We start from the raw sequence: 57,671 nt of genomic DNA, 5'->3' as shown, positions 1-57,671 counted from the left end.
CTAAAGCCAGGAAAAACAATACAAAAGAACCGGCAACAGCAAATGAATGAACATCAATACCAATAAGGTTTAATAATCCTTCTCCAACAAAAAGAAAAACAATCATAATCATTCCCGCAACAATCGAAGCTTTCTCAGATTCAATGTGTCCAACCTTTGCTCTTAAGTTCACGATAATTGGAATTGAACCTACAATATCAATTACGGCAAAAAGTACCATGCTTACTGTAATGATTTCTTTGAAGTCTATATCTAACATATCGCTTTGATTTTAAGGGTTTAAAAAACTGCTGCAAAAGTAGTTAATAAAGTTAGGTGTTTTTTCGGTACAATTCACTTTTGTTATAAAAACATGGTTTTGTGGTTAAAAAAGTGATATTTGTAACAATTATTGTTTTTGCCGCAGAGTATCGCAAAGTTTCCTCGCAAAGATTCACAAAGCTAAAATTGCGAAAAGAGTAAAAACTGAATTATTCTTTGCGAATCTTTGTGAAAGCCTTTGTGAATCTTTGCGGTAAATTTTTTATCCGTTTTCTTTAACTATCTTTGCATTTTATAAATTAGCATATTTTATTATCATGTTTCAGTTAGGGAAAACTATTGTTTCAGAGGATATTCTGGAAAAAGAATTTGTGTGCAACTTGTCAGCTTGTAAAGGGGCTTGTTGTGTTGATGGAGATGCGGGCGCGCCTTTGAATGAAGCAGAAACGAAAATCTTAGAAGAAATTTATCCAAAAGTAAAACCTTTTTTAAGAAAAGAAGGAATTGCTGCAATCGAAGCACAGGGAACCTGGGTTAAAGGAACCGACGGTGATCTTGAAACGCCGCTTATCGATAATAAAGATTGTGCTTATGTTATTTTTGATGGAAAAACTGCCCTTTGCGGAATCGAGCAAGCTTATAATGAAGGAATCGTAGATTGGAAAAAACCGGTTTCCTGCCATTTATATCCAATTCGTGTAAAAGACTTCACAGAATTTGCAGCGGTTAACTATGACAAATGGGATATTTGCGATGATGCCTGCTCTTTAGGAAAAGAATTAGAAGTTCCCGTATATAAATTTGTGAAAGAAGCCCTGATTCGTCGTTTTGGTGAAGACTGGTATTTGGAACTTGAAAAGGTAGCTCAGGAACTTAAAAATTCTTAAAGATTAAAGTGTAAAAAATACCTTTTTGAGAAGGCTTATTTTGACTCAAAAAAATAAAGTTTTACCTCAAAAAAAACTTTTTAAAACAATTTAAAATTTCTTGCTTTTTATATTAAAAAGTCTATATTCTACGGGGCTTCAAGGTGTAATTGGTGTATTTAATGTGTTCATTTACAGTAATTTAATTATTGTATGAAAAACGTTTCAAATTTAGGCCGTTGTTAAAAACTACATCAAATTGTGAATAAGTTTGGCTTTCATTTTTGGCGTGAAATGACAATCTTTGTAGTCTACTGAATTAGTAAAGTTTCAGTATAAAAATTTAACAAAATTTGTCATGTCACAAGTAGAGCCAATCTTACAAGAAAATAAAAATCGTTTCGTTATTTTTCCTATCAAACATCATGATATTTGGGAATGGTATAAAAAAATGGAGGCTAGTTTCTGGACTGCTGAAGAAATCGATTTGCACCAGGACTTGACAGATTGGAACAATAAACTTAATGATGACGAAAGATATTTCATTAAACACATTTTAGCATTCTTTGCTGCTTCTGACGGAATCGTAAATGAAAACCTTGCTGAGAACTTTGTAAATGAAGTTCAATATGCTGAGGCAAAATTTTTCTACGGTTTTCAAATCATGATGGAGAATATTCATAGTGAGACCTATTCACTATTAATAGATACTTATGTAAAAGATGAAGCAGAAAAAGCAGAATTGTTTAATGCTTTAGAAGTTTTCCCTGCAATTGCTAAAAAAGCAGAATGGGCTTTAAAATGGATCGAGTCTGATTCATTTGCAGAAAGACTTATTGCTTTTGCTGCTGTTGAAGGAATCTTTTTCTCAGGCGCATTCTGTTCAATTTATTGGTTGAAAAAACGTGGTTTAATGCCAGGTTTAACTTTTTCTAATGAGTTGATTTCTCGTGACGAAGGCGTACATTGTGATTTTGCAGTTCACTTGCATAATCACCATTTGGTAAACAAAGTACCAAAAGACAGAATCAAAGAAATTATTGTTGATGCACTGGATATCGAAAGACAGTTTGTAACAGAATCTCTTCCGGTAAGTTTAATTGGAATGAATGCAGGCTTAATGACACAGTACCTGGAGTTCGTCGCAGATAGACTTTTGGTTGAATTAGGTTGCGAGCGTGTATACGGATCAGCAAATCCATTCGATTTCATGGACATGATTTCTCTTCAGGGAAAAACTAATTTCTTTGAAAAACGTGTTGCCGAGTATCAAAAATCTGGAGTTATGAACACAGACAGCGATGCTCAAAAAATTTCATTTGACGCAGATTTTTAGAACAACAGCATTTTTTTAATTCGGGATAATTTTATCTAAGGCCTGAATTAATTTTTACAGAACATTTTAGGTTAAATCTCTATCACCCAAATCGGAGATTTAATAGCAATTTTAACGGCTTTTCGGTTTGATATTCAAATTGGGAAAGGACAACTATTGAGAATCCTGTAATTCTCGAAAAATAATTTAAAAACACGCAATGTTTAAGGACTGGAATTCGTTTTCTAGTTACTTTCATTTATTCAATAACTTTAAAAAGTAAGCTTATGTATGTAGTAAAAAGAGATGGACACAGAGAGCCTGTAATGTTTGACAAGATTACAGAAAGAATCAAAAAATTGTGTTACGGCCTGAATGAGCTTGTAGATCCGGTTAAGGTAGCAATGAGAGTTATCGAAGGATTGTATGATGGAGTTTCTACTTCTGAATTGGATAATCTTGCGGCAGAAACTGCGGCATCTATGACGATTGCTCATCCAGATTATGCGCAATTAGCAGCTCGTGTGGCGATTTCAAATTTACACTCTAATACAAAAAAATCTTTCTCAGAAACGATGAAAGATATGTATCACTACGTAAATCCAAGAAATGGTCAGGATGCGCCATTAATTGCTGATGACGTATTTAAAGTGATTCAGGAAAATGCTGCTTTTTTAGATTCTCATATCATTTATACAAGAGATTTTAATTACGATTATTTTGGTTTCAAAACCTTAGAGCGTTCTTATCTTCTAAAAATAAACGGAAAAATCGTAGAGCGTCCGCAGCACATGTTGATGCGTGTTTCTGTTGGTATTCACTTAGATGATTTAAAATCAGTAATTGAAACTTACGATTTAATGTCTAAAAAGTTCTTCACGCACGCAACTCCAACGTTGTTTAATGCCGGAACTCCAAAACCTCAAATGTCTTCTTGCTTCCTTTTGGCAATGCAGGATGATAGTATTGATGGTATTTATGATACACTAAAACAAACAGCAAAAATTTCGCAATCGGCGGGAGGAATAGGACTTTCTATTCATAACGTTCGTGCAACCGGATCTTATATTCGTGGTACAAACGGAACTTCAAACGGAATTGTTCCAATGTTGAGAGTATTTAACGATACAGCTCGTTACGTAGATCAAGGTGGTGGAAAACGTAAAGGAAGTTTTGCGATTTATATCGAAACCTGGCATGCTGATATTTTTGATTTCTTAGATTTAAAGAAAAATACAGGAAAAGAAGAAATGCGTGCAAGAGATTTATTCTTCGCCATGTGGACTTCAGATTTATTCATGAAACGTGTTCAGGAAGATTCAACTTGGACTTTAATGTGTCCTAACGAATGTCCGGGATTATATGATGTTTACGGAGATGAATTCGAAGCATTATATACAGATTATGAATTTAGAGGAAAAGGAAGAAAAACAATCCGCGCTCGTGAATTATGGGAGAAAATCCTTGAATCACAAATCGAAACCGGAACACCATATATGTTGTACAAAGATGCAGCAAACCGTAAATCGAACCACAAGAATTTAGGAACAATTCGTTCTTCTAACTTGTGTACAGAGATTATGGAGTTTACTTCTAAAGATGAAATTGCAGTTTGTAACTTGGCTTCAATCTCTTTACCAATGTTTATTGAAAACGGAAAATTCGATCACGAAGCGCTTTACAATGTTACAAAACGTGTAACTCGTAACCTGAACAAAGTAATCGACAGAAACTATTACCCAGTAAAAGAAGCAGAAAATTCAAACATGCGTCACCGTCCGGTTGGTTTAGGTGTGCAAGGTTTAGCTGATGCATTCATTATGTTGCGTATGCCGTTTACAAGCGATGAAGCTAAAAAATTAAACCAAGAGATTTTTGAAACATTATATTTTGCTGCTGTAACCGCTTCTATGGAAATGGCAAAAGAAGAAGGACCATATTCTACATTTGAAGGTTCTCCAATGTCAAAAGGAGAATTCCAATACAATATGTGGGGAATGAAAGATGAAGAATTATCTGGTCGTTGGGACTGGGCTTCATTAAGAAAAGAAGTGGTAGAACACGGAGTTCGTAACTCATTGCTAGTGGCGCCAATGCCAACAGCTTCGACTTCACAAATTCTAGGAAACAACGAAGCTTTTGAACCATATACATCAAACATTTACACACGTCGTGTATTGTCTGGAGAATTTATCGTTGTAAACAAACATTTACTTCATGATTTGGTAGACAGAGGTTTGTGGAACGAAACGTTGAAACAAGAAATTATGCGTAATAACGGATCTGTTCAAAATATTGATGTGATTCCGCAAGACTTAAAAGAACTATACAAAACAGTATGGGAAATGTCGATGAAAGATATTATCGATATGTCTCGTCAAAGAGGATATTTCATTGACCAGTCTCAATCGCTAAACCTGTTCATGCAGGATGCCAACTATTCTAAACTAACGTCAATGCACTTTTACGCTTGGCAGTCAGGTTTAAAAACAGGAATGTATTACCTAAGAACAAAAGCAGCTGTAGATGCGATTAAATTCACATTAAACAACGATAAAAAAGAAGAAACAGCTCCATCATTAGTTGCAGAAACTGAAGCAATCAGCGTTGAGGATTATAAAGCAATGCTTTTAAAAGCACAAGCTGCAGATCCTGAAGATTGCGAAATGTGTGGATCTTAGTAATTTTAGATTGTAGATCTGAGATTTTTAATTATATGAAAAGCAGTTATTGTAATGATAACTGCTTTTTTAATATAAAAATTTTATGGCAAAAGTAATAATGGAAAGTTGGAGATACGGATTACAGGTGGTATCTCTCACTAAATTGCAATATGAAAAGCTTGGTTTGTCTTTACTTGAATCTAAAACAAATGCTGATATGCTTTTAGAAGATCAGATAATAATTTTAGAAATTGAAGATGAAAATGTGGCTAGGGAATTTCTTGAAGAGGCGGATAGATTTGGTGTAAATTGTAGACTTTTAAGTTAATTAATTTGATTAAATTTGTAACATTATAATACTAGAAATACTGATAATATGCAAATCAAAAATCTATCTAAGTATAGTAATGCTGAAAAAATTGTTTTAGCAGAGCAGTTGTGGGACAGTGTTTCTAAAGAAGATTTGGAAATTTCTGATGACGTAAAAAGGGAATTAGATATTCGTATACAAAATTTAGAAGAAGGAAAAACAGAATTATATTCTTGGGATGAGGTTAAAGCTCATTTAAAATCTTTGCGATAAGTGTATAAACTTCATTTTGTAAAAGAAGCTTTATTTGATATCGAAGATATTGTTCTTTGGTATGAAGAGCAAAGAATTGGGCTTTCTTATGATTTTGAACTTTGTTTAGAAGCAGGAATTGATTCTATTTCAAGAAATCCTGATTTATTTCAAAAGAAGTATAAAAATATAAGAATGCATTTTATTTCAAGATTCCCTTATGGAATTCATTATCTAGTAGAAAAAGATCAAATATTTGTAATTGGTATTTTTCACACTTCTCGTTCTCCTAAAAATTGGTCTAAAAGGTTAGGGCTGTAAAAAATTTCAGAACTTAGCATCTTAGCCCCATAGAAAATCCCATTGTAAATATCTCATTTTAAGCCCATATTTTTATATTATCATACAAATCAGCTTAAATTTGTTAAGAAATCCCTTTTTGTTTCATAAAATGCAATATTTTTTTTGGTGCAGTAAAAATAATTTATACATTCGCAGAGAATTTACAAAATAACACAAACAAAATGGCAACTAACCGTTTTTATTTTAGCAACAGTTTTTATTTCTTCTTTAGTAGAAGTCAGGATTGTGCTATGGTTATTTGAGAAATATTTCTAAGACAAATAAAACTAATATACAATCCTGATGCAAATCAGGATTTTTTTTTGAATATATGACAACGAAAATTGCAATACAAGGTATTAAAGGATCTTTTCATCATCAGGTTGTGAAGGAGTATTTCTCTGAAAATGTGGATATTGATGAATGTTTGTCTTTTGAAGAATTGATCGACAGCCTTATTGCCGGAAAATCAGATCAGGCGGTTATGGCAATCGAAAATTCAATTGCAGGTCCAATTATTCCGAATTATGCTTTGATCGACAAGAATAATTTGCACATTATTGGAGAGCATTATTTAAACATTCAGCAGAATTTAATGGCTTTAAAAGGTCAGAAAATTGAAGATATAAAAGAAGTTCATTCACATCCGATGGCGCTTTTGCAGTGTATGGATTTCCTGAAACAATATCCAAATATTAAATTGATCGAGGATAAAGATACAGCCGAAACAGCTAGAAGAATTCAGGAAAAACAGTTAAGAGGAATTGCTGCAATTGCAAGTGTAACAGCTTCTGAAATGTACGATCTGGATATTATTGCATCATCAATTCAAACGATAAAAAACAATATGACACGTTTCGTAATCATTAAAAAGCAAAATTCATTTTTGCCTGAAAGCGAAATCAACAGAGCATCAATCAAATTTGAATTAGATCATAAAAGAGGAAGCTTGGCAGCAGTTTTAAATGTAATGAGTGACTGCAAACTGAATTTGACAAAAATCCAGTCGCTTCCAAAAATTGAAACACCTTGGAAATATTCATTCTTCGTAGACGTGACATTTGAGAAATATGAAGATTTTGCAAAAGCCAAAACGTTATTAAATATTATGGCAGAATATTTTAAAGTTCTGGGAGAATATAAAAATACAAGGCCTTAAAAAGGAAATACCAATTTTTTTAAATTCCAAATTCCAAAGGGTTGAAATAATAAATTGTCAGGCTGAGCGAAGTCGAAGCCCACAAAGTTAGAAAGTTAAAAAAGAGCCTAAAGCATACAGCTTAAAGCCTAAAGCAATAAAAAAAATGATTACAACAGCAAAAAGATTAGATACAGTTGAAGAATACTACTTCTCCTCAAAATTGAGAGAAGTTCGTCAACTTATGTCTGAAGGAAAATCGATCATCAATATGGGAATCGGAAGCCCTGATTTGAGTCCGTCAAAAGCAGTAATTGAAGCAGTCGCTGCGGCAATTCAAGACGAAAACGGACATGGTTATCAAAGCTATCAGGGATTACCGGAAATGAGGCAGGCGATGGCAGATTTTTATAAAGATCAGTTTGGTGTTGAGTTGAATCCAAATAATGAGATTTTACCTCTTATGGGTTCAAAAGAAGGAATTATGCACATTTCGTTAGCCTTTTTAAATGAAGGTGATCACGTTTTAATTCCAAATCCGGGTTATCCAACTTATACTTCGGTAACTAATTTAGTACAGGCAGTTCCGGTTTATTATGATTTGAAAGAAGAAAATGGATGGGAACCGGATTTTGAAGCTTTAGAAAAATTAGATCTTTCGAAAGTAAAAATTATGTGGCTGGGATATCCGCACATGCCAACAGGAGCGAGAGGAAGTTTAGTGTTATTTGAAAAATTGGTTGCTTTTGCTAAAAAACACAATATATTATTGATCAACGACAATCCGTATAGTTTTGTTTTGAATGATAACCCAATGAGTTTATTGCAGGTTGAAGGTGCAAAAGATGTGGCTTTAGAATTAAATTCATTAAGCAAAACCTTCAATATGGCCGGCTGGAGAGTAGGAATGGTTTTAGGAAATCCTGAAATTATCGATGCAGTCCTCAAAGTAAAAAGCAACATGGACAGCGGAATGTTCTACGGAATTCAGAAAGGTGCAATCGCCGCTTTAAAATGTGATAAATCATGGTTCGAAGATCAAAACAAAATTTACAGACGCCGAAGAGAATTAACAGAAAAACTGGCAGAAAAATTAGGCTGTAAAGTGTATAAAGAAGGAGTTGGGCTTTTTGTCTGGGCAAAATTGCCGGAAGGAATAGAATCAGCAGAAAAGTTCATTGACGAAATATTATACGAGAAACATATTTTCATTACACCGGGAACAATCTTCGGAAGCAATGGTGAAGGATATATCAGATTCTCATTGTGTGTAAAAGAGGAAAAAGTACAAGAAGCGATAGATCGATTTTGAAAATTTTAGATATCAGATTTTAGATTTTAGATTGTCAGGCTGAGCGAAGTCGAAGCCCACGTTCCAATTGGAAAGCCCTTCGACTTCGCTCAGGGTGACAAATAAAAAATCAAGATTTGGAAATTAAAGAAATAGTATGAAAGTATACGTAATAGGAATAGGATTAATAGGCGGTTCGATGGTGCTGGACATCAAAGACCAACATCCTGATTCGACAATTTTTGGAATCGACAGCAACGAAAAACACTTGCAGGAAGCCATTGATCTAGGAGTTATCGACGAAGCAGGAAGTTTTGAAGATTTGGCAGAAGCCGATTTTGTAATCGTTTCAGTTCCGGTTGATGTCGCACTGACGGTTTTGCCTAAAGTTCTGGATTCGGTTGGAGATAAAACAATTGTTTTTGAGGTAGGTTCGACTAAAAAGCCAATTTGCGAAGCAGTAGCAAGTCATCCGAAAAGAAGAAATTTTATTGCTACGCATCCGATAGCGGGAACGGAGTTTTCAGGACCTTCGGCGGCGATAAAAGGTTTGTTTAAAGGAAAAACAAACATTATTTGCGAAGTGGAAAAAACCACTTTTAAATTGCAGGAAAAAGCATTAAAGCTTTTCAGCGAAATAGGAATGAGGATTCGATATATGGACCCAACTTCGCACGACAAACACATTGCTTACGTTTCGCATTTGTCACACATTAGTTCGTTTATGCTGGGTAAAACGGTTATGAATAAGGAAAAAGACGAACAGGATATTTTTGACATGGCGGGAAGTGGATTTGAAAGCACCGTTCGTTTAGCAAAAAGTTCTCCCGCAATGTGGACACCAATTTTTAAGCAGAACAAAGAACACGTTTTGGAAACATTGGAAGAATATATTTCAAATCTCAGTCGGTTTAGGGATTTGTTGAAAGATGAAAATTACAACGCCATTTTTGAAGAAATGGAAAGCACAAATAAAATAAAAGAGATATTAAACGGATTAACAATTAAAAAGTAAACTATAAATTAAGATGGAAAATAAAAAAGAAATGAGAAAGTGGTTAGAAGATTTCAATTTAAATCACCCACTTGTGATAGCTGGACCATGTAGTGCAGAAACAGAAGATCAAGTATTGAAAATTGCTCACGAATTAAAAGATTCAAAAGTTAGTGTATTCAGAGCAGGAATCTGGAAACCAAGAACGCGTCCGGGAGGATTTGAAGGTGTTGGAGAAATTGGATTAAAATGGTTACAAAAAGCAAAAGCTGAAACTGGTTTATTAATGGGAACTGAAGTTGCAACTGCGGCTCACTGTAAACTGGCTTTAGAGCATGATATCGACGTATTATGGGTTGGTGCCCGTACAACTGCAAATCCATTCGCAGTTCAGGAAATTGCTGATACTTTAAAAGGAACTGATAAAATCGTTTTGGTTAAAAACCCTGTAAACCCGGATTTAGCTTTATGGTTAGGTGGTGTTGAGCGTTTACACATGGCTGGAATCGAGAAATTAGGAGTTATTCACAGAGGTTTCTCTACTTACGAAAAAACAAAATACAGAAACATTCCAGAATGGCAGATCGCTATCGAATTACAAAATAAATTCCCTGATTTACCATTAATCATCGATCCATCTCATATTACCGGAGATCGTAAAATGATTTTTGAAGTAACGCAAGAAGCTTTAGATTTGAACTACGATGGTATGATTATCGAAACGCACTTCGATCCGGACAACGCTTGGTCTGATGCTTCGCAACAAGTTACTCCAGATGCTTTGAAACAAATCATCAAAGATTTGACGATCAGAAAAACGGATGATACTACAGATGAGTACAGCCAAAAAATGACTAAACTAAGAGCTAACATCGACGTTCTTGATGCTAACTTATTAGAATTGTTAGGAAAACGTATGAAAGTAGCTGACGAAATTGGTCAGGTGAAAAAAGATGCAAACGTTGCAATTCTTCAAAACAACCGTTGGAACGAAATCTTAGGAAAAATGATTTTAGAAGGTGAGAAAAAAGGTCTTACTGAGGAGTTTGTTTTGAGAATGTTCAAAGCAATTCACCAGGAAAGTATTGGTCACCAAGAGAAGATTTTCAACGCATAATTTTTTCTAAAACCATATAAGTTATATAAGTGTTATAAGTTTTATTTGATTTTTGTAAATCCAATTATTAGATTTTCTTATATCACTTATATGGTTAAATTTTATAATCTCCATTGTCGTAAGGCTTTGGAGATTTTTTTTGGAAATAAGTATTATCCTCCCAACCTTTGGATGTTTTTTATTCTCTATATCAATATACAACCTTAACTTTCACGTTATGAAATCTAAAACCACTGTTTTTATGCCAGCAATGTTTCAAGTTAACTTCAAATTGTTATTTTGTTTTGTACTGTTTTTAGGAACAAAAACTTTTGCACAAAGCCCTGAACTAAATGTTAAAGGTGATGATCCTGAAAAAGTGAGAATGAACAAACTTTTAGTCAATGTAAAAGTTGTTGGGAATATTGCTTACACCACTGCCGAAATGCATTTTTTTAATTCTGGAACTCGACAGATGGAAGCAGAACTTATTTTTCCGCTGCCGGAAAATGTTTCGGTTTCAAGATATGCCATTGATATCAATGGAAAAATGAGAGAAGCTGTTCCGGTTAATAAAAATAAAGGGAAACAGGTTTTTGAAGCTATTGAACATCGTCGTGTTGATCCGGGATTGTTGGAGAAAGTAGATGGAAATAATTTCAGAACCAGAATTCATCCTTTAATGCCAAACGGAGAACGAACTGTAATAATTGGTTATGAAGAAGAACTTTCGGCTTTTGATAAAGATAATCTGGCATATCAATTGGTAAGTCGTTTTCCGAAAAAATTAGATCAGTTTGAAATTAATGTTTCCGTTTTAGGAACTTCAACAGCACCAACAGTTACTGAAAATTCAGGAAACGAAATTGTCTTTTCAAAATGGAATCAAGCTTTTCAGGCTTCTGTTAAAAAAGAAAATTACCAGCCTGCAGAAAAAATAGTGCTAAAAATTCCGATACAGCAAAGTATTCCGAGTGTTTTGATGCAGGATGTTGGCGGACAACATTACTTTTACGGAAATACTTTTATCGAAGGAAATAAAACAGTTAAAAAAATACCAGCTTCAATTGGATTAATTTGGGATAACTCTTTGAGCTGTCAGAATAGAGATTTAAAGAAAGAATTGAATTTGCTGAATGCTTATTTTCAGAAAATAAAAAACACAAAAGTTACGCTGTACTTTTTGAATTATAGTTTTGATAAACAACAAGAATATATTGTTTCTAACGGAAATTGGGATGCTTTAAAAACCGTTTTAGAGAAAACAAAATACGATGGAGGGACTCGTTTTTCGCAACTCAACTTTACGGGTCAGGACGAATATTTGTTTTTTACTGATGGATTATCTTCTTTGAGCGAAAATCTTCTGCCAAAAACTAAAAAAACAATTTATACCATTACTTCTTCAGTATCTGCCGATTTTGCTTTTCTGAATTATTCAGCAATGCAAACGGGTGGTAATTTTATCAATTTAAATCAGATCAATACTGAAATCGCTTTGGATAAATTGACAAATACAAATTTGAAATTTTTAGGAATAAAAGAGAATTTAACCGTGACTGATTTGTTTCCGATAGAAGGAACTTCTGTTTTAGGAAATTTTAGTTTTTCGGGAATTTCTTTAAATCCAAAAAATGAGATTACGTTATTATTCGGATATAATAATGAAGCTGTTTTAGAAAGAAAAATTACGCTTGATGGTGCTATCCAAAACACAAATGATGTAAATATTGAAAAACTTTGGGCACAGAAAAAAATAGCCAATCTTGATTTTGAATATGCTAAAAATGCTGATGAAATTGAACTTTTGGGAAAGAAATACGGCATCATTACTAAAAATACTTCGTTGATTGTTTTAGAAGATATTCGCGATTATATTTCGTATGATATTATTCCGCCAACGGAATTACGTGCTGAATTTGACAGAATCAAAAAACAGGAATACGATACTAATTTGGCTCAGCAAAAAAGTAATTGGGACAATATAGAAAGTTATTTTAACGGATTAGATAGTTGGTGGAAAAAGAATATAAAATATAAAGGACAGAAAATTGCATCTAAGTATAAACACAAAGGACAAGTTCAAGTTCCGCCGCCACCCCCACCGCCAGGAGCAAGAGGCAGAGATGGGGATATAACAATTGGAACTGAAACTATAAAAGGAGATCCGGATGCTGTTTTGACAATAGACGAACCGGTTGGGGCAGGGTCAGCAGCAGAAATGGTTATTGAGGAAGACAATAATGTAATTCAGACATCTCCCGCATCGTCTGCGCCAAAAGCTAATCAGGTAAAATTTGTTGCGCCTACAGTTACTGAAATAAAAGATAAAAAAGTTGGAAGTGAAGTAATACAAAGAGAGACAAATGCTGCTAAATTAGAAGAAACAGTTGTAGTAGGATATGGAACACAAAAAAAATCTGATGTTGTTGGTGCTATTTCAGAAGACATCTCAAAAAATAAATATATTCCACAAGATTCAAATCTAGATCAGGGATATTTAGCCGGAGATTCAAAAAAGCCTTTAATTATAGTTGATGGTCAGTTTTATGAGGGTGAATTCACCGATTTAAAGTCAGATGATATCGATACCATAGATGTTTTGAAAGATGCTTCGAGAATTGCTGCTTATGGCAGCAGAGGGGCAAATGGAGTTATTATAATAACAACGAAAAAGCAGTCTTCAAATAGTGGAGTTGTCCAAACAAAAAGTTGGAATCCAGATCGATTGTATTTAAAAGCTTTAGCAAAAGCTCCAAAAGAAAAACAATACGATTTGTATTTTGAATTAAGAAAAGCACAGGAAAGAAATCCGAGTTTTTATTTTGATGTGGCGCATTTCTTCTACAATCAGGGAGATGTTAAAAAAGCATTATTGATTATCAGTAATATTGCCGATTTAGGTTTAGAAAATCATCAGCTTTATAAAACACTAACTTATACTTTACGCCAATGGAAAGATTACAATGATGCAGTTTTTACCGCAAAACAAGTTGCAAAATGGAGAGAACATGAACCGCAAAGTCTTAGAGATTATGCTTTAACACTAGAAGATGCAGGAAAATATCAAGAAGCTTTTGATCAATTAATTAAAGCTTTGGAAGTAAATTATTACGGAGAAATGGACGGGCAGTATGAAGGTGTTGAAGATATTATTTTAATGGATATTAATCGATTGATGGCAGAGCATTCAGGTTTGAAAACAGGAAAACTTGATAAAAAATATACAACAAAAAAGCCAGTTGATATTCGAATTATTATGAACTGGAACCAAATGGATGTCGATTTAGACTTGCATGTTATTGAACCAACAAATGAAGAATGTTACTACAGCCATACTTCAACACAAATTGGAGGAAGATTTTCTAAAGATTTTACAGAAGGTTATGGCCCGGAACAATATATAATTCGAAATGCTGTAAAAGGTAAATATCAAATTAAAACCAATTATTTTGGAGAAACAGAATTAACTGAAAATGGCCCAGCTACAATTATGGTTGAAATTTATACAACTAAGGCTGGAAAAATATCCAGAACTTTAAAAACGATTCAGTTAGGAAAAGTAAAAGAAAATGAAGTTTTAGCTGAAATAATATGGTAAGATTCATAAATTCAAATTAGAGATTTCAAATTTAAAAGGCGAAGTTGCGTTGTTCAATTCTAAAAACGTAATTTTGCCTTTTATTTTTTAGTTGGAAGAGCAATCTAAAATCTAAAGTCGAGCAATCTAAAATTAAAGAATGACAGGAATCGTATATAAATCTACAGGAAGCTGGTACACCGTAAAATCTGAAAAAGGCGATTTTATTGAGTGCCGTATGAAAGGGAAATTCAGAATGAAAGGTATTAAAAGCACCAACCCAATTGCTGTAGGCGATATTGTCGATTATGAATTAGAAGAAACTTCGGATGCCTTAACGGGAACAATTCATAAAATTCACGAAAGAAAAAATTATATCGTTCGTAAATCGGTTAACTTATCCAAACAGATTCATATTATTGCTTCAAATATTGATCAGGTTTTTTTACTGATTACTATTGATAATCCACCAACTACAACAAGTTTTATTGACCGTTTTCTAGTAACTGCAGAAGCATACGGAATTGAAGCTGTTTTGATTTTCAACAAAATCGATACGCTCAACGAACAGACTTTAGACGATCAGCTTTACTTACAGCATATTTATACCGAAATTGGATATAAATGCCTCCGAATTTCATCAACAGAAAATAAAGGAGTTGATAAACTTAAAGAAATGATGGTTGGAAAAGTAAGTATGTTTTCCGGACATTCGGGAGTTGGAAAATCGACTTTGGTAAATGCAATGGAACCAAGTCTGCATTTAAAAACTACTGTAATTTCAGAACAAAGCAAACAAGGACAGCATACAACTACTTTTGCCGAAATGTATGATTTGTCTTTTGATGCGAGAATCATCGATACACCTGGAATTAAAGGTTTCGGAATCGTTGATATGGAACCATCAGAAATCAGCGGTTATTTTCCGGAATTTTTCAAACTGAAAGACCAATGCAAGTTTAACAATTGTCTCCATAAAGAAGAACCGCATTGTGCCATAAAAGCAGCTCTAGAAAAAGATGAAATTGCATGGTCACGTTACAATAGCTACCTTAAAATTCTTGAAGGCGATGAAGAACATTACCGTACTGATATTTATGGTGATGATCGTGCAGCGAGTGATGAAACGAGAAAGTAATTGAAATTCCAATTTTTTCAAATTCCAAATTCTAAAAAAAAATAACGTATTGAAATGTCGAGATGCACTGCAGTGCATCTAACGCTAGAATTGAAAATCTATTTAATCCGTGTAATCTGTGGTCAATAAACTATGCCGCATTAGATCAAAATAAAATGAAAATTGTTCTTCAAAGAGTTTCCGAAGCATCCGTAACCGTTGATGGTCAAAAAACAGCAGATATACAAAAAGGATTATTAGTTTTAGTTGGAATTGAAGATGCCGATACTCAGGAAGACATTGACTGGCTTGCCGGAAAAATAATAAAAATGAGAATTTTTGGCGACGAAAATGATGTCATGAACTGCTCGGTTCAGGATATTGACGGAGAAATTATTGTTGTTAGTCAATTTACACTTCACGCTTCCACAAAAAAAGGAAACCGTCCATCTTATATAAAAGCTTCAAAACCGGAGTTTGCAATTCCTATGTATGAGAACTTTGTAAAAGCTTTAGAAAAAGAATTTGACAAAAAGATACAAACCGGAATTTTTGGTGCCGATATGAAAGTCAGTTTGTTAAATGATGGTCCTGTAACGATCTTAATCGACAGCAAAAACAGAGAGTAAAAATAAACTCAACAAATGTTAAGAATTTCTAAAAATAATATATATTTGACGAAATTACTCACTAATGAAATCTACCTGTTTTAGGCTTTTTTTTATCTTATTTTCCCTTATTTCTTCTGCCCAGAAGACTAATTATTCTACAGTTACAATTGCAGATAGTCTTAAACAAAATGCTAATGCTGTTGTTCGATTAGATCAAATGGATATTGTTATTGCTTCACAAAGAAGTATGAATATCAAAACTCAAAGAGTGGTTTCTGTTTTAAATGAAAAAGGTTTAAATGATATTGATGCCTATGCACATTATGATAAAACGACTTCAATAAAAAGTATTGAAGCTATAGTTTATGATGCATTAGGAAATGAAATAAAAAAAATCAGGAAAAAAGAGTTTAGAGATCAAAGTGCAGTTAGCGGCAGTACGTTGTTTTCAGATAATCGTGTACTTTATTTAGATTATACTCCCATCTCATATCCTTTTACAGTTGTTTATACCTGTGAAACGGAAACTTCAAATACAGCTTTTATACCGCAATGGTATTTCCTGGGTGCTTATAATCTAAGCATAGAGAAATGTGTTTTGAATGTTACTTTTCCTAAAGAATTGGGATTTAAAAAGAAAGAATTCCGATTTGATGGTTTCAATATTAAAAAAACGACGGATACAGATACTAATTTAAGTTATACAGCAACAAATATTGTGGCTCAGAAACAAGAAGATTTAAGTCCTTCTTACGGAGAGCTTTTTCCAAAAGTTATGATGGGATTAGAAAATTTTCACTTGGAAGGAGTTGACGGAAAAGCGACTACATGGGAAGCATTTGGAAAATGGTACGGAGAGAAAATCTTAAATGGAACCACTGTTTTACCCGAAGAAACAAAAGTAAAAATAAAAGCACTTGTAGGAGACGAAAAAGATCCTGTCAAGAAAGCTAAAATTATTTATGATTATGTTCAAAAAAAATCCAGATACGTAAATATTGCAGTTGGTATTGGCGGGTGGAAACCTATGTTTGCCAGCGACGTAGATCGTTTAGGATATGGAGATTGTAAAGCATTATCAAATTATACAAAAGCACTTCTTGAGGTTGTGGATGTTCCATCTTATAATACCATTTTATACGGAGATCGTTATAAGTTAGATATTCAGTCAGATTTTGTTTCGATGCAGGGCAATCATATGATTCTTGCTGTTCCAAACGGTAATAATTATATCTGGTTAGAATGTACAAGTCAGGATGATCCTTTTGGATATCAGGGCATTTTTACAGATGATCGTGATGTTTTGGTAGTAAAGCCTGAAGGAGGAGAAATTGTTCGTACTAAAATTTACGATGATAAAGGAAATACTCAGGAAGAAAAGGGAACTTATACAATTGATGAAAACGGAAATTTTTCTGGGGTTTTAAAAATTGCATCGCAAGGAAGTCAATATGCTTCAAAGTCAAGAGTTGAAACTATGCAGCCAAATGAAAAAGAAGAACATTATAAAGAGTATTGGGATAATATCAATAATTTAAAATTGGGCAAAATAACTTTTACAAACGATAAGGAAAATGTTCGTTTTACTGAAGATGCCCAGATTAACGCATCAAACTACGGAACAATTACTGGTACTAAAATGATGTTTGTGGTTGATGCTTTTAATCAATATACAGGAAGTATAAAACGAATCAGAAACCGTAAAAATCCATTTCAAATTCAGCGTGGATATTTAGATACAGATGAAATCGAAATCAATCTTCCAGCAGGTTTTTCAATAGAATTTCTGCCTTCAAACTTTGAATTAAAAGGCAAATTTGGAGAATACAAAACCGAAATTATCAAAAAAGACAACAATAAACTGATTTACAAACGCTCTATGTTTGTAAATAAAGGAAAATATTCAAATAAAGAATATGATGAATACCGTCTTTTTATAGAGCAGGTATCAAGAAATGACAATGCAAAAATCATCTTAAACAAAAACTAACCAAAATCAAAAAAATACAAATGAATGCCATTAAAATCTTTTGTCTGGCAATTGTCTCGCTGTTTATTTCAGAAGCAAATGCACAAGAATTTAAATTAGGAAAAGTTTCTATTGCAGAGCTGGAACAAAAAATACACCCAAAAGATTCATCTGCCGCAGCTGCTATATTGTTTAAAAGAGGAAAAGCCAGAATTGAATATGATCAAACGGATGGTTTTGTAACAATTACTGATGTTGAGACACGTATAAAAATATATAAAAAAGAAGGCTATGATTGGGCAAACCATGAAGTCTTATATATTTATAATAGTGAGTTTAGAGAAAAAGTTATATTCAGTGATGCCGTAACCTATAATTTAGTTGGAGGCAAAGCCGAAGCTACCAAACTAAAAAGCGATGGTATATTTGATGAAGTTGTGAGTAAATACAGAAGTCGAAAAAAAATAACGATGCCAAATGTTAAAGAAGGCTCGGTTATAGAATTTAAATATACTATTAAAAGCCCTAGTGACGGTATGATTCGTGATTGGGATTTTCAAACAAGCATTCCGGTAAATTACTCTGAATTTGCTACATACATACCTGAATATTATGTTTTCAGTCCAAGACAAAAAGGATATATCTTTCCTAAAATGACTGTCGAAAAAAATAATAAAGCAATTATTATAAATTCGAAAGAAAGATATAATTCAGGAGGATTTGGCGGCGGAGCTGTTAGAACAGAATTTACTCAGGATAAAATAGACTATTTAGAAACTAAAACAACATATGTAGCTGAGGATTTTCCGGCAATGAAAGAGGAAGCTTTTGTGAACAATATTGATAATTATACTTCTTCTATTTCGCATGAATTATCAATGACAAAATTTCCTAACAGATCAATGAAACCCTATTCTACAGATTGGAACTCTGTAGTGAAAACGATTTATGATTATGAGGATTTTGGGCCTGAATTAAACAAAACAGGATACTTTGAAGAGGATTTGAAAAAACTGCTGACAGGTTTAAACACTCCAGAGGAAAAAATATGGGCTGTTTTTGACCATGTCAAGTCTAGTGTAAAATGGAACAATTATACAGGGTACAGCTGTGATAATGGTGTTCGAAAAGCGTATAAAGAAAAAACAGGAAATATTGCCGATATTAATTTGATGCTTACTGCAATGTTGCGCTATTCTGGTTTAACTGCAAATCCGGTATTGGTTAGTACACGTTCAAACGGGATCGCTTTATTTCCGAACAGAACAGCATTTAATTATGTAATTGCGGCGGTAGAAACTCCAAACGGTTATATTTTATTAGATGCATCTGAGAAGCTTTCAACTCCAAATATTTTACCATTAAGAGTTCTAAATTGGTCAGGAAGATTAATACGAAAAGATGGAACATCTGAAGAAATAAATTTAATGCCTGAAAAAACATCTAATGATAATGTTTTTATGACATATACCATTGATGCTGATGGAAAAGTTACAGGAAAAGCAAGAAGACAATCTACAGACTATAATGCAATGATTACAAGAGATAACATTAGCAGTCTGAAAGAAGAAGAATATCTTGAAAAACTGGAAAACAGAAACAATAAAATCGAAATTAGCGAATACGTTAAAACAAATGAAAAAGATATTTTACTGCCTATAACAGAGACCTATTCTTTTACAGGAACAAATTTATGTGAACTTATTGGAGGTAAAATTTATGTAAGCCCAATGTTGTTTTTTACAAAAGATAAAAACCCATTTACGCAAGAAGTTAGAGAATATCCAGTAGATTTTAGCTATCCTTTTGTTGATAAATTCAACATTACAATTAAAATTCCGGAAGGTTTTGTAGTTGAAACATTACCAGCTCCGGCAGCTATATCTATGGAAGATAATTTAGGTACTTTTAAGTTTAATATTGCTGCAAGTTCAAATGTACTTCAATTATCAATTTTGCATCAAATAAACGAGGCGATTGTATCACCTGAAAAGTATGAAATGCTAAAAGAATATTACAAAGCAATGGTAGCAAAAGAGACAGAAAAAATAGTTTTAAAAAGAATCTAAGTATGAAATTTTCAAGTTCAGTATTTATCTTGTTTTTTCTTTTTATTGTAAAGGTACAATCCCAAAACTACGAGTTAGGAAAAGTAAGTATTGCTGAACTTGAAGAAAAAGTACATCCTCTCGATTCAGGAGCGGTTGCAGCAATTTTATTTTGTAAAGGAGTTTCTAAAATTGACAACAGTGATTCACATACAACTATCCAGATACGAATAAAAATTTACAAAAAAGAAGGATATGATTGGGCTAATGCGCAATTCGCATTTCCGACTGGGAAATCAAACACAATTAGTCTAACAGATGTTTTTACATACAATTTGGCTGACGGAAAGATTATAAAATCTAAATTAAAACCGGAAAGTGAATTCATAGACAAAAACAATAAAAATTATTGGTTGAAAAAAATCACTTTTCCAGATGTAAAAGAAGGATCTGTTATCGAATATAAAATTAAAAGCTATGGAGGAGGTATTCGAGATTGGGATTTTCAAAAAAGTATTCCGGTTAATTATTCAGAATTTAAAACAATAATTCCTGACGCATTTATTTTTAAAAGAAATATTACAGGCTTTTTTATTCCAAAAGTGACTACTCAAATAGCAAGTAATACTTATACTTATTTAGCAAAGGAAACGACCTATTGTCTTCAAAATCTGCCAGCCATGAAAGAGGAAGACTACGTTAACAATGTAAAAAATTACTGCGCTTCTATTTCCCACGAACTAGAAACCATTTCTATTCCGGGAAGTTTTTTTAAATCGTTTTCTACAGATTGGCCAACGGTTGCAAAAACAATTTATGAATATGAAGATTTTGGTCCGGAATTAAATAAAACAGGTTATTTTGAAGAAGATATTAAATTGCTTTTAGAAGGGAAAACAAAACCCGAAGATAAAATGGCAACGATTCTTAATTATGTAAAATCTAATATAAAATGGAATAATTATTTAGGATATGGGTGTGAGAAAGGGGTAAGAAAGGCTTATAAAGAGAAATCAGGAAATTGTGCGGACATTAATTTAATGCTCACCGCAATGCTTCGTTACTCAGGTTTAGAAGCAAATCCTGTTTTAATAAGTACCAGATCTAATGGAATTAATTTTTTTCCTAGTACCCAAGGCTTTAATTATGTAATAGCTGGAATAGAAACTCCAACAGGAATTGCTTTGTTAGATGCAACAGATGAATTTTCAACTGTAAATGTTCTGCCTTTAAGAGATTTAAACTGGGTGGGGAGATTAATTCGTAAAGATGGAACTTCAGAAACAGTAGATCTAATGCCTAAGAAAAACTCCAACGACCTTGTTTCTATGATTTTTGATGTTAAAGAAGATGGAAAAATAGAAGGAAAAGCAAGAAGACAATACTCAGATTATAATGCATTCAATTTTAGAACAAAAACAGCTAAAGAGAATGAAGAAACTTATATTGAGAAAATTGAAAATGAAAACGGCAAAATTGAAGTAAGTAATTACAAAAGAATAAATCAAAATGAAATTTCAGAACCAGTTTCAGAATCATTTTCTTTTACAGGATCAAATCTTTCTGAAATAATTGGAGATAAAATATATATAAACCCTATGCTTTTTTTCTTAAATGAAAAAAATCCTTTTAGACAAGAAAAAAGAGAATATCCAGTCGATTTTGGATTTCCTTTTGCAAAACGATACGCTATCATAATTAAAATTCCGGCTAATTTTACAGTCGAAAATTTGCCAAAATCATTAAACTTAGTTATGGAAGATGATTTGGGAGTTTTTAAATTTGATGTTGCAGTTGCAGGGAATACATTGCAGTTGTCAATTGTGCATCAAATCAACGAGGCTATTTTTCCGGTAGGAAAATATGAAATGCTCAAAGAATATTATAAAACTATGATTGCAAAGGAAAGTGAAAAAATAGTATTAAAAAGGATATAATATGAGGTTGCCAAAATTTTTAATTGCTATAATTTTCTTTGTTTTTATCGTAAAAGCCAATTCTCAAAACTATCAATTAGGTAAAGTAACAATTGCCGAACTTAAGGAAAAAGTGCATCTAATTGACAGCAGCGCTTCAGCGGCCATATTATTTAAAAAAGGAAGAACGTATTTTAGTTACAATAAAGATGCAGGGTTTACGGCCAACCACGTTTGTGAAGTAAAAATTAAAATTTACAAAAAAGAAGGATTAAAATGGGCAGATCAAAAAGTCCGGTTTTATATAGGTTATGAAAACTTAAACGAAGACCGACTAGAATTTTCAGATGCAATTACCTATAATCTCGAAAATGGCGCCGTAGTAAAAACCAAGCTGGAAAATCAAGGAGCATTTAAGAAAAAAATCAATAATTACTGGAAAGAAAAAGCCATTACGCTGCCCAATGTAAAAGTGGGTTCAATTATCGAATATAAATATATTTTAAAATCTGAGAATATTGTAAAATTCCCTGACTTTGATATTCAATACGATATTCCGGTTAACTATTTTTATTATAAAACAGAAATACCGGAATTCTACATTTATAAGCCAATTTTAATAGGAGGGATTCCGCTGGAAAACGATTCTAAGTTTTCTACAGGAAGCCAGTCATTTGAAAACGAACACAATCAAACCAATTCATTTTCATATCGACAAATCGAAGCTTATTATTCAGGAAAAAATGTCCCGGCTTTGTATGAAGAACCATATGTAAATAACATAGAAAATTACAAAGGAACAATTAAGCACGAGCTGGAAAGAGTAAGAATGCCGGAACAACCCGTAAAAGATTATACGATGACTTGGGAAGGTGTGGCAAAAACAATTTTTAAAGATAACAGTTTTGGGAAAGAACTTAATGAAATGAGTTTTTTAGTCGAAGATGTAAAGCGATTAATTGGAAATGTAGAATCTCAAAATGAAAGACTGAATCTGGTTTTTACCTATGTTCAAAACAAAATGAACTGGAATGAAAACTACGGTTATTATACAGATAAAGGAATTAAAAAAGCATATACAGACCAAACAGGAAATGTAGCCGAAATTAATTTCATTTTGATCAATATGCTTCGACTGGCAGGAATAGAAGCAAGTCCGGTTTTAGTAAGTACAATCGAAAACGGACTTCCTGTATATCCTACCAGAACCGGATTTAATTATGTCATTGCCGCGGCAGAAATTGAGGGGAAACAATTTCTACTTGACGCGACACACAAATATACTTCTCCAAACATTTTACCTTTAAATGTTTTGAACTGGAAAGGAAGACTTATAAAAAATGATGGGACTTCATTAGAGATCGATTTAGAACCTTCAAATCCTTCTAAAGAAAGTTTTAATTTGATGGCAAAAATTGCTCAGGATGGAAAGATGAGTGGACAGGTCAGAATTCTTCGAACAGATTATGATGCCTATCATTTTAGAGTAGAAAATGGCGCTAAAACCCAAGATAATTATCTTGAAAAATTTGAAGCAGAATTAGGAAATTTAAGTATTTCAAATTATAAAATTGAGAACCAAAAATCAAATATCAAAGATCCTGTTTTAGAAACTTTTTCTTTCACATCAGGCAGTCAGTCGGATATAATAGGAGGAAAAATTTTCGTAAGTCCGTTATTGTTTTTTACAAGAACAAAAAACCCATTTAATCAGGAACAAAGAGTTATGCCGGTTTATTTTGGATATAAAAATCAGCAAAAATATAATGTGAATATCGAAATTCCAGAAGGCTTTCAAGTAGAATCCCTGCCACAGCCTATTAGAATTGCTACAGAAGATAAAAATATAATCTACTTGCTGAATTTTTCTGCCGAAGGAAATAAAATTCAAATAACCTGCGCAAAAGAAATTAACAGCAGTATTTTTGCAGCAGAGCAATATACGGGTTTGAAAAATATTTTTCAAAAAGTTGTTGCCAGTCAAAATGAAAAAATTGTCCTAAAAAAAATGTAATCATGGATTTGAAAAATGCACAACTAGATGTTGATACCTGGATAAAAGAACACGGAGTTCGTTACTTTAACGAATTAACCAATATGGCCCAGCTTACAGAAGAAGTAGGTGAAGTTGCCAGAATCATTGCCCGTCGTTACGGAGAACAATCTGAAAAAGAAAGCGATAAAAATAAAGATTTAGGCGAAGAATTGGCAGATGTTGTATTTGTAGTTTTATGCCTGGCCAATCAAACCGGAATCGATTTACAAGCCGCTTTTGATAAAAAAATGGACTTGAAATCAGTTAGAGATAAAGATCGTCACAAAAACAACGATAAATTGAAATAATTGTGAAATATCAATGTTGAATTTTGAATTATGAATGAGGAGTGGTAAATTGCAGGCTCGAATTAAATTACACATAATTCGCAACTCATAATTAAAATCATGAATTTAAAATTAAGTACGAATTCACAATTCACCATTGATAATTCACAATTAAATATCACAGGTTCTAAAAGCGAAACCAATCGTTTATTATTACTAAAAGCTTTATTCCCAAATATTACTTTAGCCAATACTTCAAACTCAGACGACAGCGAAGTCATGCAGAAAGCATTAATTGGTAATGATGAAATTGTAGATATTCACCACGCCGGAACTGCAATGCGTTTTTTAACCGCATATTTTGCCGTAAACGAAGGCAGAGAAGTTGTAATGACAGGTTCAAGCAGAATGCAGGAACGTCCAATCAAAATTTTGGTTGAAACATTAGGTCAGTTAGGAGTTGAGATTAGTTATGAAAAAGAAGTTGGTTATCCGCCAATTCGAATTAAAGGAAAAAAAGTTACTGCTTCAAAAGTTAGTTTAGCAGCAAATGTGAGCAGTCAGTATATTTCGGCACTTTTATTAGTCGCTTCAAAACTAGAAAATGGTTTAGAACTGACATTAGAAGGAGAAATTACTTCAGTTCCATATATCAAAATGACTTTGGCTTTGTTGAATGATTTAGATATAAAAACAAGTTTTGAAGGAAATATAATTAAAGTTTATCCTAAAGAATCTGTCGAATCAAAGGAAATGGTTGTAGAATCTGACTGGAGTTCAGCTTCGTATTTCTTTAGTTTGGTGGCTTTGGCCGATGCTGCAAAAATCACTTTAAGCAGTTATAAAGAAAACAGCCTTCAGGGAGATTCTGAATTAGTTTCTCTTTATGAAAAAATGGGCGTGAAAACCACTTTCCAAAACAACAAAATGACTTTGGAAAAAGTGGCAGGATTTAATTATCAGGATGTAAATTTCGAATTAAACAACACGCCGGATATTGCGCAGACAATCGTAGTAACATGTTTAGGTTTGGGAATTGGATGTCATTTAACAGGTCTTCATACTTTAAAAATTAAAGAAACAGACAGGTTAGAAGCTTTAAAAATTGAACTTACAAAACTAGGAGCAAATATTTCTGTAACCAATGACAGTTTGACTTTAGAGCGTTCAGGAAATATTAATCACGATATTCATATTGCAACATACAACGATCACCGTATGGCAATGGCATTTGCACCGCTTGCGATAAAAGTGCCAATTATTATAGACGATGCAGAAGTAGTTTCAAAATCATACCCGGATTTCTGGAATGACTTAAAAGCCTTAAACTTCCAAATCTCAGAATTGTAAAGTTTTGAACCATATAAGTTATATAAGTTCATTTCAATAAAGAGCTAAATAAAACGTAATTTTATAAGCCTCTGGTTTCAACCAGAGGCTTTTTTGTTAAAGGAATCCAAATGAAATGAACTTATATAACTTATATGGTTAAAAAAAACATTTTAAATGGTTACTAAAACCGCACTAAATCAAGGACTTTTGAAAATAAACGTCAAAACACTTGACAACGCCTATCTCACAATCGTATATTTGCAGGCGATTTAAAATTTTAGATAAAAAAGTCTAAGATTGATATTTTAAAATCTAACTTCAAATATGAAATTATCACACTTCAATTTCAATTTACCGAAAGAACTTTTAGCTGAATTCCCGGCAGAAAATAGAGATGAATCTCGTTTAATGGTAATTGACCGTCAAAAACAAACAATAGAACATAAAATGTTTAAAGATGTTATCAACTATTTTGATGACGGAGACGTTTTAATTCTTAACAATACAAAAGTTTTCCCTGCACGTTTGTACGGAAACAAAGAAAAAACCGGAGCGAGAATTGAGGTTTTCTTATTAAGAGAATTAAATTCAGAGCAGCGTTTATGGGACGTTTTAGTAGATCCTGCTAGAAAAATCCGTATCGGAAACAAACTTTATTTTGGTGACGACGATTCGTTAGTTGCTGAGGTAATCGACAATACAACATCTCGTGGTAGAACATTACGTTTCTTATACGATGGTTCTTATGAAGAATTCAGAAACAAATTGACAGAACTTGGAGAAACTCCAATTCCTAAATACATCAACAGAGAAGTTACTGCTGAAGATGCTGAAAGATATCAAACTATCTACGCAAAAGAAGAAGGAGCTGTAGCGGCGCCAACTGCTGGTTTACACTTTTCAAAACACCTTTTGAAAAAATTAGAAATCAAAGGAGTAAATTTTGCTGAGGTAACTTTACACGTAGGTTTAGGAACTTTCAATCCAGTTGAGGTTGAAGATTTATCTAAACACAAAATGGATTCAGAAGAATTGATCATTAATCAACAAGCTTGTGATATCGTAAACGAAGCAAAAGCAAAGAAAAAACGTATTTGTGCAGTAGGAACAACTTCTATGCGTGCAATCGAAAGTTCTGTTTCTTCTGCTAATACTTTAAATCCTTACGAAGGATGGACAAATAAATTTATTTTCCCTCCTCACGATTTCAGTATTGCAAACTGTATGATCACAAATTTCCACACACCAAAATCAACATTATTAATGATGATTTCTGCTTTCTGTGGACATGATTTAATGAAAAAAGCATACGACGAAGCAATCAAAGAAGGATACAAATTCTATTCTTACGGAGACGCGATGTTAATTCTATAATTAGAATTGATCTTATAAAGAAACCCGACAAGTTTTTAAAACCTGTCGGGTTTTTGTTTTTTAATAGTTTCAAGTTTCAGGTTTCAAGTTTCAAGTTTGGCGCTCGCCGCAAGATTTAACCGCAAAGTTCGCAAAGCTTTGTGTTCTTTTGCATTTGGCAAACAAACTGAGCAAAAAAATCCTTGCGAACTTTGCGTTAAATAACACCAAGCATATCAACTTGAAACCTTAAACTTAAAACAAAACAAACAAAATTTGTTATTTTAGCCGACAAAACAAAAACACAATGACTTTTCAAAATACACGCGAATTTGCACGAGAGCTAGATTCGAAAGACACACTAAATCACTATCAGGAACAATTCATTTTTCCTAAAGTTAATGACAAACGAGTTATATATTTCACCGGAAATTCATTAGGATTACAGCCAAAACGAACCAAAGCTTATATTGACGAAATAATGAATGACTGGGCAGAACTTGCTGTAGAAGGTCATTTTTATGCAGAGAAACCTTGGTGGGATTATCAGGAAAGATTTGCAGAACCGTTGAGTAAAATTGTTGGAGCACTTCCGTCAGAAGTAACCGTAATGAATACTTTGACGGTGAATCTTCATTTGTTGATGGTTTCTTTTTATCAGCCAAAAGGCAAACGTTATAAAATTATCTGCGAAGAAAAAGCATTTCCATCAGATCAATATATGTTTCAGAGTCAAGTTCATTTTCACGGATACAAACCAGAAGATGCCATTGTAGAAATTAAACGTCGTGAAGGAGAACATAATATTCGCTTAGAAGATGTTTTAGCAAAAATCGAAGAAGTTGGCGATGAGTTAGCTTTAGTTTTAATTGGAGGAGTAAATTATTATACTGGGCAAGTTTTCGATATTAAAACCATTACCACAGCCGGACAAAAAGCCGGAGCAAAAGTGGGCTGGGATTTAGCGCACGCTGCTGGAAATATCAAATTAGAACTTCACGATTGGAATGTAGATTTTGCTGCTTGGTGCAGTTATAAATATATGAACTCAGGACCAGGAAATGCTTCGGGAGTTTTTGTACACGAAAGACATCATAACGATCCAGATTTACCGCGATTTGCTGGCTGGTGGGGACACAACAAAGAACGCCGTTTTAAAATGGAACCTAACTTTGATCCCGTTCACGGAGCAGGCGGATGGCAGATTAGTAATCTTCCGGTTTTATCCTTAGCGCCGTATTTAGCATCTGTAGAAATGTTTGCTGAGGTTGGAATGGATGCCTTAATTGCAAAACGTGATAACATAACATCCTATTTAGAATTTATTCTGCACGAAATTGATAAAGAAGTTGCAGGTAATTTTGAAATTATTACACCTTCAAACCCAATCGAAAGAGCTTCACAATTATCTGTTTTCCTTCACGGAGAAGGAAGAAGTTTATTTGATTATTTAATGAAAAACGGAGTAATTACAGACTGGCGTGAACCAAACGTAATTCGTCTGGCACCAGTTCCTTTATATTGTTCTTATGAAGATATGTATGACTTTGGACAAATCTTGAAAAAAGGAATTTTAGGAAAATAAGAATTAATTAATCTCGCAAAGTCGCAGAGGCACAAAGTTTTTTTGCCACAGATTTGAAAGGATTAAAAAGATTTTTTTCAATTGCCTCCAGCTTTAGCTGGAGGTATTAAAGATAAAATTTAAAAAGGCTTTAGCCAAACGTATAGTTTGGCTAAAGCCTTTTTGTTTGAACCAATTTTTCATCCGGCTGAAGCTGGACGCTATTGAACTTAGAAAGATTAATCCGCTTAATCTGCAAAATATAAGGTAAAAATTTCCAACGTATTTTGAAATCTTTTTAATCCTTTCAAATCTGTGGCAAAAAAACTTTGTGCCTCTGCGACTTTGCGAGATTAAAACATCAAGAATCTATAAATATTCTGCGAGAAACAATAAAATCTTCTAATCTTATAACGTTTCTCAAAAATCATGTAATAGTTGACACGTGATATATTCCGTATTTTGTAATGTATAATTTTAAAAACTACAATCATGAAAGGCTTATATATATTATTAGCGGCAATACTTATCACTTCTTGTCAAAATCAAAGTAAAGAAGATTTAAACAAAGCCAAACAAGCCAGTATTGATTCAATGAAAGTTGAGATTAACAAACAGCGTGTTATCGATTCAATGAAGACAGAAATGGCTAAGATAAAAGAGGAGCAGAAAGCTGAATCTCAAAAAGTTGTTGTAGTACATCAACAAGCTGAAAACGGAAATACTACAACTACCACTACTACCAAAAAGAAAGGATGGAGTGCAACTGCTAAAGGTGCCGTTATTGGTGCAGGAGTTGGTGCTGCAACCGGAGCAATTGTGAGTAAGAAAAAAGGTGAAGGTGCCATTATTGGTGGTTTAGCCGGAGCTGCATTGGGTACTGGAACAGGAGCTGTTATTGACAGCAAAAACAAGAAGAAAGAATAGATTTTAATTTCTATATATTAAAAACGCCGATTTAGAAATTCTAAATCGGCGTTTTGTTTTATGCTAATTCAGGTTTCGGAATCTGGATCGCATTTAATTCTGATTTATAAAAATCGAATTGATTTTTGATTTTTTCTTCCTCAGTTTTAAAATAAAAAGTAGATGAAAACAGATTCTGATAATATTCAATTCCTTGTAAAATATTCGTTTTAAAAGAATTCCATTTTTTTAGCTGCATTGCGGTTGCCTCTCCGGAAATAGTTTCAATTTCATTTCGAAAATAATCCACATACATCTTTAATTCCTTCACAAATAAATTCGGGCGGTCTGTTCTTAAAATAGATTTTCCCTGATAAATGTGCTGTACCATTTCTTTTAAAGAAACTTCCTGATCAAAATAAGCCAAATTTGGTCCCGGACAAATTACAACGCCTTGCGCCTGACCTTTTACTTTAATATCATTTTCAAGATAAGAAGCGTTTGCCAAACCTACACATAAACATGATTTTTCGGTTATTTTGATTTTACTTTTTTCAAAAGCATCGGCAGATAAAGTATCTTTTATACTTTCTAATTCTCCCAGTTTAATATCCTGATATTTTTTAGATGCCGTGCAAATTCCATGCGGATCATATTCTTTACTTAACGCTAAGAATTTCTTCGGGCAGGAACTTCCGGCTTTATTTTCGTGAATTCTTTTTTGTTTTAAAAATTCATTTGTTGTTCCTTTTAAAGTATTAAACGGAACTCCTAAAGGTGAAATGTTACTTAAATAAAAATCATCTTCTTTTGCATTCATCAATAAATTTCTTGTTTCCTGATCTACAGAAGTAGCTTCAGGAACTAATAAAAATGGAGAGCCCCAGCCAATAGAATCTACTTGATATTCGTCTAATAAAAATTCATGTTCTTCTGCAGTTCCAACACCGCCCTGAACGGTAATTTTTAGTTCTAAAGGTTTTTCGGGAAAAGCCTCATTTTTTAGCTGTAAAGCTTTAATCATTAAATCGTGGGCTGATTGTATCAGTTGTTCTTTTTTCTGCTTGAATTCTTCCAAAATAGTACCTAATAAGAGTCCATCAGTTGCAAAGGCATGACCACCGCAGTTTAATCCGGATTCAATTCGGTATTCAGAAACCCAAAGGCCTTTTTTAGCCAGGAAATTTCCCTGAATCATTGCCGATCTAAAATCGCTAACTTTTAAGATAATTTTCTTTTTAAGCTGGTTATTTTCATTTGGAAAAAAATCTTTGAAATTTTCAAAGTAACCAAACAATCTCGGATTCATTCCGGCAGAAAGTACAACAGACGATTCCAGATTACTATTTGCAAAACCTCTTAAAGCAGCATGAGCGTCATTAAACTCAATTGGAAGTTGTTCGTTTTTAACGAAATTATCTTTGTCCAGTTTCGTCATAATGTTAACGTCGATTTCTCCCGGAAAAAGATTCGTTTCGATATAATTCTGAATATTTTCTTTAAAAGCAATTCCGTCATCCAATAAATTCTGAAATCCTTTTTTAATATCAGAAGTATTAGGAAGCATTGACATGAAATTTTCAAGGGAAGTTTTGCTTTCGGCTAATTCAGTTTTAAAATTCTCGAATTTTTCTTTTACAATTTTATCAACTAAATTTAGGTAAGAGGTAATTCTTTCTGCACGATAATCATGAAATTTCTGCGTGATTTCTTCATACGGAATATTGAATTTAGTGCTGTAAAAGTTACGCATCTTCTCAATCAAATCATCATCAGCAAGAGCAATAACAGACGAAATTCCATATTGCGCCACGCGAATTGGGCTGTCAATTGTATATGCAAGACCCATCACCGGAATATGAAAAGTGTGTAAAGGTATTTTTGCCATTTGTTTTCAGATTAAAATAAAGACAAATATTGAAAAAAGGATTTTTTTAAAAGCTGATAATTGTCAGGTTTGTGGGTTAGCTGCCACGAATTACACGAATTTCGACTAATTTTTATTCGCAGGATTTTAAAAATTAATTCGTGAAAATTCGTGTAATTCGTGGCGAAAAAACAACACTAATCCATTAACTTTTTAAAACGGATAATCATTACGGATATTGATTGTGTTCCTGCGGTTGAAACCGCAGGCTATGTTTTCTTTGCGTATATTTTTTCAATATAGCCCGTGGTTTCAACCACGGGGAACGTATTGTAAGAATGCGTTATGGAATTCTTTACGGAAATATATTGTTTTCCTGCGGTTGAAACCGCAGGCTATATTGATGTATATGCATTTATATCAAAATCTTCTTCAAAGACTCAGCAATACTTCTCCATAAAAAGTTATAAAATGATTTTTCCTGAATTCTTTCAATTTCAACATCGGCGGTTTTAGCTTTGTCTTTTGAATCGTTTTTGACAAGCAAATTAACAATTGCCGATTTAAGTTTGGCTTCTTTTTCAGGATGTTTCTTTTTGTATAATTTTACTTTTAAATCGTCATAATCTAAAGAAGCATTTCCTTTTGAAATATTATCATTTCCGTAGAAATTAAATCGGTATTTATTAAAAACTCCAGTGAAAGACGCATTCATATAAGGTTTGCTGAATTGCCCCATCGATCTCACATCAAAATTCGAAATCACGCCCTGAATGTGAAAACCGTCATTTTTATCCAGAACATTAAAACTCCAATCGACATTAAGAGGTGAAGTTTTCATAAAAATACATTTCACTTTGATTTTGACATCGTTGGTTTTTTTCAAACCAAAACCACTTCGTAGGTTTGTTGCCTGAAGGTTGAATTTGTCGAAATTTAAAACTCCGGGACCTTTAGAAAAGTCAATTTCTTCTTCGTAAACTAATTTTGATTTGAGAACCTGCAAAGTATCAATTTGAAGCGGGAATTTTATATTTCGCAATAAATGATTGTACAGATATTTTTTGCTTAAATCATCTTTTGGCATTTTTCCGCGATAAATATTCGCATCAAAATGATTGATTACAAGTGAATTTGCTTTGAAGAAAAAACGATCGTTTTTAAAACCCCAATCCATTTTTGAAACTTGAGCCGAGTCGAATTTCAAAGTGTAAATGTCTTTTTCTTTATCTAAACGCTTAATAAAATCGGGGCGTTTAAATTGCGGAAGATTAGAGAAATTGTTGATTTTTAAAAAATTTTTCTCGGTACTTATTTTTCCAATATTAATATGATAAAATGCACTTGGTCTGTAAAATAAACTATCAATAACTAAGGCATAACTATTATACTGCAGCGGAATTTTTTCTTTTAAAGTGGCATCTGTAAGCAGAATTCCTTCTAATTTCAGAATGATTTTTTTGATGCTGAAAATAGGTTTTTGAGAATCTAAAGAAACAACATCGACAGTTCCGTCATTTAAGTAAATATTCGAAACAGCAATAATTTTACGGAAAGGTTCAAAGATTTCGCTTTTTATGCTTTTACTGTTATTCAACAATTTTTCACCTTTTTTATATAAAATGACTCTAGGTTTATTGATGATAATACTTTCGGCCTGAATAATATCGCGAAAAGCCAAATCCCAAATATTAAAATGTTTTATTGTAATAGATTCAATTTTAGAGAAAAGCCCATTTTTGCTGTCTTTCGGCTGATTCTTCGGACTCACTAATAATGTCTCTGCATAGATATTTCGGGAAAATAGAGAAACTTCAATTTTTTCGTAATTGATGTTATAAACGGTTTTGTTTTTCTCGTGAATAATAATCGGAAGCTGTTTTTTAATCCAGTAATTCAGGCCAATATTTGCCAAAATCACAAGCAGGAAAAGGGAAATTACACCGATTACTATTTTTTTATATATAGACATTTATAAGATTGATTTTAAATACATAAATTTAGGCTTTAAAAAAGGATGATTATTACATTATTCTTCATTTTGGTTACATCATTTTACAAACATCACGGTTTATACTTTTGCAAAATATGAGAAGATTTAAAAAATTTCTGCTGCTTTTAGTACTGCTTATTGTTGTACTTGGAATAGGTTTATGTGCTTATATTTTTCATTTAAAACCCAAGTATGAAGGAGAATTAGAATTAAAGAATCTCGAGAAAGAAACAACGGTATATTTTGATGAATATGGTGTTCCTCACATTTATGCCGATTCTGAAAAAGATGCCATGACGGCGCTTGGGTATGTTCATGCTCAGGAAAGATTATGGCAGATGGAATTGCTTCGCAGAATTGCTCCGGGAAAATTATCGGAAATCTTCGGATCTGTGGCGCTTAAAAATGATAAGTTTTTTGCCGGAATTGGTATCGAAGAGGCTTCGGCGAAAGCCATTGCCAAATTAGATAAAAACAGCGAAAGTTATAAATTGACGCAAGCGTATCTGGACGGAATTAATCAATATTTAGAAGAAGGAACAACGCCAATTGAATTTACATTGGTTGGAGTAAAAAAAGAAAAATTCACCATAAAAGACGTTTATAATATCTTCGGGTATATGTCTTTTAGTTTTGCAATGGCTCAAAAAACAGATCCTTTATTGACTGATATTAAAAATAAATATGGAGTCGAATATTTGAAAGATTTAGGGATTGAAGGCGAATTCAATAATACCCAAATTAAAAGTTCAAAAGAAAATATCGAAGATTATACCGCTGTTTCAAAATCGATTACGGCTTTGTTAGATAAATCGCCAATTCCCCCATTTATAGGAAGTAACAGCTGGGTGGCGGGACCGCACAAAACGAAAAGCGGAAAAGTAATTTTTGCCAATGATCCGCATATTGGCTTTTCACAGCCGGCAACTTGGTACGAAGCACATATTGTAACTCCCAAACATGAATTATATGGCTGTTATCTGGCAGGAACTCCGTTTCCGTTATTGGCGCACAATCGCGATTATGCCTATGGTTTAACAATGTTTGAAAATGATGACATCGATTTTTATCAGGAAAAAAATAAAGACGGTGATTCTAATCAATATCAAACACCAACAGGTTTTGCGAATTACGAAATCAGAAAAAAAACAATTAAAGTAAAAGATACTTCGGATGTTGTGTTGACGATTAAGTCAAGCCGACACGGACCAATTATGAATGATTTGCTGGAACGATTGGATCGTAAAAATCCAATTGCAATGTTGTGGACTTACACGCATCAGCCCATTCAAATTCTGGATGCTGCTTATGGTCTTTCACATGCTAAAAACAAAGACGATTTTAAAAAAGCCGCGAGCTTAATTGCTGCGCCGGGATTGAATGTGATGTACGGCGATGCCAAAGGAAATGTAGGTTGGTGGGCGACAGGGAAATTATATAAACATAACAAAGGGGTAAATACACATTTAATTTTAGACGGTTCAAGTGGGAAAGATGATATTGTAGAATATTTAGATTTTTCTAAAAACCCATCGGCTGAAAATCCGAAATGGGGGTATGTATATTCTGCCAATAATCAGCCGGAACCAATTGATGGTTATTTATATCCGGGATATTATCTGCCCGAAGATCGTGCGAAAAGAATTTCTGGTTTAATGGATGCAAAATCAGATTGGGATAAAGAAGCGATCAGTAAAATGATTTACGATAATACATCGGAAGTTGCAGTTGGAACGGTTCAAAACCTAATTTCGAATATTGATCTTACTTCTATTTCGGCATCAGAAAAAGAAGCCATAAAAGTTTTAAAATCCTGGAAAGGAACTACAAACCTGGAAGATGTTGCGCCAACGATTTACAATAAATGGGTTTATCTTTATTTGAAAAATACTTTTGAAGACGAAATGGGCGAAGACAATTTCAATATGTTTTTAGGAATTTCTGTTGGAAAACAAGTTATTGCGAATCAGGTTAAAAATGAAAACTCGGTTTGGTGGGATAATATCAAAACCAAAAATGTAAAAGAAACCAGAAAAGACATCGTTTCAAAATCGTTTCATGAAGCGATTTCAGATCTTCAAAAACAATTAGGAACCACAATTACTGATTGGAAATGGGGAGAAGTTCACACCGTTGAACACGAACATCCGCTAGGAAAAGTTGCTGCACTTCGCGGTTTATTTAATGTTGGGCCTTTTGCTTCTCCGGGATCAAATGAAGTAATTAATAATTTATTCTTTGGACTAAATAATGAAGGAAAGTATTATGTAAAAGGCGGTCCTTCAACCAGAAGAATTGTAGATTTCTCAGATATTGAAAACAGCTGGAGTATTCTGCCAACGGGACAATCAGGAAATCCGTTCAGCAAACATTACAGCGATCAGGCAGAAATGTACAACGCCGGAAAGTTCAGAAAAATGAAATTAAATAAAGAGGAAATTATAAAAACGTCGACTAAACTGGTTTTGAAACCTAAAGGGTAGTTTGTTTTTGTTTCAAGTTTCAAGTTTCAGGTTTCAAGTTTTGTGTTGCGAAATCTTTGTCAAAGTTTAAAACTTTGACAAAGATGTTGAGACTTTAAGAAAACTCAGAATCTTAGTGTCTTAGAAACTTAGCCACTTTTTTACTTCGAAATATACTTCCCTTTCACAATATCATTAGCAAAAATATTCAGGTTATTAGTAAGGACTTTACTTGTCGTCATAATATTTTGGGTTTGATAGGCAGTGTCTTTCTCGTATGCTTTTAGCAAAGTTTCCAGTTCAACTTCATCATAAACAACAAAAAGATTGTAGATCGCATCTCTAAAGTTTTTGTAATTAATGCTTTCCGTAATTTCCATTGCTTTTTGTTCGTTCCAGCCTTCTTTTGCAGAAGCTTCGTTTATTTTAGAAAGACAATAATCAATTACATAATTTTTGTAATGAGCCGCTTCGACGATTTTATCAATTATGATTTTATTTTGCTGTGAGGGCATTTTTGCAGATGGAGAATTTGTCTGCGAAATACAAATAGTTGGGATTAAAAGGCATAACAATAAAGCCAGAAAAGCGTGCTTTTTTAGATTTTTCATAGGTTATTTTAGTTGTTTTGGGTACGGCTAAAATAATATTTTTTATGATAAATCATAAAGTTTGAATGTTACAAGTTATAACAAAAAGAACTCCGATAAAAAAGATTTTGAATCGATTTTACCGGAGTTGATTTAAGAGATTTTCTAAAAATTATTTTGATTTATTTTTTGAAAGTTCTTCTACTACTTTTTTTCCATTTTCATTTGAAGGATCAAGTTCAACAGATTTTGAATAATTGGCTAAAGCCAGTTTTTTATCTCCATCGGCTAAATAAGCTTCGCCCAAACTATCATAAACATTTCCAGATTTTGGAAAAGCTTCTACATTAATTTTAAAAATTTCTATGGCTTCTTTCTTTTTTCCAGTTTGCAATAATTGGTAGCCAACATTATTCATGTCACCTTCCTTAATACCATAAGTTGAATCGTTTTTCAATTTCTTATAAGTATCTACGCCAGCGGTTGTTCCTTTGGTTTTAAAAACTTCTAAAAGTTCAAGAGCCATTGATCTTTTTGCCTGATTGTATGGCTGGTTGTATAGAATATTACGAATGGCTTCATTCATTTCGCCTAAAACTGTTCCGCCGGTATTGTTCAATAAAAGAACTAAATTTTTATCAGCAGGCACGCGGGAAATGATTGTGTTAAATCCGTTAATTCCTCCGCCGTGCTCTATAATTTTATATTGTTTACCACCAATTTTCTCTTCAGATAAAAACCATCCGTATCCGTAACCTTCATTTCCAGACGAGATGTAAGATTTAAATAAAGATTCCATTGATTTTTCTGAAAGTATTTTATTGCCATAAAGCGCCTGATCCCAAAGATATAAATCTTCTACAGTTGAGTATAAAGATCCTGCAGCATACGGAATACTCATGTCAATAAAAGAAGCGTTAACATAGTTTTTGCCTTGTTTTTCGTAACCGGCAGCTCTGTTTTTAAGTATAACTTCGCTATGGTCAAAACCTGTATTTACCAGATTTAAAGGTGTAAGGATAGTTTCTTGTAAATACTGCTCGTATGTTTTTCCTGTAATTTTTTCGATAATATAACCCAATAAAAAGTAACCTGAGTTACTATAACTAAATTTTTCGCCTGGCTTAAAATCCAGAGGCAGTTTATTAAACGTTTTTACAAACTCTTCAGGAGTACTTGGGTTACGGCTTTTTTCTCTAAGGAAGTTTGGTGCAGAAGTATAATTTGGAATTCCGGATGTATGCGTTAACAAATGATGAATCGTGATTTTATCACCGTTTTCTTTTGGATAATCCGGTAAATAAGTTGTGATTGGAACATCAAGTTTTACTTTTCCTTCTTCAGCCAGTTTTACAATTAAAAACGCCGTAAATTGTTTGCTGATAGAACCTAACCTAAATTTAGTATCAGGTTGATTTGGAATATTCCATTCCATATTAGCTTGGCCAAAACCTTTTTTAAAGATTACTTTTCCATTTTCTGCCACTAACGCAGATCCGTTAAATTGTCCGTATTCAGTGTATTTAGCTAAAAGATCTTCGATTTGTTTTGCTTTATCCTGCGCAAAAGTAGTTATTGTAAAAAACGATAGTATTGCGCAGAGTGCGATGAGTTTGATTGATTTTTTCATAATCCTGGTTATGGGTTTAGTTAATGAATGATGCGTTTTGATTGATAATTGAAACTTCTAACAATTAGATATTCAATAAAAATGAAATCGAAAGTACGATTTTTTTTACTTGAATAAATTCGGATGCTTAAAATGTTAGACGATTGAATTACAATTTGGTTTCAACATTCATCGATTTTTTTCATTCATTTACTAAAAAAGAATTTGAGTATTAACTAGGGGTTAGTTTTTATAAGGTCTATGCTCGTAACTCACAATTCGTTTCAATTTCCAATCTTTACCATTTCTTTCCCAAATATGAACAAATTTTCCGGTTCCTTTTGGAACGCCATCAACATAAAAAGTGTGTTCTCCTAATTGTACAGCTCCAAAATCGCCTAATTTATCAATTGTACAGGAATTTAATTTTCTGGTTAATTTTTCCGGGCTCTCACATTTTGAAATCAACGATTTGATTTCATTTGCCTGAGATATATTCAATCCAGAGCGGTCATCGTAAAACTCAACATCTTCTGAAATTATTTTTTTGAATAGAGCAGCATCGCATTGATTGAATGCAACATCAAAAAGTAAACTGTCCATTTTAATAATTTCAGTTTTTAAAAGATCCATTTTTAAAATCTCTGAATTGGTTTGCGCAATAGCTTCTCTTCTTAAAAATAACATAAAGAGAACTAATATATTGATCATTTTTGGCATAGCTGTAGTTTTATAATATTGATTTTCGGGAGAATTATTTCGTTTCAATATCGATTAGTTTTTGCCCGTTTTCTCCAAGATAATGCAAGAGTAAATCTTTGTATACTTTATAACCGTCATCAACATTGGTAAAAACAACAAGACCTTGCTTTGTTTTAGGAAGTATAAAAAACAGCGTTTGAACACCTTGATCTGCGCCTCCGTGTGATAAAGCATATTCTCCGTTTCCGAAATCATAAATCTCAAAACCAAGACCAAAATATTTATCTTTTTTAGTTGTCACCTGATGCGCGTTCATATCGTCAAACACTTTTTTACTTAAGCCTTCGCTGTTTATAACACTGCAAAGAAATTTTCCATAATCTTCAATAGTCGTTAATAAATCGTCGGCGGCGTTTGCAGTTTTATTCTTAACCGGTTCATACGCATTTCCTTTGTTATCATAATTAATGGCATATCTAGAAAGATCAATTTTATCATTCCAGATAAGCTGCGAATCATTCATTTTTATTGGTTCAAAAACCAATTTTGATGCTAATTGTTCTAATGTTTTATGGAATTTTTTCTCTAATGCTTTTCGCAGATATTCAAAACCTTCGCCAGAATATTGATATTTTGTTCCAGGTTTGAATTTGAAATCCAGTTTTTTAGATTTATTTAAAAATCTCCAGTTTGGGAAACCAGTTTGATGACTTAAAACAATTCTCGTAGTCAATAATTTTAAATAAGGATCATTTGCAATATCAGGATCTGTCCAGTATTTATAAAGCGGCTCGTCAAGATCCCATTTTCCTGAACTCACTAATTTTAAAGTCGTAATCGCAGTGATAGGTTTTGTTAAAGAAGCTACGTTCCAAATGGTATTATATGGCGCGGTAACACCTTTTTTTAGTTCACCAAAAACTTTTACCTGTTTCAGTTTTCCATCTGTAATAATGCCGATTCCTAAAGCAGGAACTTTGTTTTCTTTCAGCCATTTTTCGGTTAAATCGTCATTATCAAAAAGGTTTGATTTCGTTGGTGCAGAACTTGTCATTTGATGATTGTAGCTCAATGATCGCGCTAATTTCCAATCTTTATTTTTTAAAAGCCAAACGTGGGTAAATTTTGCTATGCTTCCAAATTGTTCCGGCTTTCCCGCCGAAGTTTCATAAAAACGGTGCGTTCCTATTTGTATCGCACCATACAAAACACCTTTTTTGTACATTGGATAAATTTCTGTGCTTCCGTCAACTAATTCTCTTCGGGATTGATACGTTGTCGGCGATCCGCATAATCCGTTTTTTAGAGTTTTTAAAAATCGACCTTTGTCTGAAATACTATCTTTGTCGTGAAAAAACTCAAAATCTTCAGTTAATAAATCTTCAAATTGTTTGATGTTGCAAGTATTGAAACCAATATTAAAAAGAAGACTGTCTTTTGACATAATGATTTTGTACAAAGCTGAGTTTTCGGTTTCCTGGGAAAATCCAAATTGGATCTGAAAAAGTAAAATTCCAATTAAAATAAGTTTTAATTGAAAAAAAGTGTGATTGATTTTCATTGTGATTGATTGATGATTAATGATTTGCAATATTACATCAATCAAAATATGAAAAATAGTATAAAAGCGAAAACTTACCTTTTTTGCGAAAGAAAATAGGAATTGGGATCAAACATCTTTGGCGTTGTTTTCGTTACATCTTTAAACTTTTTTATAAAATGCGATTGATCAAAATATTTGTTGTACAATGCAACATCGGTTAGTTTTAGTTTTTCTAAATCAGAATTTACCATTTGATCAACCGATTTCCTGAACTTCAAAATCTGAATGTATTTTTTAATCGTAAGTCCGGTTGCTGTTTTAAATTTAATCTGCAGCAATCGTTGCGATGATTTTAAATAAGAACTAATTTCTGAAACCGAAATTTCTTCCTGATTTTTAATGATTTCGCAGATTTTTTCGATTATATTTTTATCTGAATGTAAATCAGACAATTCCTCAAAATAAGTATTTATGGTGTTCAATAAAGTTTCAATTTCTGCATCAGTTTGAACTTTAAAAGGCAATTCTTCAGGATTAATTTTAAGAATAGAATCTGTAAAATTACTTAAATCATATTTAGGAAACATCGAAAGCGTCCATGTATGAAGCTGTATTATAGTAACTTTGGTTTTCGGCTGAATATTCACCAAAACTTTATTGGTCATTTGCGAACAAAAGTAAGCACCTTCGTTCATTTCGTATTTATTTTTACTTGTATGAACTTCTATAGCATTCCCAGTTACAATGGCAAGATTAAAACAGCCGTTTGGTAAAACGAGTTTGTTTTCAATAAAGCTTTTGCCGATGCTGTTGTTTAAACACCAAATTTTATTGACGAACCTTTCAGCTTTTTGAGTTACGTAATGTTCTGAGTAGAGGTTCATTTTTTGGTTGTCTGTATGTTTTTTTGCTACTTAATATTATATTTCCTCTTGTTCTTTTTTCTCTTGTTTTTTATCAATTTCAGCTTTATAGTGATCTAGTATATCAAAAACTTTGCTAATAAATTTTTCATCAGAATAATCGTCTAAAATAAATTTATTATATATTAACTCGTGTAACGCTCTTGTTGTAAGGATGTTATAATCGTGTTCGACTTTTGAACTGAGTTCTCGATTAAAATTATCATTTACATTATAATTATCATTTGAAGATTCTTTCATGATTCTTCTAAAAGTTTCTGGATTTAAATCCATTTTTAAAATTTGTTCAAATGGTGAGTTTTCAGTCTGCTCAAAATGTTTTACAACATCATTTTTAATATTTTGTAACTTATCATCAACAACTTCAAGTAAAGCAGATAGTCGATATAAATCTCGTCTTATAACTTGTGGAATATTTTCTTCTCTTTTATAAGATAATGAATGAGAAGTTTCGGCCCAAATATGTTCTGAAAGAGTTCTAATTTGAACTTCTATTTTTTTATTTTGATGATATTTAAAATCAGGTGTTCTTATCCAATCTTCTTTAACTTCCAATATTAAATGTGTTGAACTATATCCAAATTTGTCTACAATCGGGCTTTCTTTTTTATATTCGACAGCTGGATTAAATTCTTGAAGCAACAAATTTGTAACTTGATCCTTATATTCAGGAAAAAGTAGTACAATTCGAAGACCCACTAGGTCATTAAGTTCAGTAATAGTTTTTTTTATTTTAAATCGTTTTGAGCTATCTTTTTCTTGAATAGAATCAAGTTTTTTAAGTCTCCCATAAATATTAAATGCTATCGGTATATTATGGTCAATTAAAAGTTTTTCAATAACTCTTTTTACTTCTTTCAGAAAATCAGCATAACTTTCTTGGATTTTAGCGTACTCTTCTTCCATAAATTATAAATATTATGATTTTTAAGTTATATCGAACTTGTTACCTGAATATTACTTTAGAGAATAATTTAAGCTAAAATAGTTTTTTTATTATAACGTCTGGAATTATTTATTTGATTATTAGTGTTTTGTTTTTTAATCTATAAAAACTCCCCAAAATAATCTCGCTTAGTATGCTGCCATTCCTCTAAAATTATGCTATAATAAACATCGTCTTTACTGTTTCCTTCAGAATCGATATAATTATTTCTAAATAAACCTTCTTTTAAAGCCCCCAAGTTTTCAATCGCTCTTTGCGATCTTAAATTTTCAAGATCAGCGCTGAATTGTATTCTTTTAAATTGAATATTTTCGAAGCCAAATTTCAATAATTCATATTTACAGGCTTTGTTTAAACCAGTTCCCTGAAAATCTTTCCCGTACCAAGTCCAGCCAATTTCACATTTTTGGCTCGCATGATTTAAATAGCCATAACGGGTACTTCCGGCCACTCTATTTGAAGCTTTGTCTATAATAAGAAATGGATAACAAATTCCGTCTGCTTTTTGTTTTAAGATGCTTTGAATGTAATTTTCGAAATCCTGATCGTTGCGAACATACATTCCCATATATTTCCAGATTTCGTCATCAAAAATAATTTCTTTGAGCTCGATGTTTCTTTCATTCTCAAATGGAATCAATAATACTTTTTCATTTTCTAAAATGATTTCTGATTGTAAAATTTCGCTGTTCATTGTGGTTGGTTTATTAATGTCTTTTTGAATTAAGTTTTTTAAATGCTGGAGAGGGTTTCTCGCAAAGTCGCGAAGACGCAAAGGTTTTTTTCATTTTATGTCATTTCGACGAAGGAGAAATCTCCGCAAGAAGCTCGACAAAGATTAGATTCTCGTTGCGGAGTTACTCGTGGAGATTTCTCCTTCGTCGAAATGACAAACAGTAGCTTATTATTGTTTTAAAAAACTTTGCGTCTTCGCGACTTTGCGAGATTTTTTTCCTCATTTAAGATTTTTCTTTAAACGAAATTACTTCTTTAGAAAATCTAAATAAATCTAATAAAACAGGAATTTGTTATGAAAATGGTTGTAGATGCCCAGCTAAATATTGGTATTTAAGGTTAAATATTTGTTGTAATTTAAAGCTTATGTACAATTATTACTTATTTTTACGATCTTATATATTAGATTTTCCCCGATGCAAACTTCACTAAAAATTGCTGTTGTAGGTTCTGGACTTGTAGGATCGCTGTTGGCAATTTATCTTAAAAAAGCAGGTCACACAGTTCATGTTTATGATCGCAGCCCTGATATTCGAAAAATAAATTTTTCCGGCCGTTCTATTAATCTTGCAATGTCTAATCGTGGTTGGAAAGCGCTAGACGGCGTTGGAATTGGAGATGCGGTTCGGGAAATTGCAATTCCTATGGATAAACGTGCCATCCATTTAGTCGATAAACTCAATTTTCAGAATTATGGACAGGAAGGCGAATCGATTTATTCGATTTCCAGAGGAAAGCTAAACCGTAAAATGATTGATTTAGCCGAAAATGCAGGAGCCGAATTTCATTTTGAACAAAAAATCTGGGATGTAACGCTGAGTGATGCAACTTTGCACATTGGCGAAAGTGAAAGAGGCGAGTGGGAAGAGCGAAAATACGATATGGTTTTTGGTGCCGATGGAGCTTTTTCGAGAATCCGCCACAGAATGCAGCGTCAGAGCATGTTTAATTATTCGCAGGAATTTTTAAATATGGGGTATAAGGAATTGAATATTCCTGCAAACGCTGACGGAACTCATAAATTAGATAAAAATTCATTTCATATTTGGCCGAGAGGCGAGTACATGTTAATTGCGCTTCCTAATCTTGACGGAAGTTTTACCTGCACATTATTTATGCCTTTTGAAGGCGCTAATTCTTTTGAGTCGCTTACAGATCGTAAAATGGTGGAAGATTTCTTTGAGAAAAATTTCCCGGATTCGATTGAAGTGATTCCGGAACTGGCAAATGATTTCTTTAAAAATCCAACAAGTACTTTGGTAACCATGAAATGTTTTCCGTGGACTTACGAAGATAAAATTGCTTTAATTGGAGATGCCTGCCATGCTATTGTTCCGTTTTACGGACAAGGAATGAATGCCGGTTTTGAAGATATTACGGTTCTGAACGAAATGATTGAGAAATTTGGAAACGACTGGAAAAAGATTTTCGCTGAATATCAAATTTCACGCAAACCAAATGCCGATGCAATTGCGGAACTTTCGTACCGAAATTTCATGGAAATGAGTACCAAAACGGCAGATGAAAAATTCTTATTACAAAAGAAAATAGAAAAAGTATTTTCAGATAAACATCCGGATAAATGGATACCGCTCTACAGCCGCGTTACTTTTAGTGATCGCCCATATGCCGAAGCTTTGGCAATTGGAGATTTCCAAAACGGAATTATGGAAGAAGTTTTAAAACTGGATAACATAGAAAATATCTGGAACTCAGCAGAAGTTGAAAATAAAATTTTGGATTTACTTCAAAAAGCATAATTTTTTTTAAACCATATAAGTGATATAAGTTAATATAAAATGCTTTACGCATAAAAATTAAACCCGACAGATTTTTAAAACCTGTCGGGTTTAATATTTAGCTTAATGTAATTCGCCATATGAATTAAATGAACTTATATAACTTATATGGTTTAATATTTTTTACTTTTTTAAAAATTTTGATAAAACGCCAAAAACACCTCTTATAAAAGTAGCGCTTGTTACCACTTTAAGAACAGATTTTGTAACAACCTCTGTAGTGCTTGGTTCTGATTTTGAAGATTTTGTTGGAGCTTGTTCTTCTTGTTGAGCAGCGACTTCATTAGCATCAGCTATTTTTTTAGTTAAGATTTCGAAAGCACTTTCGCGGTCAATTTCCTCAGCGTATTTTTTAACCAGTTTCGATTTTCCGTTTATTTCATCAATTTCTGAAGCCGATAAAATATCCATTCTACTTTGTGGCGCACGCATCATTGTAGCAACAAGCGGCGTTGGAACTCCTTTTTCGTTTAGAGCTGTTACCAAAGCCTCTCCAATTCCTAAACTTGTAAGCAATTCATCAGTTTTATAATATTGAGAAGTTGGGTAATTATCCGCTGTTTTTTTAATCGCCTGACGATCATTTGCTGTAAAAGCTCTAAGTGCATGCTGAATTTTTAATCCTAATTGTGCCAAAACTCCACTCGGAACATCCATTGGATTTTGAGTAACAAAATAAACTCCGACACCTTTTGAACGTATCAATTTTACAATCGTTTCAATTTGCTCTAATAACGCTTTGCTGGCTTCATTAAAAATTAAATGGGCTTCATCTATAAATATAACCAGTTCAGGCTGTTCTGCATCTCCTTTTTCAGGCATTTTTTGATAAATCTCTGCCAAAAGACTTAACATAAAAGTGGAGAATAATTTTGGTTTATCCTGAATATCCGTCAAGCGGATGATATTTACATAACCTTTTCCGTTTTCGTCAATTCGCATTAAATCATCCGTTTCAAAAGACAATTCACCAAAAAACAAATCTCCGTCTTGCTGCTCCAGTTCAATGATTTTTCTAAGAATCGTTCCGGTTGTAGCAGTTGAAATTTTGCCATAACTGGCTGCGATTTCTTCTTTGCCTTCTTCGGTAATATAATTGATAACCTTTTTGATATCTTTTAAATCTAACAAAGGCATTTGCTTGTCATCACAATATTTAAAAATAACAGCAACAACTCCGGCTTGCGTATCATTTAAATCTAAAATTCTCGAAAATAAAACCGGACCAAATTCAGAAACCGTTGCACGCAGACGAACTCCGTTTTGTTTAGACAGCGACATTAATTCAACCGGAAATGCAGCTACATTATAAGGTATATTTATTTTAGCGTGGCGCTCTGTAATAAAACCTTCCTCTTTTCCTTCTTTTGCAATACCGCTAAAATCACCTTTAATATCCATCATTAAAACAGGAATTCCGGCATTTGATAACTGCTCAGAAAAAACCTGAATTGTTTTTGTTTTTCCAGTTCCGGTTGCTCCGGCAATAAGACCGTGGCGGTTTAATGTCTTTAAAGGAATCTTGACGTGAGCCTCAGCAATTGCTTCACCATCTAAAATTGCACCACCCAAAATAATAGAGTCGCCCTTAGCAGAATAACCGTTGTTTATGTCCTGAATGAAATTATCTTTTTTATTCATGTTTTTATTTGTAATTTAGATGATTATAAGGGTTTTGTTTGGTTTTTTAACAAAATAACTATCTTTTTTTTAGTAGGAAAATGCTTTTTTTGATTGGAATAAACATAAAAAATAAATTCGCAGCTTTTTAAGAAGATTTCAATGGATTGTTTGAATATTCACTAAAACGTTGTAATTTTTTTATTAATCGCCTTTTTTTTTGTTTTATCATAAAAATGATGGCGACAAATTAATGAGATATTTTTTAATTTGACGTTAAATTTCCTTCAATAAAATTAAAAAAAGTTTTTTTATTTAAACTAAACGTATAAATTTGCTACCCTACAAGTTAAATATAACTAAAAAATGAAAATTATTTAAAAATATTAAAATTGATTCTAATGGCAAACGTTAAAGTTAAAAAAGAAAGCACTTCAAATGGAGGAGGGATGATTACAGGAATCATTATTGTTGCGTGTATTTTGGTTGGGGTGTTTATTTGGAAAGTAATCATGGGAGATGCGTCTAACTTCGAAGGAGGTAACCCTGAAACTGGACATCCAATCAATACATTAGGACAAGTTTATAAAGGAGGATTTATTGTACCAGTATTATTAGGTATGTTTTTAATGGTTGTTGTTTTTTCAATTGAAAGATTCATTGTTATCGGTAAAGCTGCTGGAAAATCTAACCTTGACAAATTCATGAAAAGCGTTCAAGGAAGTATTAAAGAAGGAAACATCGAGGCTGCTATCGCTTCATGTGACAAACAACAAGGTTCAGTTGCAAACGCAATTAAATCTGCTTTGATTAAATATCAAGACGTTAAAAAAGAAGGTTTCAACAGTGAAGAAGCTTCAGAAGTAATCCACAAAGAAATCGAAGAGGCAACTTCATTAGAAATGCCAATGTTAGAAAAAAATATGACTATTATCTCTACTTTAGTATCATTAGGAACTTTAGGAGGATTATTAGGAACTGTATCAGGTATGATTAAAGCCTTTGGTGCGTTAGCTTCTGCTGGAACTCCAGATCAAGCTGCTCTTGCAACTGGTATTTCTGAAGCACTTATCAACACTGCAACAGGTATCTCTACTTCTATCTTAGCAATCGTTTCTTACAACTTCTTTACTGCTAAAATTGACGATTTAACTTACTCTATCGATGAGGCTGGTACTACAATCGTGAATACTTACAGAAGATTCAGAGGAAGTTTGAAACAATAATTAATTTTTGATATTAATAATTATAATTAATTATATCAAAATAAAATAAAAGAGAATGGCTAAAATAAAAATGAAAAAAAAGTCAACATCGACAGATATGACTGCCATGTGTGATGTTGCGTTCCTTTTGCTTACGTTCTTTATTTTGACCGCTACTGCTAAGGTGCCTGAAGCACTTCCTGTAGATATGCCTGCATCTGTTGCTGAATTTAAATTACCAGATACTGATTTGGCAATTATTACAGTAGGTAAAGATAAAGATGGGAAAAGCAAAGTGTTTTTTGACCTAAAAGGAAGAGAGATTCGTAAAAGAACTCTTGAAGGAATGGGGGCAAAATTCGGTGTGACTTTTTCAGAAGATGATAAAACTAAATTTGCTTTGATGGATGACTTCGGTGTTCCTGTAACAAGTTTAAAACAAATCATTGGTATGACTTCAGCTGAAAGAGTAAAAGCGGATCAACCTGGAATTCCAATAGATTCTTTAGATAATCAATTAAAAGAATGGTTGTTAGTTTCAAGAAGAGCTGCGATTGATCTAGATGATAAAGAATTGCAGATTGCAATTAAAGGAGATGCTAAAGAAGAATATCCAAAAATTAAAAAAATTATGGATATTTTACAAGATCAGAAAATCAATTCCTTTAACTTAGTTACAGGTACGAGAGGAAAAGACTTTTAATTAAAAAAGATACACTAAAATGGCTGAATTAAATACCGGCGACGGTGGTGGCGGAAAAGGTGGCAAGGTAAGAAGTAAAAAGCAAAACTCGAAAGTCGATTTAACGGCTATGGTGGATTTGGCATTCTTATTGATCACATTCTTCATGTTAACCACATCGTTGTCAAAACCTCAATCGATGGATTTGTCTTTGCCAAATAAAGATGATGATACGACTAAAACAGTGGACACGAAAGTAGATGAAAATCGTACAATGACTGTAATACTTGGTGCGGATAATAAATTGACTTATTATATGGGATTGTTAGAAAAACCTATTGGTGGACCTAAAGATATTGCATATGGTAAAGATGGGATTCGTAGAGAACTGCTTAAAAGAAAGAAAACAGTTTTAGAATATTCTGCTGCTAAAGGGAAGCCTAAACAGGGAATTATTGTTATTATCAAACCAACTAAAAAATCAAATTACCGTAATTTGGTAGATATATTGGATGAAATGGCGATTACTAAAGTTGATACGTATGCTATTGTTCCTGAGTTTACACCAGAGGAAACAAAATTGATAGAGAAAAAATAAGGGTTATCTTGTTTTAACATCCTAATAATCAAGAAAATGAAATTAGATATAATTAAAAACACGTGGCTTGATATCGTATTCGAAGGACGTAATAAGATATATGGTGCATACGAGTTAAGAAAATCGAACAACAAAACTACGGTAAAAGCGCTTATCATAGGTTCGATAATTTTTAGCTTTGCTGTTGCAGCTCCTCTTATTGCTAGTTTTTTACCAGAATCTGGTGAAGAAGAAGTAGATAACAATGTTAAGATTGCTACAGTGAAATTACCTCCTAAAAAAGAGGAAGTAAAGCCGAATCAACCACCACCACCACCACCACCACCAAAAGTGGATCAGGTGAAATTTACAAAACCGGTTGTTGCTAAAGCGGAAGAAGTTACTGAAGATCCTCCAAAAATTGAGGATTTGAAAGACAAGAAAGTAGGTAATGAAACTATCAAAGGAGATCCGGATGCAGTTTTAACTGTTGATGAGCCAGTAGGTACAGGACCAGTTTCTCAAGTCGTAGAAGAAGATAACAGTGTATACAACACAGCTGGTATCGAAGTAAAACCTGATTTCCCTGGAGGGATGGATAAATTCTACAAATTCGTAGGAAATAATTACAAGACTCCGGAAGAAGAAGGTCTAAAAGGTAAAGTTTACGTTACTTTTGTAGTTGAAAAAGACGGTTCATTAACCGACATTAAAGTTTTAAGGGATATCGGTTACGGTACAGGAGCAGAAGCAATTCGTGTTCTTAAAAAATGTCCAAAATGGACTCCCGGCGAGCAAAATGGTAAAAAAGTTAGGGTTCTTTACTCTTTACCTATTACTATTCAATCTGCAGAATAATGTTAAAAGATATGCTTAATAATATTCAGAAGAAATCGCTCAAAGAGCGATTTCTTCTTGTTTTAGGAATACTGTTTTTTTTAATATATCTTGTGCTGGGTTTAATGATTATGTTTTGGGAAAAACTTCCTTTAAATATGGAGCCTAAATACAGATATGCTTTTGGTGGATTACTTATTGTATATTCTGCAATACGTTTTCTGCGATTGATAAATTCTAATACAGAGTAATTATGTTAAAATATAGTAAAGTTGTTGGTTTGGTTCTTTTTGTTTTTTTGTTTGTTATGTGCAACCAAAAAAGCAAAAATGAATCTGAAAACGAAACAATTTTAAAAGGATCAGTTGATGTTACTGTTGATGAAACTATAAAGCAAATTGTCGATGATCAGGTTGCTGTTTTTGAAGGGACATATTACGATGCTAAGATTACCGTTAAGCCAAAGTCAGAAGTGGAGCTTATTAACGACCTGTTAAATAAGAAAGCTAAAGTTGTTGTAACAGCTAGAAAATTGACTAATGAAGAATTAGGAAGATTCGAAAAAAGTAAAATTAAACCTAGAGTTACACCTTTTGCAGTTGATGGAATTGCCTTAATTGCAAAAAAGAACAATAATGATACATTAATTGCGTTGAAAACTGTAATTGATTTTTTACAGGGTAAAGGTGATTCTAAGATAAAAGGAATTGTTTTTGACAATCCAAATTCCAGCACAGTACGCTATATGAAAGAACTGGCGAAAGTAAAAGATTTCCCTTCTGCAGGTGTTTTTTCTTTCAAAACAAATGATGAAGTTATTAAATTTGTTTCAGAAAATGATGAAATGATTGGTGTTGTTGGAGTGAATTGGCTGTCACAGCCGTCACCGGACATGGTTGAGACAATAAAGAAAATTGATGTTTTAAGTGTTAAGGGGTTAAATGATAATGAATATTACAGCCCTAGTCAAACTAACATAGCATTAAACAAATATCCTTTGGCACGTGATTTGTTTATTATAAACTGTCAGGGTTATTCTGGACTAGGAATGGGACTTGCCTCTTTCATGGCTGGTGAGATTGGTCAAAGAATAGTTTTGAAATCTGGGTTAATGCCTGTAAAGACTCCAGGCAGAAAATTCAATATTAGAAGTCAAATTATAAACGATAAAGAATAAATTAATTACTATAAAGATGAATAAATTTAAAATTTTTAGTCTTGCTATGATTGCTACAGCTTCTGTTGCAAATGCGCAAGACATTAAAGAAGCAAAAAAGGCAATCGATGCTGAACAGTTTCAAAAAGCAAAATCATTACTTAAATCAATCATCAAAGCTAAACCTTCTGATGGAGAAGCTAATTTTGTTTTAGGTAATATTTACTTAAATCAGAGTGTTGTTGATTCTGCTAAAATATATTACTTAAACGGAATTGAAGCATCAGATAAGAAAAACTTAAACTATATTGGTTTAGGTCAAATCGATCTTGATAATAAAAACACTGCTAGTGCACAAGCTAACTTTGCTTTGGCAACAAAAGATATTAAGCGTAAAGACGTAGATGAATTCATTTACATTGGTAAAGCTTACATGAACTCTGTAAATCCAGATTATACAAATGCAGTTGCAAGTTTGAAAAAAGCTTTATTAATCGAACCGCAAAATGCAAGTGCACTTTTGGCTATCGGAGATGCATATTATGGAGCTAACAATCAAAATGATGCTTACAAAGCTTATCGTGATGCTTTTACAGCAGATCCAACTCTTTTAAGAGCAAAAATGCAATTAGGTGTTTTATTGAAAGGAGCAAAATCTTACGATGAAGCTATTAAATCTTTCAATGAAGTTATCGCTTTGAACCCAAATTATGGTCCAGTTTACAGAGAATTAGCTGAAACATATTACAAATGGGGAAGAAACAAACCTTCTACAGCTAAAGTTAATTTGCAAAACGCAATTACTAACTACGAAAAATACCTAAGCTTAACAGATTACTCTTTAGATTCTAAAATGCGTCACGCAGATTTCTTGATCTTGGTAAAAGATTACAAGAGTTTAGAAACTGTAGCAAACAAAATGATTGCTGAAGATAAAGTAAACCCTAGAATCTTTAGATATTTAGGTTATGCTGCTTATGAAAACGGAAATGTTGATGTAGCTATCAAATCTATCGAAGATTATATCAAAACTCCAACGAATAAAGTAATTGGCAGAGATTATTTATATTTAGGTTTATCTAAAATCAAAAAAGGAACAAATGCTGAAGGTGCTGTAGATCAGGCTTCATTTGACGCAGGTCTTGCAGATATCAAAAAAGCAATCGAATTAGAACCATTAGTAGTTGAAGAACTTAATGATTTAGGAAAAGCTTTATTTGGTAAAAAACAATTTGGTCAGGCTGCTTCTATCTTTGAATTCGGTGCAAACAATAAAGACTCTAAGAATTACTTAGATGATAACGTTTACTACGGTATTTCTGTTTACTACGCAAATGCTAATAAAACTGGCGGAGCTGTTGCCGATGCTGCTCAGTTAGCTAAAGCAGATGCTGCTTTTGACAGAATCTTAGTTGCATCTCCAACTTATGATGAGGCTTACTTATACAAAGGAAGAATCAACAACTTGTTAGAGAAAGATGATTTAATTATCAAAAACTACGAAGAGTACGTTGCTAAAACAACTGCAAAAGGTGCTGAAGAATTAGCAAAACCAGCTACAGTTAAAAAAATCGTAGAAGCTTACAACAGTATCGGAGCAAGTTATGCAAACACTGATAAAGCAAAAGCAATTGAATATTTCAATAAAACTTTAGTTTTAGATCCGGCAAATGCATACGCTTCACAATCTGTGAAAGCTTTAAAATAATATAGTTTTTAAACTAATTTATTAAAACCGATAGTTCGCTTTGAACTATCGGTTTTTTTGTTCCGTAATTAATTGACTATCTTTGCACATTAAATTAAAATAATGTTACCAAAAGAAATACAATTAGAAGTAAACAAAGGAGCCATGCTGCCTTTGATGGAAGAATTTTATACCATTCAGGGCGAAGGATATCATACCGGAACCGCTGCTTACTTCATTAGAATTGGAGGTTGTGATGTTGGGTGTCACTGGTGTGATGTGAAAGAGAGCTGGAATGCAGAACTGCATCCGCCAACAAATATCGATGTAATTGTAAATAATGCTTCAAGTTATGCCAATACAGTTGTGGTTACCGGCGGTGAACCACTTACATGGGACATGACACTATTGACGCAGCAATTAAAAAATAAAAACTTAAAAGTTCATATTGAAACTTCCGGAGCTTATCCTTTATCTGGAACTTGGGACTGGATTTGTCTTTCGCCAAAGAAAAACAAACTTCCAACACCAGATGTTTATGCTAACGCGCATGAATTAAAAGTAATTATTTATAATAAGCACGATTTTATCTTTGCAGAAGAACAAGCAGAATTAGTTAATGATGATGCTATTTTGTTTCTTCAGCCAGAGTGGAGTAAAAAAGAAGAAATGACTCCGCTGATTGTTGATTATGTAATGAATAATCCGAAATGGAGAGTTTCACTTCAAACACATAAGTATTTAAATATACCTTAGATCATAAAAAACCTCTTCTAATTTAGAAGAGGTTTTTTTTATGTAATAAATACACACTGTATAAAAAAGAAACATTTTATTGTTTCCAGTTTTTCTGATTCTTTAAATTGACAATCTGTGCTAAATGATGATTTCCGTGCCAGGCATACATACCAATAATTTGTTGAATTCGATATTCAGAATTATTCTCGGGATGAATAAATGACTTTTCTAAATCAACTTGCGATAAGTTTTTCATTATATATGCTAATCTAAAATGCAATCCTTCTAATAAATTTAGTGTCGGAGCGATTGGCATCGTTAAATTATCCGGCATTTCAGACCACAATTTTTCATCATAAGGTTTTATAATCGGATTGTTCTCAGTTAAAGCCCACTTTAATCTAATGTAACAATTCATGTGACTTTCGGCGCAATGATGAATTACTTGTCGAACAGTCCAGCCTTCAGGTCGATACTGAGTGTCTAATTGTTCGCCATTAAGAGGGGTAACTTCCTTTTTTAACCTTTCTGGAAAAGTCGAAATCTCTTCAATCCTATCTAAAATGTATTTAGAGGTGAATTCTTTAGGAACTTCAAATTTTCCTATAGGGTATTTTAATTTTTCTAAATCTAAATTTTCCATGATTAAAAGATATTTATATTGAAAGTCGGGCCAGATAATCATAATGATCACCTTCCGTAACTAATTCACATTTTAATCCATTTGCAATTGCAGCATTCTGCAGTGTGTTATAATCGAGGTATAGCCAGTCAAAAGTATCTTCTTTTTCTCCTTTATACGATATAGTAAAAGTAAGTTCTCCGTAATACTCTGTTTCAGATGGAATCCATTTTCCGCCATCTTCATCTTCATCAAACATATAAATAATGTCAGAACTGTCAATTAAAATTTGCCCGCCTAAATTCAAAAGCGATTTTAGTTTTGATAAATACGTATTGCAATTTTCTAATTTCCCAAAAATACCAGTTCCGTTCATCAGCAAAATAATCGTATCAAATTTTTCTCCTTCAAAATCTAATATATTTTCAACTTTGGCATTTTTTAAACCGCGAAGCTTGCAAGTTTCAATTGCTTTTTCAGAAATATCTATTGAAATAACCTCTAAATTGCGGTCATTTTGTAAAGACAAACTGTGGCTTCCGGCTCCGCATCCCACATCTAAAGTTTTTCCTGTTGCTAATTGTAAAGCCTTTTGTTCAATTTTCGGCATTTCATCATAAGAGCGGAATAAATATTCAACGCTCATTTCATCTTCTTCAGAAATTGAAGTTTCAGTAATAATATCTTCGGGCGAATTATTGGTTTGGAAATCATACATCGCTTTCCCAAAAAGATCTTTCATTGTAATTTAGTTCAAAGTTTAAGGTTTCAAGTTTAAAGTTGTTTAATTTTGCAGCTCAATTTTAAATATTAAACTTGAAACAGATTTTAAATAACTTAAATAAGTTAGCCAAAGATAAGCATATCGAAAACAAAAAGTATTTTGATAAGCTGAAAAAGAAACAGCCAAAGAATTTAGATTACGTTATGCAGGACCTGCATGATGCCGAATTTAAAAAAACAGATTGTTTACAATGCGCCAATTGCTGTAAAACAACTGGGCCTCTATTTACTTTGGCAGATATTGAAAGAATATCAAAATCTTTCAGACAAAAACCACAACAATTTATCGACCAGTATCTTCGTATTGATGAAGACAAAGATTATGTTTTGAAAAGCGTTCCTTGTACATTTCTGGATAGCGAGAATTATTGTATGATTTACGACGTAAGGCCGAAAGCCTGCCGGGAGTTTCCGCATACAGATCGTAAAAAGTTCCATCAAATTGCTGATCTGACTTTGAAAAATGTTGCAATCTGTCCCGCAGCTTATAATATAGTAGAAGAAATGAAAAAGAAATTACCACTTTAAGAATTAAAATAGCATTGTTACTTTAAGATTATACATTTCGCTTTTTTAAATGTATTTTTGAATAACCTGAAATAGGATAAGAAATATAAATCATAACAGAACCCTAAATTGAATCTAGAATACTTTATAGCAAAAAGACTCATCACTGCAAAAGATTACAAAAGCAGTATATCGGCGCCAATTATTAAAATTGCTATTTCAGCAATTGCAATTGGTATTATTATGATGATGGTTTCTGTAGCAACTGGAATTGGATTGCAGCAAAAAATACGCGAAAAAGTTTCAGCTTTCAACGGTCAGATCATTATTTCGAATTATGACAACAATAATTCAGAGATAACCTTAATTCCAATTTCGAAAAAACAGGATTTTTATCCAAATTTCAAATCAGTTCCAGAAGTAAGCCATATTCAGGCAGTAGCAAGCAAAGCCGGAATAATTAGAACAGAAAATGCCTTTGAAGGAATTGTTTTTAAAGGAGTAGGAGCAGATTATAATTGGAATAATATAAAAGAGTATTTAGTAGAAGGTAAATTACCCGATTTTTCTAAAACACTAACTGAAGAAGTTATTATCTCAAGATTTCTTGCAGATCGATTGAATTTAAAATTAGGAGACAGTTTCAACACCTTCTTCATAAAAGAAGAACAAGGAAAACTGCCCAACAGCCGCCGATTTAAAATCACAGGAATTTTTAGTTCAGGATTCCAGGATTTTGACGCTACATATATAATAGGAGATATTCGCCATATTCAGCGAATAAACAAATGGACTCCGGATCAAGTTGGAGCTTTTGAAGTTTTTGTAAAAGACTTTACAACGATTAAAGAAACAGGAAACCAGATTTACGAACAAATCTCTTCAAATCTCGATACAAAAACAATTACCGAAAAGTACAGCTATATTTTTGACTGGCTTCAGCTTTTTGATTTCAATATAATTGTAATCCTTGCCATAATGATTCTCGTTGCTACAATTAATATGGTAGTAGCATTATTGGTTCTTATTTTAGAGCGCACACAAATGATCGGAATCCTAAAAGCATTAGGAGCAAATAACTGGACAGTTCGCAAAGTTTTTCTATATAATGCATTCTATCTAATTGTTCGAGGGCTGTTTTGGGGTAACTTAATTGGAATTACACTACTGTTAATTCAACAGCAATTCGGAATCATTCATCTAAATCCCGAAAACTACTATGTTAACCAAGCTCCCGTATATTTAAATTGGGGTTATATAGTCCTGTTGAATTTACTAACCATCACGGTATGCTTCTTAGTATTATTAATTCCTTCCTATATAATAACAAAAATCTCTCCTGTAAAAGCAATTCGCTTCGATTGATTTATTAAAACAAGATATTTCATAACCCGACAGTTTTTCAAAACCTGTCGGGTTTGTTTTTATATACATATTATATGTATAATTATACTTAAGTCCCAATTTTCTGTAGAGACACACAGCAGTGCGTCTTATGCGCAACGTTATATCTATTGTATATGTCATGTCCGGCTGAGCGAAGTCGAAGCCTTTTGGTTTGGAATTTGGATTTTAAAAAATTTGGAATTTACTTTTTATAAGGAGCTATTTCCCGCTATCCGTTCCAATCTTTTGTGTCTCGTTAAAGAAACGAGACACAAAAGGATTTCCACTCTATCGGGGCTATGGCATGAGTTTTGAGAATAAAAAATCACGAAGGATGGACTCTTCCAGAAGAAAAACAATCCCAAAAATAGAAACTTAGCGCCTTTGCGGCTCTGCGAGATTAATAAAACGGTAGAAAAACCAGACTTTGCGTCTTAATGCCTTTGCGGCAAAACCAGTCAAAACAAGTGTAAAACATAAAAACTCCTCAAAAACGGAATAGAGAAAGCGTGCTAAAATAAGGAAAAAGCAAAGAGATGCAGAAAAACCTGATAATATTTTAAAAAAGTTCAAATTGTAAAACTTGTGTTATCAGGAAGTTAAGAAATAAATGCAGAAAAGATGGAAAAAATATAAAAAAAAGGCTTGTAAATGTAAATAAAGGTTCTACTTTTGCACCCGCAACAACGAAAGACGTTCACTGAAACACTGGCAGGAAAAGAAATCAAAACTGAAAAATTTTTCAGAAAAAAGATTAGAAAAAGCTTGTGAGATTTGAAAATGCTTTTTACATTTGCACCCCGCAAAACACGGAAGTTCATTGAGAGACTGGAAGGAAAATTGAGAAAAAGGAGACGAAAAAAAAGTTTCAAATTTTTTTTAAATTTTTCTTGCGAGAAACAAAAAGAAGTTTTAGTTTTGCACCCGCTTTGAAACACAAGCGAAGACAAAAAGAAATACACGTTCGTAGACATATTGAATTGACAGCCGTTCCGATGCAAATCGGAACAAAAGAATAAGAGTAATAGAATCGTAAGATTCGAAAAGAACCACTAGAGTAAGCATCGCAATATAATATTAAAATATACGATGAAGAGTTTGATCCTGGCTCAGGATGAACGCTAGCGGCAGGCTTAACACATGCAAGTCGAGGGGTATATTTCTTCGGAGATAGAGACCGGCGCACGGGTGCGTAACGCGTATGCAATCTGCCTTTCACAGAGGGATAGCCCAGAGAAATTTGGATTAATACCTCATAGTATTACGACTCGGCATCGAGATGTAATTAAAGTCACAACGGTGAAAGATGAGCATGCGTCCCATTAGCTAGTTGGTAAGGTAACGGCTTACCAAGGCAACGATGGGTAGGGGTCCTGAGAGGGAGATCCCCCACACTGGTACTGAGACACGGACCAGACTCCTACGGGAGGCAGCAGTGAGGAATATTGGACAATGG

47 protein-coding genes and 1 rRNA gene (1 of these 48 running past the window's edge) are annotated in these 57,671 nt (G+C 33.0%); 35 read left to right on the top strand and 13 right to left on the bottom strand.

Going from position 1 to position 57,671, the window contains the following annotated elements; genetic code table 11:
* A protein-coding gene (locus FLAPXU55_RS05190; RefSeq protein ID WP_053472509.1) for a MarC family protein crosses the window boundary here: on the bottom strand, positions 1-259 show its 5' end (the start). Its footprint begins 320 nt before the window's first position; the window shows 259 of its 579 coding nt (coding positions 1-259); it begins with the start codon at positions 257-259; its stop codon lies beyond the left edge, outside the window.
* Between the two features lie 319 nt (positions 260-578).
* Between FLAPXU55_RS05190 and FLAPXU55_RS05185 the strand changes: the two genes are divergently transcribed.
* The 22 genes from FLAPXU55_RS05185 to FLAPXU55_RS05080 all read left to right on the top strand — a co-directional run bounded on the left by FLAPXU55_RS05185 (position 579) and on the right by FLAPXU55_RS05080 (position 29,267).
* Complete coding sequence (locus FLAPXU55_RS05185; protein WP_053472510.1) at positions 579-1,148, top strand: DUF3109 family protein; 570 nt, start codon at positions 579-581, stop codon at positions 1,146-1,148.
* A gap of 337 nt (positions 1,149-1,485) precedes the next feature.
* The gene (locus tag FLAPXU55_RS05180) at positions 1,486-2,463 is read left to right on the top strand and encodes a ribonucleotide-diphosphate reductase subunit beta (RefSeq protein WP_053472511.1); all 978 of its coding nucleotides are present in this window, start codon (positions 1,486-1,488) and stop codon (positions 2,461-2,463) included.
* A 266-nt stretch (positions 2,464-2,729) separates the two neighbouring features.
* The gene (locus tag FLAPXU55_RS05175) at positions 2,730-5,123 is read left to right on the top strand and encodes a ribonucleoside-diphosphate reductase subunit alpha (protein ID WP_180856856.1); all 2,394 of its coding nucleotides are present in this window, start codon (positions 2,730-2,732) and stop codon (positions 5,121-5,123) included.
* Between the two features lie 85 nt (positions 5,124-5,208).
* Positions 5,209-5,433 carry a hypothetical protein gene (locus FLAPXU55_RS05170; protein WP_180856855.1) on the top strand — a complete coding sequence of 75 codons (225 nt, stop codon included), beginning with the start codon at positions 5,209-5,211 and terminating at the stop codon, positions 5,431-5,433.
* A 48-nt stretch (positions 5,434-5,481) separates the two neighbouring features.
* Positions 5,482-5,688, top strand: coding sequence for an addiction module protein (locus FLAPXU55_RS05165; protein WP_053472514.1), 207 nt, complete (start codon positions 5,482-5,484; stop codon positions 5,686-5,688).
* The gene (locus FLAPXU55_RS05160; protein WP_180856854.1) at positions 5,689-5,988 is read left to right on the top strand and encodes a type II toxin-antitoxin system RelE/ParE family toxin; all 300 of its coding nucleotides are present in this window, start codon (positions 5,689-5,691) and stop codon (positions 5,986-5,988) included.
* A gap of 352 nt (positions 5,989-6,340) precedes the next feature.
* Positions 6,341-7,168, top strand: coding sequence for a prephenate dehydratase (locus tag FLAPXU55_RS05155; protein ID WP_180856853.1), 828 nt, complete (start codon positions 6,341-6,343; stop codon positions 7,166-7,168).
* Between the two features lie 145 nt (positions 7,169-7,313).
* Positions 7,314-8,459, top strand: a complete 1,146-nt coding sequence (locus FLAPXU55_RS05150; RefSeq protein ID WP_180856852.1) for a pyridoxal phosphate-dependent aminotransferase — start codon at positions 7,314-7,316, stop codon at positions 8,457-8,459.
* Positions 8,460-8,595: 136 nt separating this feature from the next.
* Entirely contained in the window at positions 8,596-9,453 is an 858-nt protein-coding gene (locus FLAPXU55_RS05145; protein ID WP_053472519.1) for a prephenate dehydrogenase, read from the top strand.
* A gap of 13 nt (positions 9,454-9,466) precedes the next feature.
* A complete protein-coding gene (locus FLAPXU55_RS05140; RefSeq protein WP_180856851.1) occupies positions 9,467-10,549 on the top strand; it encodes a bifunctional 3-deoxy-7-phosphoheptulonate synthase/chorismate mutase type II in 1,083 nt (360 codons plus the stop codon).
* Between the two features lie 217 nt (positions 10,550-10,766).
* A complete protein-coding gene (locus FLAPXU55_RS05135) occupies positions 10,767-14,129 on the top strand; it encodes a VIT domain-containing protein (RefSeq protein ID WP_235991993.1) in 3,363 nt (1,120 codons plus the stop codon).
* A 139-nt stretch (positions 14,130-14,268) separates the two neighbouring features.
* Entirely contained in the window at positions 14,269-15,246 is a 978-nt protein-coding gene (gene rsgA / locus FLAPXU55_RS05130) for a ribosome small subunit-dependent GTPase A (RefSeq protein ID WP_053472522.1), read from the top strand.
* Between the two features lie 155 nt (positions 15,247-15,401).
* Complete coding sequence (gene dtd / locus FLAPXU55_RS05125; RefSeq protein ID WP_180856850.1) at positions 15,402-15,854, top strand: D-aminoacyl-tRNA deacylase; 453 nt, start codon at positions 15,402-15,404, stop codon at positions 15,852-15,854.
* A gap of 64 nt (positions 15,855-15,918) precedes the next feature.
* Positions 15,919-17,826, top strand: coding sequence for a DUF3857 domain-containing protein (locus tag FLAPXU55_RS05120; protein WP_180856849.1), 1,908 nt, complete (start codon positions 15,919-15,921; stop codon positions 17,824-17,826).
* 20 nt (positions 17,827-17,846) lie between these two features.
* Positions 17,847-19,874 (top strand): transglutaminase domain-containing protein, encoded by a 2,028-nt coding sequence (locus FLAPXU55_RS05115; protein WP_180856848.1) that lies wholly within the window; start codon positions 17,847-17,849, stop codon positions 19,872-19,874.
* 2 nt (positions 19,875-19,876) lie between these two features.
* Positions 19,877-21,790: a DUF3857 domain-containing protein gene (locus FLAPXU55_RS05110; RefSeq protein WP_180856847.1), complete on the top strand. Its 1,914-nt coding sequence runs from the start codon at positions 19,877-19,879 to the stop codon at positions 21,788-21,790.
* A gap of 1 nt (position 21,791) precedes the next feature.
* Positions 21,792-23,783 (top strand): DUF3857 domain-containing protein, encoded by a 1,992-nt coding sequence (locus tag FLAPXU55_RS05105; protein WP_180856846.1) that lies wholly within the window; start codon positions 21,792-21,794, stop codon positions 23,781-23,783.
* A 2-nt stretch (positions 23,784-23,785) separates the two neighbouring features.
* Entirely contained in the window at positions 23,786-24,112 is a 327-nt protein-coding gene (locus FLAPXU55_RS05100; protein ID WP_012022600.1) for a nucleotide pyrophosphohydrolase, read from the top strand.
* A 99-nt stretch (positions 24,113-24,211) separates the two neighbouring features.
* Positions 24,212-25,441 carry a 3-phosphoshikimate 1-carboxyvinyltransferase gene (locus FLAPXU55_RS05095; protein WP_180856845.1) on the top strand — a complete coding sequence of 410 codons (1,230 nt, stop codon included), beginning with the start codon at positions 24,212-24,214 and terminating at the stop codon, positions 25,439-25,441.
* 306 nt (positions 25,442-25,747) lie between these two features.
* Positions 25,748-26,797, top strand: coding sequence for a tRNA preQ1(34) S-adenosylmethionine ribosyltransferase-isomerase QueA (gene queA / locus FLAPXU55_RS05090; RefSeq protein ID WP_053472529.1), 1,050 nt, complete (start codon positions 25,748-25,750; stop codon positions 26,795-26,797).
* Between the two features lie 286 nt (positions 26,798-27,083).
* The gene (gene kynU, locus FLAPXU55_RS05085) at positions 27,084-28,361 is read left to right on the top strand and encodes a kynureninase (RefSeq protein WP_180856844.1); all 1,278 of its coding nucleotides are present in this window, start codon (positions 27,084-27,086) and stop codon (positions 28,359-28,361) included.
* 471 nt (positions 28,362-28,832) lie between these two features.
* The gene (locus FLAPXU55_RS05080; protein WP_053472532.1) at positions 28,833-29,267 is read left to right on the top strand and encodes a YMGG-like glycine zipper-containing protein; all 435 of its coding nucleotides are present in this window, start codon (positions 28,833-28,835) and stop codon (positions 29,265-29,267) included.
* A gap of 58 nt (positions 29,268-29,325) precedes the next feature.
* Here FLAPXU55_RS05080 and FLAPXU55_RS05075 read toward each other — a convergent pair whose 3' ends face one another.
* Positions 29,326-31,134, bottom strand: a complete 1,809-nt coding sequence (locus FLAPXU55_RS05075; protein WP_180856843.1) for a hypothetical protein — start codon at positions 31,132-31,134, stop codon at positions 29,326-29,328.
* 394 nt (positions 31,135-31,528) lie between these two features.
* Positions 31,529-33,085 (bottom strand): hypothetical protein, encoded by a 1,557-nt coding sequence (locus FLAPXU55_RS05070; RefSeq protein WP_180856842.1) that lies wholly within the window; start codon positions 33,083-33,085, stop codon positions 31,529-31,531.
* 116 nt (positions 33,086-33,201) lie between these two features.
* Here FLAPXU55_RS05070 and FLAPXU55_RS05065 point away from each other — a divergent pair, with 116 nt between their 5' ends.
* On the top strand, positions 33,202-35,589 hold the full coding sequence (locus FLAPXU55_RS05065) for a penicillin acylase family protein (RefSeq protein ID WP_180856841.1): 2,388 nt from the start codon (positions 33,202-33,204) through the stop codon (positions 35,587-35,589).
* 140 nt (positions 35,590-35,729) lie between these two features.
* Here the strand turns inward: FLAPXU55_RS05065 and FLAPXU55_RS05060 are convergent, their stop codons facing one another.
* The 7 genes from FLAPXU55_RS05060 to FLAPXU55_RS05030 form a co-directional block, all read right to left on the bottom strand.
* The gene (locus FLAPXU55_RS05060) at positions 35,730-36,179 is read right to left on the bottom strand and encodes a hypothetical protein (RefSeq protein ID WP_180856840.1); all 450 of its coding nucleotides are present in this window, start codon (positions 36,177-36,179) and stop codon (positions 35,730-35,732) included.
* A gap of 151 nt (positions 36,180-36,330) precedes the next feature.
* Positions 36,331-37,788 (bottom strand): serine hydrolase domain-containing protein, encoded by a 1,458-nt coding sequence (locus FLAPXU55_RS05055; protein ID WP_180856839.1) that lies wholly within the window; start codon positions 37,786-37,788, stop codon positions 36,331-36,333.
* A 222-nt stretch (positions 37,789-38,010) separates the two neighbouring features.
* On the bottom strand, positions 38,011-38,535 hold the full coding sequence (locus tag FLAPXU55_RS05050) for a nuclear transport factor 2 family protein (protein WP_235991992.1): 525 nt from the start codon (positions 38,533-38,535) through the stop codon (positions 38,011-38,013).
* Complete coding sequence (locus tag FLAPXU55_RS05045) at positions 38,522-40,030, bottom strand: serine hydrolase (protein WP_180856838.1); 1,509 nt, start codon at positions 40,028-40,030, stop codon at positions 38,522-38,524. Before FLAPXU55_RS05045 ends, FLAPXU55_RS05050 begins: the two co-directional genes overlap by 14 nt.
* Positions 40,031-40,104: 74 nt before the next feature.
* Positions 40,105-40,896 (bottom strand): helix-turn-helix domain-containing protein, encoded by a 792-nt coding sequence (locus FLAPXU55_RS05040; protein ID WP_180856837.1) that lies wholly within the window; start codon positions 40,894-40,896, stop codon positions 40,105-40,107.
* A 36-nt stretch (positions 40,897-40,932) separates the two neighbouring features.
* A complete protein-coding gene (locus FLAPXU55_RS05035) occupies positions 40,933-41,841 on the bottom strand; it encodes a GTP pyrophosphokinase (RefSeq protein ID WP_180856836.1) in 909 nt (302 codons plus the stop codon).
* A 140-nt stretch (positions 41,842-41,981) separates the two neighbouring features.
* Positions 41,982-42,575, bottom strand: coding sequence for a GNAT family N-acetyltransferase (locus FLAPXU55_RS05030; RefSeq protein WP_180856835.1), 594 nt, complete (start codon positions 42,573-42,575; stop codon positions 41,982-41,984).
* Positions 42,576-43,032: 457 nt separating this feature from the next.
* Between FLAPXU55_RS05030 and FLAPXU55_RS05025 the strand changes: the two genes are divergently transcribed.
* A complete protein-coding gene (locus FLAPXU55_RS05025) occupies positions 43,033-44,376 on the top strand; it encodes an FAD-dependent oxidoreductase (RefSeq protein ID WP_180856834.1) in 1,344 nt (447 codons plus the stop codon).
* 162 nt (positions 44,377-44,538) lie between these two features.
* Here the strand turns inward: FLAPXU55_RS05025 and FLAPXU55_RS05020 are convergent, their stop codons facing one another.
* A complete protein-coding gene (locus FLAPXU55_RS05020) occupies positions 44,539-46,056 on the bottom strand; it encodes a helicase HerA-like domain-containing protein (RefSeq protein ID WP_180856833.1) in 1,518 nt (505 codons plus the stop codon).
* A 380-nt stretch (positions 46,057-46,436) separates the two neighbouring features.
* Between FLAPXU55_RS05020 and FLAPXU55_RS05015 the strand changes: the two genes are divergently transcribed.
* The 8 genes from FLAPXU55_RS05015 (at position 46,437) to FLAPXU55_RS04985 (ending at position 52,935) form a co-directional block, all read left to right on the top strand.
* On the top strand, positions 46,437-47,261 hold the full coding sequence (locus FLAPXU55_RS05015) for a MotA/TolQ/ExbB proton channel family protein (RefSeq protein WP_053472543.1): 825 nt from the start codon (positions 46,437-46,439) through the stop codon (positions 47,259-47,261).
* A 55-nt stretch (positions 47,262-47,316) separates the two neighbouring features.
* Positions 47,317-47,943, top strand: a complete 627-nt coding sequence (locus FLAPXU55_RS05010) for an ExbD/TolR family protein (RefSeq protein ID WP_053472544.1) — start codon at positions 47,317-47,319, stop codon at positions 47,941-47,943.
* A gap of 19 nt (positions 47,944-47,962) precedes the next feature.
* Positions 47,963-48,520 (top strand): ExbD/TolR family protein, encoded by a 558-nt coding sequence (locus FLAPXU55_RS05005; protein ID WP_053472545.1) that lies wholly within the window; start codon positions 47,963-47,965, stop codon positions 48,518-48,520.
* A gap of 36 nt (positions 48,521-48,556) precedes the next feature.
* Complete coding sequence (locus FLAPXU55_RS05000) at positions 48,557-49,357, top strand: energy transducer TonB (RefSeq protein WP_180856832.1); 801 nt, start codon at positions 48,557-48,559, stop codon at positions 49,355-49,357.
* A complete protein-coding gene (locus tag FLAPXU55_RS24070; RefSeq protein ID WP_053472547.1) occupies positions 49,357-49,587 on the top strand; it encodes a hypothetical protein in 231 nt (76 codons plus the stop codon). Before FLAPXU55_RS05000 ends, FLAPXU55_RS24070 begins: the two co-directional genes overlap by 1 nt.
* A 2-nt stretch (positions 49,588-49,589) precedes the next feature.
* Complete coding sequence (locus FLAPXU55_RS04995; RefSeq protein ID WP_053472548.1) at positions 49,590-50,513, top strand: PstS family phosphate ABC transporter substrate-binding protein; 924 nt, start codon at positions 49,590-49,592, stop codon at positions 50,511-50,513.
* A gap of 16 nt (positions 50,514-50,529) precedes the next feature.
* Positions 50,530-52,200 (top strand): tetratricopeptide repeat protein, encoded by a 1,671-nt coding sequence (locus tag FLAPXU55_RS04990; protein WP_180856831.1) that lies wholly within the window; start codon positions 50,530-50,532, stop codon positions 52,198-52,200.
* Between the two features lie 102 nt (positions 52,201-52,302).
* Positions 52,303-52,935, top strand: a complete 633-nt coding sequence (locus FLAPXU55_RS04985) for a 7-carboxy-7-deazaguanine synthase QueE (RefSeq protein ID WP_053472550.1) — start codon at positions 52,303-52,305, stop codon at positions 52,933-52,935.
* Between the two features lie 76 nt (positions 52,936-53,011).
* Here FLAPXU55_RS04985 and FLAPXU55_RS04980 read toward each other — a convergent pair whose 3' ends face one another.
* Both FLAPXU55_RS04980 and FLAPXU55_RS04975 read right to left on the bottom strand, forming a co-directional pair.
* Positions 53,012-53,560: a YfiT family bacillithiol transferase gene (locus FLAPXU55_RS04980; protein WP_180856830.1), complete on the bottom strand. Its 549-nt coding sequence runs from the start codon at positions 53,558-53,560 to the stop codon at positions 53,012-53,014.
* A gap of 13 nt (positions 53,561-53,573) precedes the next feature.
* The gene (locus tag FLAPXU55_RS04975; protein ID WP_180856829.1) at positions 53,574-54,281 is read right to left on the bottom strand and encodes a class I SAM-dependent methyltransferase; all 708 of its coding nucleotides are present in this window, start codon (positions 54,279-54,281) and stop codon (positions 53,574-53,576) included.
* Positions 54,282-54,355: 74 nt separating this feature from the next.
* Between FLAPXU55_RS04975 and FLAPXU55_RS04970 the strand changes: the two genes are divergently transcribed.
* The 3 genes from FLAPXU55_RS04970 to FLAPXU55_RS04960 form a co-directional block, all read left to right on the top strand.
* Complete coding sequence (locus tag FLAPXU55_RS04970) at positions 54,356-54,850, top strand: YkgJ family cysteine cluster protein (RefSeq protein WP_053472553.1); 495 nt, start codon at positions 54,356-54,358, stop codon at positions 54,848-54,850.
* A 108-nt stretch (positions 54,851-54,958) separates the two neighbouring features.
* The gene (locus tag FLAPXU55_RS04965; RefSeq protein ID WP_180856828.1) at positions 54,959-56,194 is read left to right on the top strand and encodes an ABC transporter permease; all 1,236 of its coding nucleotides are present in this window, start codon (positions 54,959-54,961) and stop codon (positions 56,192-56,194) included.
* A 1,107-nt stretch (positions 56,195-57,301) separates the two neighbouring features.
* Positions 57,302-57,671 (top strand): 16S ribosomal RNA (locus FLAPXU55_RS04960); the annotation flags it as partial.

The organism is Flavobacterium panici (assembly GCF_903819335.1).
GTDB classification, from domain to species: Bacteria; Bacteroidota; Bacteroidia; order Flavobacteriales; family Flavobacteriaceae; genus Flavobacterium; species Flavobacterium panici.
The sequence above is the reverse complement of the archived record's forward strand: the minus strand, read 5'-3'. Positions and strand labels throughout refer to the sequence as shown.

Bases quoted from the DNA above. Each gene is read 5' to 3' on its own strand.
- FLAPXU55_RS05000 (WP_180856832.1), top strand. From the start codon at position 48,557: ATGAAATTAGATATAATTAAAAACACGTGGCTTGATATCGTATTCGAA.
- queA (WP_053472529.1), top strand. From the start codon at position 25,748: ATGAAATTATCACACTTCAATTTCAATTTACCGAAAGAACTTTTAGCT.
- FLAPXU55_RS05110 (WP_180856847.1), top strand. From the start codon at position 19,877: ATGAAATTTTCAAGTTCAGTATTTATCTTGTTTTTTCTTTTTATTGTA.
- FLAPXU55_RS05165 (WP_053472514.1), top strand. From the start codon at position 5,482: ATGCAAATCAAAAATCTATCTAAGTATAGTAATGCTGAAAAAATTGTT.
- FLAPXU55_RS05145 (WP_053472519.1), top strand. From the start codon at position 8,596: ATGAAAGTATACGTAATAGGAATAGGATTAATAGGCGGTTCGATGGTG.
- FLAPXU55_RS05060 (WP_180856840.1), bottom strand. From the start codon at position 36,179: ATGAAAAATCTAAAAAAGCACGCTTTTCTGGCTTTATTGTTATGCCTT.
- FLAPXU55_RS05010 (WP_053472544.1), top strand. From the start codon at position 47,317: ATGGCTAAAATAAAAATGAAAAAAAAGTCAACATCGACAGATATGACT.
- FLAPXU55_RS05180 (WP_053472511.1), top strand. From the start codon at position 1,486: ATGTCACAAGTAGAGCCAATCTTACAAGAAAATAAAAATCGTTTCGTT.
- FLAPXU55_RS05175 (WP_180856856.1), top strand. From the start codon at position 2,730: ATGTATGTAGTAAAAAGAGATGGACACAGAGAGCCTGTAATGTTTGAC.
- FLAPXU55_RS04995 (WP_053472548.1), top strand. From the start codon at position 49,590: ATGTTAAAATATAGTAAAGTTGTTGGTTTGGTTCTTTTTGTTTTTTTG.
- FLAPXU55_RS05135 (WP_235991993.1), top strand. From the start codon at position 10,767: ATGAAATCTAAAACCACTGTTTTTATGCCAGCAATGTTTCAAGTTAAC.
- FLAPXU55_RS04980 (WP_180856830.1), bottom strand. From the start codon at position 53,560: ATGGAAAATTTAGATTTAGAAAAATTAAAATACCCTATAGGAAAATTT.
- FLAPXU55_RS05040 (WP_180856837.1), bottom strand. From the start codon at position 40,896: ATGAACCTCTACTCAGAACATTACGTAACTCAAAAAGCTGAAAGGTTC.
- FLAPXU55_RS05030 (WP_180856835.1), bottom strand. From the start codon at position 42,575: ATGAACAGCGAAATTTTACAATCAGAAATCATTTTAGAAAATGAAAAA.
- FLAPXU55_RS05005 (WP_053472545.1), top strand. From the start codon at position 47,963: ATGGCTGAATTAAATACCGGCGACGGTGGTGGCGGAAAAGGTGGCAAG.
- FLAPXU55_RS05105 (WP_180856846.1), top strand. From the start codon at position 21,792: ATGAGGTTGCCAAAATTTTTAATTGCTATAATTTTCTTTGTTTTTATC.
- FLAPXU55_RS05095 (WP_180856845.1), top strand. From the start codon at position 24,212: ATGAATTTAAAATTAAGTACGAATTCACAATTCACCATTGATAATTCA.
- FLAPXU55_RS05065 (WP_180856841.1), top strand. From the start codon at position 33,202: ATGAGAAGATTTAAAAAATTTCTGCTGCTTTTAGTACTGCTTATTGTT.
- FLAPXU55_RS05115 (WP_180856848.1), top strand. From the start codon at position 17,847: ATGAATGCCATTAAAATCTTTTGTCTGGCAATTGTCTCGCTGTTTATT.
- FLAPXU55_RS05070 (WP_180856842.1), bottom strand. From the start codon at position 33,085: ATGTCTATATATAAAAAAATAGTAATCGGTGTAATTTCCCTTTTCCTG.
- FLAPXU55_RS05045 (WP_180856838.1), bottom strand. From the start codon at position 40,030: ATGAAAATCAATCACACTTTTTTTCAATTAAAACTTATTTTAATTGGA.
- kynU (WP_180856844.1), top strand. From the start codon at position 27,084: ATGACTTTTCAAAATACACGCGAATTTGCACGAGAGCTAGATTCGAAA.
- FLAPXU55_RS04975 (WP_180856829.1), bottom strand. From the start codon at position 54,281: ATGAAAGATCTTTTTGGGAAAGCGATGTATGATTTCCAAACCAATAAT.
- FLAPXU55_RS05075 (WP_180856843.1), bottom strand. From the start codon at position 31,134: ATGGCAAAAATACCTTTACACACTTTTCATATTCCGGTGATGGGTCTT.
- FLAPXU55_RS05170 (WP_180856855.1), top strand. From the start codon at position 5,209: ATGGCAAAAGTAATAATGGAAAGTTGGAGATACGGATTACAGGTGGTA.
- FLAPXU55_RS05015 (WP_053472543.1), top strand. From the start codon at position 46,437: ATGGCAAACGTTAAAGTTAAAAAAGAAAGCACTTCAAATGGAGGAGGG.
- FLAPXU55_RS05055 (WP_180856839.1), bottom strand. From the start codon at position 37,788: ATGAAAAAATCAATCAAACTCATCGCACTCTGCGCAATACTATCGTTT.
- FLAPXU55_RS05025 (WP_180856834.1), top strand. From the start codon at position 43,033: ATGCAAACTTCACTAAAAATTGCTGTTGTAGGTTCTGGACTTGTAGGA.
- FLAPXU55_RS04985 (WP_053472550.1), top strand. From the start codon at position 52,303: ATGTTACCAAAAGAAATACAATTAGAAGTAAACAAAGGAGCCATGCTG.
- FLAPXU55_RS05100 (WP_012022600.1), top strand. From the start codon at position 23,786: ATGGATTTGAAAAATGCACAACTAGATGTTGATACCTGGATAAAAGAA.
- dtd (WP_180856850.1), top strand. From the start codon at position 15,402: ATGAAAATTGTTCTTCAAAGAGTTTCCGAAGCATCCGTAACCGTTGAT.
- FLAPXU55_RS24070 (WP_053472547.1), top strand. From the start codon at position 49,357: ATGTTAAAAGATATGCTTAATAATATTCAGAAGAAATCGCTCAAAGAG.
- FLAPXU55_RS05080 (WP_053472532.1), top strand. From the start codon at position 28,833: ATGAAAGGCTTATATATATTATTAGCGGCAATACTTATCACTTCTTGT.
- FLAPXU55_RS05150 (WP_180856852.1), top strand. From the start codon at position 7,314: ATGATTACAACAGCAAAAAGATTAGATACAGTTGAAGAATACTACTTC.
- FLAPXU55_RS04990 (WP_180856831.1), top strand. From the start codon at position 50,530: ATGAATAAATTTAAAATTTTTAGTCTTGCTATGATTGCTACAGCTTCT.
- FLAPXU55_RS05155 (WP_180856853.1), top strand. From the start codon at position 6,341: ATGACAACGAAAATTGCAATACAAGGTATTAAAGGATCTTTTCATCAT.
- FLAPXU55_RS05140 (WP_180856851.1), top strand. From the start codon at position 9,467: ATGGAAAATAAAAAAGAAATGAGAAAGTGGTTAGAAGATTTCAATTTA.
- FLAPXU55_RS05020 (WP_180856833.1), bottom strand. From the start codon at position 46,056: ATGAATAAAAAAGATAATTTCATTCAGGACATAAACAACGGTTATTCT.
- FLAPXU55_RS05185 (WP_053472510.1), top strand. From the start codon at position 579: ATGTTTCAGTTAGGGAAAACTATTGTTTCAGAGGATATTCTGGAAAAA.
- FLAPXU55_RS05035 (WP_180856836.1), bottom strand. From the start codon at position 41,841: ATGGAAGAAGAGTACGCTAAAATCCAAGAAAGTTATGCTGATTTTCTG.
- FLAPXU55_RS05120 (WP_180856849.1), top strand. From the start codon at position 15,919: ATGAAATCTACCTGTTTTAGGCTTTTTTTTATCTTATTTTCCCTTATT.
- rsgA (WP_053472522.1), top strand. From the start codon at position 14,269: ATGACAGGAATCGTATATAAATCTACAGGAAGCTGGTACACCGTAAAA.